This is a genomic window from Kineococcus aridisoli, from assembly GCF_050871885.1.
GTDB lineage: Bacteria > Actinomycetota > Actinomycetes > Actinomycetales > Kineococcaceae > Kineococcus.
Map to the genome: position 1 here is coordinate 54,742 of NZ_JBJLSF010000002.1, position 56,182 is coordinate 110,923.

Annotated in this window: 55 protein-coding genes and 1 pseudogene (2 of these 56 running past the window's edge); 26 read left to right on the top strand and 30 right to left on the bottom strand. The window is 75.3% G+C overall.

The annotated features are described in order from the left end of the window. The 4 genes from ACRYM2_RS00985 to ACRYM2_RS01000 form a co-directional block, all read left to right on the top strand. A protein-coding gene (locus ACRYM2_RS00985; RefSeq protein WP_432519215.1) for a GNAT family N-acetyltransferase crosses the window boundary here: on the top strand, positions 1-286 show its 3' end. 314 nt of this gene lie to the left of the window's left edge; only the last 286 of its 600 coding nucleotides appear in the window; its start codon lies beyond the left edge, outside the window; the stop codon is at positions 284-286. After that, positions 283-1,098, top strand: a complete 816-nt coding sequence (locus tag ACRYM2_RS00990) for a PaaX family transcriptional regulator (protein WP_432519216.1) — start codon at positions 283-285, stop codon at positions 1,096-1,098. The genes ACRYM2_RS00985 and ACRYM2_RS00990 overlap by 4 nt, the downstream gene beginning before the upstream one ends. Positions 1,099-1,315: 217 nt before the next feature. Beyond that, complete coding sequence (locus ACRYM2_RS00995) at positions 1,316-2,350, top strand: ABC transporter substrate-binding protein (protein WP_432519218.1); 1,035 nt, start codon at positions 1,316-1,318, stop codon at positions 2,348-2,350. 444 nt (positions 2,351-2,794) lie between these two features. After that, the gene (locus tag ACRYM2_RS01000) at positions 2,795-3,247 is read left to right on the top strand and encodes a substrate-binding domain-containing protein (RefSeq protein WP_432519219.1); all 453 of its coding nucleotides are present in this window, start codon (positions 2,795-2,797) and stop codon (positions 3,245-3,247) included. A gap of 64 nt (positions 3,248-3,311) precedes the next feature. Here ACRYM2_RS01000 and ACRYM2_RS01005 read toward each other — a convergent pair whose 3' ends face one another. After that, positions 3,312-3,941 carry a CGNR zinc finger domain-containing protein gene (locus ACRYM2_RS01005; RefSeq protein WP_432519221.1) on the bottom strand — a complete coding sequence of 210 codons (630 nt, stop codon included), beginning with the start codon at positions 3,939-3,941 and terminating at the stop codon, positions 3,312-3,314. Positions 3,942-4,113: 172 nt separating this feature from the next. On the opposite strand from ACRYM2_RS01005, the gene ACRYM2_RS01010 reads away from it, so the two are divergent. Next, positions 4,114-5,223: an alpha/beta fold hydrolase gene (locus ACRYM2_RS01010; protein WP_432519222.1), complete on the top strand. Its 1,110-nt coding sequence runs from the start codon at positions 4,114-4,116 to the stop codon at positions 5,221-5,223. 113 nt (positions 5,224-5,336) lie between these two features. Here ACRYM2_RS01010 and ACRYM2_RS01015 read toward each other — a convergent pair whose 3' ends face one another. The 4 genes from ACRYM2_RS01015 to map form a co-directional block, all read right to left on the bottom strand. Next, positions 5,337-6,308 carry a hypothetical protein gene (locus tag ACRYM2_RS01015; protein ID WP_432519224.1) on the bottom strand — a complete coding sequence of 324 codons (972 nt, stop codon included), beginning with the start codon at positions 6,306-6,308 and terminating at the stop codon, positions 5,337-5,339. Positions 6,309-6,501: 193 nt separating this feature from the next. Next, positions 6,502-7,521: a CU044_5270 family protein gene (locus ACRYM2_RS01020; protein WP_432519225.1), complete on the bottom strand. Its 1,020-nt coding sequence runs from the start codon at positions 7,519-7,521 to the stop codon at positions 6,502-6,504. A gap of 11 nt (positions 7,522-7,532) precedes the next feature. Next, positions 7,533-8,105 (bottom strand): RNA polymerase sigma factor, encoded by a 573-nt coding sequence (locus ACRYM2_RS01025; RefSeq protein WP_432519226.1) that lies wholly within the window; start codon positions 8,103-8,105, stop codon positions 7,533-7,535. Between the two features lie 189 nt (positions 8,106-8,294). Then, positions 8,295-9,071 carry a type I methionyl aminopeptidase gene (map, locus tag ACRYM2_RS01030; protein WP_432519228.1) on the bottom strand — a complete coding sequence of 259 codons (777 nt, stop codon included), beginning with the start codon at positions 9,069-9,071 and terminating at the stop codon, positions 8,295-8,297. A 65-nt stretch (positions 9,072-9,136) separates the two neighbouring features. Here map and ACRYM2_RS01035 point away from each other — a divergent pair, with 65 nt between their 5' ends. Beyond that, entirely contained in the window at positions 9,137-9,433 is a 297-nt protein-coding gene (locus ACRYM2_RS01035) for a helix-turn-helix domain-containing protein (RefSeq protein ID WP_432519230.1), read from the top strand. A gap of 66 nt (positions 9,434-9,499) precedes the next feature. On the opposite strand, the gene ACRYM2_RS01040 is transcribed toward ACRYM2_RS01035, so the two are convergent. Continuing rightward, positions 9,500-10,108, bottom strand: coding sequence for a dihydrofolate reductase family protein (locus ACRYM2_RS01040; protein ID WP_432519231.1), 609 nt, complete (start codon positions 10,106-10,108; stop codon positions 9,500-9,502). Positions 10,109-10,262: 154 nt separating this feature from the next. Between ACRYM2_RS01040 and ACRYM2_RS01045 the strand changes: the two genes are divergently transcribed. Together ACRYM2_RS01045 and ACRYM2_RS01050 are read left to right on the top strand one after the other, a co-directional pair. Then, positions 10,263-10,877, top strand: a complete 615-nt coding sequence (locus ACRYM2_RS01045; protein WP_432519232.1) for a TetR/AcrR family transcriptional regulator — start codon at positions 10,263-10,265, stop codon at positions 10,875-10,877. Between the two features lie 107 nt (positions 10,878-10,984). Next, complete coding sequence (locus ACRYM2_RS01050; protein ID WP_432519322.1) at positions 10,985-11,485, top strand: dihydrofolate reductase family protein; 501 nt, start codon at positions 10,985-10,987, stop codon at positions 11,483-11,485. Between the two features lie 22 nt (positions 11,486-11,507). Here ACRYM2_RS01050 and ACRYM2_RS01055 read toward each other — a convergent pair whose 3' ends face one another. Genes ACRYM2_RS01055 through ACRYM2_RS01065 form a run of 3 tightly spaced genes read right to left on the bottom strand, consistent with a single transcriptional unit; the run spans position 11,508 to position 15,123 of the window. Further along, positions 11,508-13,322 (bottom strand): DUF5605 domain-containing protein, encoded by a 1,815-nt coding sequence (locus tag ACRYM2_RS01055; RefSeq protein WP_432519233.1) that lies wholly within the window; start codon positions 13,320-13,322, stop codon positions 11,508-11,510. 16 nt (positions 13,323-13,338) lie between these two features. Continuing rightward, positions 13,339-14,220 carry a phosphogluconate dehydrogenase C-terminal domain-containing protein gene (locus ACRYM2_RS01060; RefSeq protein ID WP_432519235.1) on the bottom strand — a complete coding sequence of 294 codons (882 nt, stop codon included), beginning with the start codon at positions 14,218-14,220 and terminating at the stop codon, positions 13,339-13,341. Positions 14,221-14,262: 42 nt separating this feature from the next. Further along, the gene (locus ACRYM2_RS01065) at positions 14,263-15,123 is read right to left on the bottom strand and encodes a sugar phosphate isomerase/epimerase family protein (protein WP_432519236.1); all 861 of its coding nucleotides are present in this window, start codon (positions 15,121-15,123) and stop codon (positions 14,263-14,265) included. A 218-nt stretch (positions 15,124-15,341) separates the two neighbouring features. On the opposite strand from ACRYM2_RS01065, the gene ACRYM2_RS01070 reads away from it, so the two are divergent. Genes ACRYM2_RS01070 through ACRYM2_RS01080 form a run of 3 tightly spaced genes read left to right on the top strand, consistent with a single transcriptional unit; the run spans position 15,342 to position 18,734 of the window. After that, positions 15,342-16,109, top strand: a complete 768-nt coding sequence (locus tag ACRYM2_RS01070; RefSeq protein ID WP_432519237.1) for an SDR family NAD(P)-dependent oxidoreductase — start codon at positions 15,342-15,344, stop codon at positions 16,107-16,109. Continuing rightward, complete coding sequence (locus ACRYM2_RS01075; RefSeq protein ID WP_432519238.1) at positions 16,106-17,956, top strand: D-apionate lactonase family protein; 1,851 nt, start codon at positions 16,106-16,108, stop codon at positions 17,954-17,956. Before ACRYM2_RS01070 ends, ACRYM2_RS01075 begins: the two co-directional genes overlap by 4 nt. Positions 17,957-17,960: 4 nt before the next feature. Continuing rightward, positions 17,961-18,734: a FadR/GntR family transcriptional regulator gene (locus tag ACRYM2_RS01080; RefSeq protein ID WP_432519239.1), complete on the top strand. Its 774-nt coding sequence runs from the start codon at positions 17,961-17,963 to the stop codon at positions 18,732-18,734. Positions 18,735-18,767: 33 nt separating this feature from the next. Here the strand turns inward: ACRYM2_RS01080 and ACRYM2_RS01085 are convergent, their stop codons facing one another. Together ACRYM2_RS01085 and nhaA (ACRYM2_RS01090) are read right to left on the bottom strand one after the other, a co-directional pair. Next, positions 18,768-20,273: a metallophosphoesterase family protein gene (locus ACRYM2_RS01085; protein WP_432519240.1), complete on the bottom strand. Its 1,506-nt coding sequence runs from the start codon at positions 20,271-20,273 to the stop codon at positions 18,768-18,770. Positions 20,274-20,325: 52 nt separating this feature from the next. Beyond that, positions 20,326-21,714 carry a Na+/H+ antiporter NhaA gene (gene nhaA, locus ACRYM2_RS01090; RefSeq protein ID WP_432519241.1) on the bottom strand — a complete coding sequence of 463 codons (1,389 nt, stop codon included), beginning with the start codon at positions 21,712-21,714 and terminating at the stop codon, positions 20,326-20,328. Positions 21,715-22,032: 318 nt separating this feature from the next. Here nhaA (ACRYM2_RS01090) and ACRYM2_RS01095 point away from each other — a divergent pair, with 318 nt between their 5' ends. Next, positions 22,033-23,424 carry a GntP family permease gene (locus tag ACRYM2_RS01095; RefSeq protein WP_432519242.1) on the top strand — a complete coding sequence of 464 codons (1,392 nt, stop codon included), beginning with the start codon at positions 22,033-22,035 and terminating at the stop codon, positions 23,422-23,424. A 47-nt stretch (positions 23,425-23,471) separates the two neighbouring features. On the opposite strand, the gene ACRYM2_RS01100 is transcribed toward ACRYM2_RS01095, so the two are convergent. From ACRYM2_RS01100 to ACRYM2_RS01110, 3 genes are all read right to left on the bottom strand, one after another. Further along, positions 23,472-23,933 carry a hypothetical protein gene (locus ACRYM2_RS01100; RefSeq protein WP_432519243.1) on the bottom strand — a complete coding sequence of 154 codons (462 nt, stop codon included), beginning with the start codon at positions 23,931-23,933 and terminating at the stop codon, positions 23,472-23,474. A gap of 88 nt (positions 23,934-24,021) precedes the next feature. Further along, positions 24,022-24,207 (bottom strand): hypothetical protein, encoded by a 186-nt coding sequence (locus ACRYM2_RS01105; protein ID WP_432519244.1) that lies wholly within the window; start codon positions 24,205-24,207, stop codon positions 24,022-24,024. Then, positions 24,204-24,587 carry an STAS domain-containing protein gene (locus ACRYM2_RS01110; RefSeq protein WP_432519245.1) on the bottom strand — a complete coding sequence of 128 codons (384 nt, stop codon included), beginning with the start codon at positions 24,585-24,587 and terminating at the stop codon, positions 24,204-24,206. The genes ACRYM2_RS01105 and ACRYM2_RS01110 overlap by 4 nt, the downstream gene beginning before the upstream one ends. A 211-nt stretch (positions 24,588-24,798) precedes the next feature. Here ACRYM2_RS01110 and ACRYM2_RS01115 point away from each other — a divergent pair, with 211 nt between their 5' ends. After that, positions 24,799-25,569, top strand: coding sequence for a winged helix-turn-helix domain-containing protein (locus tag ACRYM2_RS01115; protein ID WP_432519246.1), 771 nt, complete (start codon positions 24,799-24,801; stop codon positions 25,567-25,569). After that, entirely contained in the window at positions 25,566-26,147 is a 582-nt protein-coding gene (locus ACRYM2_RS01120; RefSeq protein ID WP_432519247.1) for a hypothetical protein, read from the top strand. Before ACRYM2_RS01115 ends, ACRYM2_RS01120 begins: the two co-directional genes overlap by 4 nt. Here the strand turns inward: ACRYM2_RS01120 and ACRYM2_RS01125 are convergent. The 3 genes and pseudogenes from ACRYM2_RS01125 to ACRYM2_RS01135 all read right to left on the bottom strand — a co-directional run. Next, positions 26,129-26,644: pseudogene (locus ACRYM2_RS01125) on the bottom strand (dihydroxyacetone kinase subunit DhaK); the annotation flags it as partial. The gene ACRYM2_RS01120 and the pseudogene ACRYM2_RS01125 overlap by 19 nt on opposite strands. A 23-nt stretch (positions 26,645-26,667) precedes the next feature. Beyond that, entirely contained in the window at positions 26,668-27,579 is a 912-nt protein-coding gene (locus ACRYM2_RS01130; RefSeq protein ID WP_432519324.1) for a sugar phosphate isomerase/epimerase family protein, read from the bottom strand. 181 nt (positions 27,580-27,760) lie between these two features. After that, on the bottom strand, positions 27,761-28,516 hold the full coding sequence (locus ACRYM2_RS01135) for a GntR family transcriptional regulator (protein ID WP_432519249.1): 756 nt from the start codon (positions 28,514-28,516) through the stop codon (positions 27,761-27,763). 102 nt (positions 28,517-28,618) lie between these two features. On the opposite strand from ACRYM2_RS01135, the gene ACRYM2_RS01140 reads away from it, so the two are divergent. Continuing rightward, positions 28,619-29,965 (top strand): M20/M25/M40 family metallo-hydrolase, encoded by a 1,347-nt coding sequence (locus ACRYM2_RS01140; protein ID WP_432519325.1) that lies wholly within the window; start codon positions 28,619-28,621, stop codon positions 29,963-29,965. Positions 29,966-30,019: 54 nt separating this feature from the next. Further along, a complete protein-coding gene (locus ACRYM2_RS01145; RefSeq protein WP_432519250.1) occupies positions 30,020-30,826 on the top strand; it encodes an SDR family NAD(P)-dependent oxidoreductase in 807 nt (268 codons plus the stop codon). Between the two features lie 60 nt (positions 30,827-30,886). Here the strand turns inward: ACRYM2_RS01145 and ACRYM2_RS01150 are convergent, their stop codons facing one another. Both ACRYM2_RS01150 and arsB read right to left on the bottom strand, forming a co-directional pair. Beyond that, positions 30,887-32,677 carry an FAD-dependent oxidoreductase gene (locus tag ACRYM2_RS01150; protein WP_432519326.1) on the bottom strand — a complete coding sequence of 597 codons (1,791 nt, stop codon included), beginning with the start codon at positions 32,675-32,677 and terminating at the stop codon, positions 30,887-30,889. Between the two features lie 132 nt (positions 32,678-32,809). Continuing rightward, positions 32,810-33,934, bottom strand: coding sequence for an ACR3 family arsenite efflux transporter (gene arsB, locus ACRYM2_RS01155; RefSeq protein WP_432519251.1), 1,125 nt, complete (start codon positions 33,932-33,934; stop codon positions 32,810-32,812). A 104-nt stretch (positions 33,935-34,038) separates the two neighbouring features. Here arsB and ACRYM2_RS01160 point away from each other — a divergent pair, with 104 nt between their 5' ends. The 6 genes from ACRYM2_RS01160 (at position 34,039) to ACRYM2_RS01185 (ending at position 40,589) form a co-directional block, all read left to right on the top strand. Continuing rightward, complete coding sequence (locus tag ACRYM2_RS01160; protein ID WP_432519253.1) at positions 34,039-34,443, top strand: ArsR/SmtB family transcription factor; 405 nt, start codon at positions 34,039-34,041, stop codon at positions 34,441-34,443. 145 nt (positions 34,444-34,588) lie between these two features. Next, a complete protein-coding gene (locus ACRYM2_RS01165; protein WP_432519255.1) occupies positions 34,589-35,605 on the top strand; it encodes a LacI family DNA-binding transcriptional regulator in 1,017 nt (338 codons plus the stop codon). A 216-nt stretch (positions 35,606-35,821) separates the two neighbouring features. After that, positions 35,822-37,129 (top strand): ABC transporter substrate-binding protein, encoded by a 1,308-nt coding sequence (locus ACRYM2_RS01170; RefSeq protein WP_432519257.1) that lies wholly within the window; start codon positions 35,822-35,824, stop codon positions 37,127-37,129. A gap of 84 nt (positions 37,130-37,213) precedes the next feature. After that, a complete protein-coding gene (locus ACRYM2_RS01175; protein ID WP_432519258.1) occupies positions 37,214-38,194 on the top strand; it encodes a carbohydrate ABC transporter permease in 981 nt (326 codons plus the stop codon). Next, positions 38,191-39,087 carry a carbohydrate ABC transporter permease gene (locus ACRYM2_RS01180; RefSeq protein ID WP_432519259.1) on the top strand — a complete coding sequence of 299 codons (897 nt, stop codon included), beginning with the start codon at positions 38,191-38,193 and terminating at the stop codon, positions 39,085-39,087. The genes ACRYM2_RS01175 and ACRYM2_RS01180 overlap by 4 nt, the downstream gene beginning before the upstream one ends. A 41-nt stretch (positions 39,088-39,128) precedes the next feature. Continuing rightward, entirely contained in the window at positions 39,129-40,589 is a 1,461-nt protein-coding gene (locus ACRYM2_RS01185; RefSeq protein ID WP_432519260.1) for a GH1 family beta-glucosidase, read from the top strand. Positions 40,590-40,681: 92 nt separating this feature from the next. On the opposite strand, the gene ACRYM2_RS01190 is transcribed toward ACRYM2_RS01185, so the two are convergent. The 5 genes from ACRYM2_RS01190 to ACRYM2_RS01210 form a co-directional block, all read right to left on the bottom strand. Further along, the gene (locus tag ACRYM2_RS01190) at positions 40,682-42,874 is read right to left on the bottom strand and encodes a SpoIIE family protein phosphatase (protein ID WP_432519261.1); all 2,193 of its coding nucleotides are present in this window, start codon (positions 42,872-42,874) and stop codon (positions 40,682-40,684) included. Between the two features lie 99 nt (positions 42,875-42,973). Further along, entirely contained in the window at positions 42,974-43,477 is a 504-nt protein-coding gene (locus ACRYM2_RS01195; RefSeq protein WP_432519263.1) for a hypothetical protein, read from the bottom strand. Positions 43,478-43,535: 58 nt separating this feature from the next. Continuing rightward, positions 43,536-44,291 carry a hypothetical protein gene (locus tag ACRYM2_RS01200; protein WP_432519265.1) on the bottom strand — a complete coding sequence of 252 codons (756 nt, stop codon included), beginning with the start codon at positions 44,289-44,291 and terminating at the stop codon, positions 43,536-43,538. Then, a complete protein-coding gene (locus tag ACRYM2_RS01205; protein ID WP_432519266.1) occupies positions 44,284-45,975 on the bottom strand; it encodes a hypothetical protein in 1,692 nt (563 codons plus the stop codon). The genes ACRYM2_RS01200 and ACRYM2_RS01205 overlap by 8 nt, the downstream gene beginning before the upstream one ends. A gap of 198 nt (positions 45,976-46,173) precedes the next feature. Then, positions 46,174-46,416 (bottom strand): helix-turn-helix domain-containing protein, encoded by a 243-nt coding sequence (locus ACRYM2_RS01210; RefSeq protein ID WP_432519268.1) that lies wholly within the window; start codon positions 46,414-46,416, stop codon positions 46,174-46,176. A gap of 200 nt (positions 46,417-46,616) precedes the next feature. On the opposite strand from ACRYM2_RS01210, the gene ACRYM2_RS01215 reads away from it, so the two are divergent. Both ACRYM2_RS01215 and ACRYM2_RS01220 read left to right on the top strand, forming a co-directional pair. Continuing rightward, positions 46,617-47,492 (top strand): class II glutamine amidotransferase, encoded by an 876-nt coding sequence (locus tag ACRYM2_RS01215; protein ID WP_432519269.1) that lies wholly within the window; start codon positions 46,617-46,619, stop codon positions 47,490-47,492. A 29-nt stretch (positions 47,493-47,521) separates the two neighbouring features. Continuing rightward, the gene (locus tag ACRYM2_RS01220) at positions 47,522-48,430 is read left to right on the top strand and encodes a TIGR03620 family F420-dependent LLM class oxidoreductase (RefSeq protein WP_432519270.1); all 909 of its coding nucleotides are present in this window, start codon (positions 47,522-47,524) and stop codon (positions 48,428-48,430) included. A gap of 18 nt (positions 48,431-48,448) precedes the next feature. Here ACRYM2_RS01220 and ACRYM2_RS01225 read toward each other — a convergent pair whose 3' ends face one another. The 4 genes from ACRYM2_RS01225 to ACRYM2_RS01240 all read right to left on the bottom strand — a co-directional run bounded on the left by ACRYM2_RS01225 (position 48,449) and on the right by ACRYM2_RS01240 (position 52,233). Continuing rightward, positions 48,449-48,862: a hypothetical protein gene (locus ACRYM2_RS01225; RefSeq protein WP_432519271.1), complete on the bottom strand. Its 414-nt coding sequence runs from the start codon at positions 48,860-48,862 to the stop codon at positions 48,449-48,451. Positions 48,863-49,220: 358 nt separating this feature from the next. Then, entirely contained in the window at positions 49,221-50,711 is a 1,491-nt protein-coding gene (locus ACRYM2_RS01230) for an alpha/beta hydrolase family protein (protein ID WP_432519272.1), read from the bottom strand. Between the two features lie 151 nt (positions 50,712-50,862). Continuing rightward, positions 50,863-51,195, bottom strand: coding sequence for a hypothetical protein (locus tag ACRYM2_RS01235; RefSeq protein WP_432519273.1), 333 nt, complete (start codon positions 51,193-51,195; stop codon positions 50,863-50,865). Between the two features lie 99 nt (positions 51,196-51,294). Next, entirely contained in the window at positions 51,295-52,233 is a 939-nt protein-coding gene (locus ACRYM2_RS01240; protein WP_432519274.1) for a LysR family transcriptional regulator, read from the bottom strand. A 72-nt stretch (positions 52,234-52,305) separates the two neighbouring features. Here ACRYM2_RS01240 and ACRYM2_RS01245 point away from each other — a divergent pair, with 72 nt between their 5' ends. After that, positions 52,306-53,295, top strand: a complete 990-nt coding sequence (locus ACRYM2_RS01245; protein ID WP_432519275.1) for a DMT family transporter — start codon at positions 52,306-52,308, stop codon at positions 53,293-53,295. A 30-nt stretch (positions 53,296-53,325) separates the two neighbouring features. Continuing rightward, positions 53,326-53,970 (top strand): dihydrofolate reductase family protein, encoded by a 645-nt coding sequence (locus ACRYM2_RS01250; RefSeq protein ID WP_432519276.1) that lies wholly within the window; start codon positions 53,326-53,328, stop codon positions 53,968-53,970. Positions 53,971-54,001: 31 nt separating this feature from the next. Here the strand turns inward: ACRYM2_RS01250 and ACRYM2_RS01255 are convergent, their stop codons facing one another. Both ACRYM2_RS01255 and nhaA (ACRYM2_RS01260) read right to left on the bottom strand, forming a co-directional pair. Then, positions 54,002-55,606, bottom strand: a complete 1,605-nt coding sequence (locus ACRYM2_RS01255) for a Na+/H+ antiporter (RefSeq protein WP_432519277.1) — start codon at positions 55,604-55,606, stop codon at positions 54,002-54,004. Positions 55,607-55,672: 66 nt separating this feature from the next. Beyond that, positions 55,673-56,182, bottom strand: the end of a protein-coding gene (gene nhaA, locus ACRYM2_RS01260) for a Na+/H+ antiporter NhaA (RefSeq protein WP_432519278.1). It continues 903 nt past the right edge of the window; 510 of the gene's 1,413 nt are visible here — the last part of the coding sequence; its start codon lies off the right edge, out of view; the stop codon is at positions 55,673-55,675.

Below are 56,182 nucleotides of genomic sequence, written 5' to 3' on the forward strand. Positions count from 1 at the left end.
CGGCGTCCTGGTGCTGGACGGGTTGTGCGTCGCGGCGGAGCGGCGGGGCGCCGGGACGGGATCGGCGCTGCTGGAGGCCGCCGCCGACCTCGCGGCGGGCCGGGGCGAGCGCGCCGTCCAGCTGAGCGTGGTCGACACCAACCCCCGGGCGGAGGCGCTGTACCGGCGCCTCGGCTTCTCCGTCGTCGCGCAGGGCGGCACGGGCCCGCTCGCGGACCTGTACGGCTTCCGCCGCTACCGCACGCTGCAGCGCCCCGTCGGCGGACCGGGGCAGGGACGACGGTGACCGCCGCCTGGACCGCCGCCTCGACGCCCGCCCCGGTCCCCGCCCCGCGCACGGTGCTGGAGGCCTTCCTCCCGCTGCGCGGGGAGGTCGGACTGGACCTGGTCTACGACACCGCCAACGCCGTCGGGCTGGACGACCAGCCGGTCCGGTTGACGATCCGCCGCCTCGTCGCCGCCGGTGACGTCGAGCAGCGCGGCCGCGGCCGCGCCGCCACCGTGCGCTGGACCGCGGCGGGGCGGGAGCGGATCGAGCGCGACCGGCTAGCGCTGCGCCTGGTGCGGGCCCAGGACGCGGGCGCGGCGCCGTGGGACGGCCGCTGGCACCTGCTCGCGGTCAGCGTCGAGGAACCGGCCCGCTCCGTGCGCGACGCGCTGCGCCGCAGCCTCCTCGCCGCTGGTGCGGCCGCGGTGTCCACCGGGTTGCACGTCAGCACGCACGACCTGTCGGCGCTGCTGGGGGCCACCGACCGCCGCCACCTCGTCCTGGCCACCGCGGACTCCCTGGAGGTGCGGGGTCTCGCCGACCCGCTGGCCCTCGCCGAGCAGCTGTGGCCGGCCGCTCCCGTGGACCGGGCGTACGACGCCCTCGCCGCCGCGCTCGCGCGGCCGCCCGCGCCGGACCCGCTCGTGCAGCAGCTGCGGCTGGCCGACGCCCTCGAGCGGTCCCTGCGCGACGACCCGCTGCTGCCGCACGAGCTGCGCCCGCGACCGTGGCGACCGGCGCAGCTGCGCCGGCGGTGGTACGAGGCGTGGGGCGCGCTGGCCGAGCAGCTCGGCGAGCGTGCGCTCTACCGCGGCTGGCTGGAGACCTGACCCGGCGCCGTGCGGGCTCAGCCGCGGCGGGCGTGCTTGTGCGCGTACATGCGCTGGTCGGCGACCTTCAGCGCGGTGTCCAGGTGCACGAGCAGCAGCCGGCGGAGCAGGAGGACGGCGGTGTCGGCGGCACCCGTCGAGATCCCCGCTGCCGCCCGGACCCCGGGACGCGCGGACCCGGCCCGGGACCGCTGGTAGGTGAGGCTAGCCTTGCACCGTGCACCGTCGATCTCTCCTCGCCGCGTTGGCCGCTTCCGGCGCCCTCACCACCCTCGCCGCCTGCGGAGGTGAGGACGGCTCCTCCGACGCGGGGTCCACCTCGCGCGCCGGGACGCCGGCGGCCGCCGGGGACGGCGCGTTCCCCGTCACCATCGAGCACAAGCTCGGGTCGACGACGATCGAGTCCGCCCCCACCAGGGTCGTCACCGTCGGCTACAACGAGGAGGACTTCGTCCTGGCCCTCGGCGTCACCCCCGTGGGCGCGCGCACCCCGCTGGGCAGCTACGACGCCACCCGGAGGCCCTGGGCGGTCGACCTGCTGCCCGCCGGCGGGATCCCCTCGGTCGGCCAGAGCGAGCTGAACTTCGAGACGATCGCCTCGCTGCAGCCGGACCTCATCATCGGCGCCTACGCCTACCTCGAGCAGGCCGACTACGACAAGCTCAGCGCGATCGCGCCGACCGTCGGCGACGTCATCCCCGCCGGTGAGGGCGCCGACTCCACCGCGGCCGCCAGCTGGCAGGAGGAGCTGCAGGTCATCGGCCGGGCGCTGGGCAAGGCCGACGAGGCGAGCGCGCTCACCCAGGACGTCGAGGGCGACTTCCAGGACGCCGTCGACGCCCACCCCGAGTTCACGGGCAAGACCGTCAGCGTCGTCCTCTACAACCAGGGCTACTACCAGCTCGACTCCGCCGATCCGCGCGGGGACTTCTTCCTGCAGTTCGGCTTCGACGAGAACCCGAGCACCAGCGCCGACGGCGGCCTCAGCGAGGAGCAGGTCGTCGAGCTCGACACCGACGTGCTCGTGGTGCTCGGCCAGAGCGCGCAAGAGTTCGCGGCGAACCCCGTCGCCGCCGGGCTCGCCGTCGTGACGGAGGGCCGCACCGTCTACGTCCCGACCTTCGACAGCGACTTCGCCGGTGCGCTGGGGAACTCCAGCCCGCTCTCGCTGCCCTACGCCGTCGAGCAGGCCGTGCCGGCCCTGGCCGCCGCGGCCGACGGCGACCCGGGCACGGTGCCCGCCACCCTCTGACGAGGACGGTCCGCGGGCGGTCGCGACGACGGTCGCGACCGCCCGCCGCCCTGCCTGCGCCGGTGGTCCGGGTCCGGCGCGCCCCGCACCCCGCGGCGGTCCCGGCCCGCGCGGACCCGCTGCCGGCGGTGGGATCTCCGGGCGGGCGGGTCCGCCTGCGGGGTCGACGAGCGGTGCTGAGGTCAGGCTGACCTCGCACGTCGTGAGCGGTCGGGCGCCGAGGGGAACGCCTCGGCGTCGACGACGCGGTGGGGGAGGACTCCTCCGCGGCGAACGCCGCCCGGCACCACCTCCGGCGAGCGCACCCCGCGGCGACGGGCCGTCCTGGCGGCCGCCGGTGGCCTGGCGCTGCTGCTGGCCGGCTGCGGCGAGCCCGGCGGGAGCGCCGCAGCCGGGTCCGCGGCGAGCCCGGAGGCGAGCAGCTCCTCCGCTCCCGCCACCCGCGTGCTGGGCGTCACCGACCTCCACGGGGGTTCCCCGCCCTCGTGGTCGGCCGAGGCGCAGCAGCAGGGCACCACCGCCCTGCCGGCGGGGGAGCAGCTGGACCTCGTGGCCGAGGCGGCCGGTCGCCGCGACGGCGTGCAGGAGCTGGCCAGCGCCTACGAGGAGGAGGTCCCGCAGGTGCGGCAGCAGGTCGAGGTCCCGCAGGGGACCGCGGTGTTCATCCTGTCCCTGCCCAACGGCAAGCCTCACCTCGTCCCCGCCGACGCGCCCAACGCCTTCGTCGTCGACCTCGGGGGTCGCAGCCTGGCGGAGCTGCAGGCCGACCCGCTGTACGCGGCGCTGCCCTCGTTCGCCGCCGGGAGCGTGTGGGAACTGCCCGCCACCAGCTACCGGCCCGACCACGACGGAACGGTGGGCGCCCTCGACGCCCTGGCGCAGCTGTTCGGCGCCTGAGGCGGGGACCTGGGAGGGCGAGGCGCAGGGCGGGACGTGCGGACGTGACGCGCGCCGCGGCTGCTCAGTCCCCGCGGCGCCGGCGGTAGCTGCGCGTCTTGTGCCGGTTGCCGCAGACCTCCATCGAGCACCAGCGGCCGCCACCGCTGCGGGAGGTGTCGTGGAAGGCCCACCGGCAGTCCGGGGAGGCGCACAGCTTCAGGCGCTTCCACCCTCCCGAGGCCACCTGCGCGGCCACCGTCTCGACGAGCACGTCCAGGCCCGCCGCACCCGTCCCCGCGCTCAGGCGCAACCGGCCCGCGGCGTCCGGCGCCAGGTGCACCGGGAACGCCGCCAGCAGTTCGGCGGTCCGCGCGGTGCCGGTGCCGGTGCCGGTGCCGGTGCCGGTGCCGGTGTCGGGGGTGAGCGCCGCGCGCAGGGCGGTGCGCAGCGAGCGGGCGGCGCTCAGGGCGCCGGCGCCCGCCTCCCCGTCCGGGACGGGCAGCCCGTGCGCCTGCAGCCACGCCGACAGCTCCTGCGGGGAGGTGAGCCGGTCGGTGGCCGCGTGCTGCTGCCCGTGGCGCTGGAAGGTCCTCTCGTCGAGGGTGTTGAGGAACTGCTCGACCAGCCCGAGGTCACCGACGAGCCCGGGCGCGACGTCCGGCACGACCGCGGGGGCGACGTTCGACGCGGCGTCCACCGCTGCACCAGGCACGACACCAGCTTAAGCGGTAGCTGGTGTTGACGGCTCGACGACACCGGTCCTACGGTTTTCCGGTGTCGACTTCGCGGGAAGACCCGACCCCCGGCACCCACCCCTGGATCCAGGTGCCCGGTACCGGCCTGCAGGAGCTGCGGGCACGCTCCGGCCGGGAGGGAGGGTCCCGGTGAGGCGGCACCACCTCGTCCGCACCGACCAGGCCGTCCTGGACGACCTGCGGGACCGGTTGCGCCGCTTCCGCGGCGTGCCCGGGGTCCAGCTCGACGGCACGCCGGGTGTTCCGGAACCCCTGCTGCGCGCGCTGGTCGAGCACTGGCGCGACGGCTTCGACTGGCGGGTGCAGGAGGAGCGCATCGCCGCCCTCCCGTGGTGGGAGACCGAGCACGCGCCGGTCCCCGTGCGCGCCGTCGTCTCGCCCGCCACCGGGAACTCCCCGACCGGTCCCGCACCGGTCGTCCTGCTGCTGCACGGCTGGCCCGATTCCGTGCTGCGCTTCGAGCGCCTGCTGCCGCTGCTGGCCGACGTCACCGTCGTCGCCCCGGCGCTGCCGGGTTTCCCCTTCGCCGCCCCGCTGGCGCAGGGCGGGCTGTCCTCGGTGGCGATGGCCGACGCCGTCGCCGACGCGATGGCGGAGCTGGGGTTCGGGCGCTACGTGGTCTCCGCCGGTGACGTCGGCTGCGACGTCGCCGAGGCCCTCGCCGCCCGCCACCCGGCAGCGGTGACCGCGCTGCACCTCACCGACGTCTCCCAGTACCACTTCCTGGTGGACCCGCCCACCGACCTGGACGCCGTCGAACGCGCCTACCTCGAGCGCGGTCACCGCTGGCAGGCCGCCGAGGGCGGGTACATGCACGAGCAGTCGACGCGGCCGAACACCCTCGCGGTGGGCCTGGGCGACTCCCCGGCCGCGCTGGCCGCGTGGATCGTGGAGAAGCTGCTGCGCTGGAGCGACGGCGACGGTTCGCTGACCGACGTCTTCAGCCTCGACGAGGCGCTGACGTGGGTGAGCGCCTACTGGGTGAGCGCCAGCATCGGCACCTCGTTCACGCCCTACGCCGCCGGCGGCGCGAAGGACTGGCCGAGGATCGAGGCGCCCACGGTCGTCACGATGTTCCCCGGGGACCTGGTCAACGCCCCACGGCGGTTCGCCGAGCGCTTCTTCGACGTCGTCGCCTGGTGCGAGTTCGAGCGCGGTGGGCACTTCGCGGCCTGGGAACGCCCGCACGACTACCTGTGGGGGGTGCGCACCGCCCTCCAGGTGCGGCGCCGGGCCTGACGCGGTGGCGTGCGGGACCAGCGCCTCCCGCCGCCTCCGGCGACGCCAGGGGAGTCCCCTCCCCGCCCGGCACGCGCGCCGGCGCGGTCAGCCGGCGTGGTCAGCCGGCGTGGTCAGCCAGCGCGACCCGTCCGCTCGACGCTGGTGGAGACCGAGGTGCCGTCCCTGCCGGTGGTCCAGGGCATGACGCGGTGCCAGCCGGCGCGCACCAGCGCCCGGTCCAGGTCGCCGGTGCTCACGGGCGCACCGGACGGCTGCGAGGCCCACGGCAGCAGCCGTTCCCACCCCGAGCGCGCGCGCTGCCGCCGTGGTGGGGAGGGGTGCCACGTCCGCGGTGCCTCCTCGGCGGGAGCGCCCTGCGCGAGAGCGCCCCGGTGGTCGCCGCTCCGGCCGGGGTCCTCGGCCGGTCCCGGCTCGTGCAGCGGTACCCGCGAATGCCGCTGGCCCGTCTCGGGCAGCGTCAGGAGCAGGCCGTTGACGGTGTCCCGAGGAGCGCCGGTGCCGGCGGTGGCGGCGCTGTACGTGGCCCTCAGCCGGCGCCCCCTGGGGGCGGGTCCGTCCCAGTCGGGCGGGTCGCCGAGGTCGCGGGCGCGGGCCACCCCGCAGGCGAGGTCGCTCAAGTGCTCGGCCAGCTCCGCGGTCTGGGCGTGCAGCCGCTGCAGCGCGGGGAGCACGTCGCCGGCGGCGCCGGGCGGGGAGGTAGCGGGCCGCCACCGGCTGAGGTCGTCGGGGGCCCGCCGCCAGCGGTGCTCCCCGCGCGACTCCCCGTCGGGTTCGCCGTCTTCGCCGTCGCCGGTGGTCCCGGTGAGCGCCCAGGGCTGGTGCAGCAGTGCGTGCTGGCTGCGGGCGAGGTCCTCCGCGGTGTCCACGGCCTGCAGGAGCTCGTCGAGCAGGTACCCGGTCAGCCGCTCGGCGGCCAGGCGGCGGATCCTGGCGCGCATCCCCTTGCCGCCACGGATCCTCCTGCCCGCGGCGGTGCGGTCGAGCGTGCTCCACAGCTGCGACAGGCCCTGGTCGACCCGGGAGGTGGCGAGGGTGAGGCGGCCGACTTCGAGCAGCACGTCGTCGCTGGGGGAGGTGGCCACGGCGTCAGCTTGCCGCAGCAGCAGGCCCGCGCAAGAGCACGGGTCCGCCGTCCGTGCGGCGGCGGGTGGCGTCGTGGCGCCGTGGTGCCGCGGAGGACGGGCTGCTCGTCGGCGGCCGCGGCTGCCCACCGTCGATCGGCGCTTCGGCGACCACGACGTCCGGCTCCGCCGAGCGTCCCGCTCGCCGAGCCGCTCAGCAGCTGCGCTCGGGCTGCGCACCGGGCCCGCACGGCGGCGGCTGCACTGCGGGTGCGGTGGCGCTGGGCTCCTGCACGAGCTCGGTGGAGCGGAACTCCACCTCCCCGTCCTCGTCGACGTTCCGGGTCTCCAGCAGCGCTCCCGTCCGCGGGTCGAGGACGTAGACGACGCGGAACCAGCCCTGGTCGAGCTGGTCGCGCTCGATGGCGGTGCCCCGGCGCCCGGCGGCGTCGGTCGCCGGGCCCAGGAGCTCCACGTCGGGCACGCTCGCGGCCACCTCCCACAGCGCCTGGCGCAGCGCCGGGGAGGCGGGGCTCTCGCGCAGCAGGCCGGTGACGCTCTCCCACAACTCGTTCTCCTCGCCGGCTCCGTGGCCGGCGACCTTCCGGCGCAGCAGCGCCCCCAGCGCGTCGGGGTCGGTGGGCAGCGACTCGAGGTCCTGCCAGGACAGGGAGTCGCCGCCCACGACGAACGTCGCAGGCCGGTCGAGGCCCTCGGTGCGGACCTGCGCCGGGCCGACGGCACCGCCGTCGAGGGCGCCGGGGACCAGGGCCTCGTCGCGCAGGACGGACTCCTCGCTGCGTCCCTGCCAGATCTCCCGCCGCAACGGCGCGGTGGCGGGGTGGTCGACCTCGGAGCGCACGTACCAGTACGCCGCCCCGGCGGCTCGGTCGGGTTGCTGACCCGCGGCCCGGGCGGTGACGAGCAGGACCTGCTCGGCCGACGCCGACGGTGCGCCGGCCAGCGGGACGACCAGCACCGCCGTCACCACGGCCGCCGCGCCGACCAGGGTGGTGGGGATCCAGCGGCGCGGGCCGCGGGAGGCGCGGCGGGCGCGGCGCACCGCCACGACGCGCCCCTCGGCCCGCTGCACCGCGGCGTCGAGCCGTCGGCGGCCGGCGAGGAGCTGCTCGGGGGCCGGGCCGGGGACGCCACCCGCCTGCCGGGCCAGGGCGTCCAGGTCCGAGTCGGGGGTCGTGGCGTGGTTCGTGGCGTGGTTCGTGGCGTGGTTCACGGCGTGCTCCGTCAGCAGGAGGGGGTGGAGGCGGTGGAGGCGGTGGTCAGGACGGTGCGGGCCCGTTGGCGGGCTCGTGAGAGGCGGGTGCGCACGACGGTCGGCGCCACCCCCAGGGCTGCTGCCGCCTCGGTGGCGCTCAACCCCTCCCACGCGACGAGCAGGAACGCCTCGCGCTCGGCCGGGCTCAACGCCTCCAGCGCCTGGCGCAACCGGTCGCGCTGGGCGCGGGCGTCGAGGCGCTCGTCGACCGCGTGCCAGTCCACCCCGACGTCGGTGTCGACCAGGGCGTCGGGCCGTCGCCGGCGCAGGTGGGCCCGCACGACGTTGCCGCTGATGCCGTACAACCAGGGCAGGGCCGAGCCGCTGCTGTGCGGTCGGTAGCGCACCCGCGCCTCCAGGGCGGCCACGAAGACGTCACCCAGCAGGTCCTCGGCGGCGCTCGGGCCCGCACGGCGGGCGATGAAGCGGAACACCGCCGTCGCGTGCCGCTCGTACAGCTCTCCGAAGGTCTGCGGTCGCAGCAGCGACCGGGCCAGCAGCTCGTCGTCCGCCGCGGGCTCGTCCATCGACTCGTCGCTCACCACACCCCGCTCATGCACCTGGAGCCCGGAGCGTGACAGGGCGCCGCCCCGCACGAGGGCGGACGTGCCGGGGTGCCGCGGCGGTCCGGGGCCCCACCGCCCGTGCCGTCCTCCCGGCCTCCCGCCAGGAGGTGCGGGGCGGTGCGGGCCCGCACCGGCGCCGACGCCCCTGGTCGGCGCTGGTGCCGCTCAGCTCGCAGTGGGCAGGGTGAGGATCTCCGCTCCGTCCTCGGTGATCGCGATGGTGTGCTCGCTGTGCGCCGTCCGGCACCCCGTGGCGCTGCGCAGGGTCCAGCCGTCGGCGTCGGTGGTGAGGTCGGCGGTGTCGGCCATGACCCACGGCTCCAGCGCCAGCATCAGCCCGGGGCGCAGCTGGTAGCCGCGTCCGGGCCGCCCGCTGTTGGCGACGTGCGGGTCCTGGTGCATCGTCGAGCCGATGCCGTGACCGCCGAACCGGGTGTTCACCTGGTAGCCGGCCTCGGTGAGGACCGAGCCGATGGCGTGGGAGACGTCACCGGTGCGGGCGCCGGGGCGGGCGGCCGCGATGCCGGCGCTCAGCGCGCGTTCGGTCGCCTGGATCAGCGCCACGCTCTCCGCCGGGCGGGTGCCGCCCACGACGAAGCTGATGGCGGCGTCCGCGGCGATCCCGTCGAGCAGGACGGCCAGGTCCAGGGTCAGCAGGTCGCCGTCGGCCAGGGCGTAGTCGTGCGGCAGGCCGTGCAGGACGGCGTCGTTGACGCCGGTGCAGACGTAGTGCCCGAACGGCCCGCTCCCGAAGGAGGGCGCGTAGTCGACGTAGCAGGACTGCGCTCCCGCGTCGGCGATCATCTGCTGGGTCCAGCGGTCGACGTCCAGCAGGTTGGTGCCGACCTCGCTGCGGCTCTTCAGCGTCTGCAGGATGTCGGCGACCAGGGCTCCCGTCCTCCTGGCGCGGGCCAGTTCGGTGGCGTCGAAGATCTCGATCATGGGTGTCCTCCCCGCCGTGCCGATGATGATACCGGTCATCTTATACCGGTACTATCATCGGAGCCATGGTCAGGCTGCCGCTCACCCCCGCCGAGCTCGAGCGCGGGCAGCGCCTCGGCGCCCTGCTGCGCCGCGCGCGGGGAGGACGCTCGATGCTCGAGGTCGCGCTCGAGGCGGGTCTGTCGCCGGAGACCCTCCGCAAGATCGAGTCCGGTCGCGTCGCCACACCGGCGTTCCCGACCGTCGCGGTCATCGCCGACGTCCTCGGGTTGTCCCTCGACGAGGTGTGGGCGCAGGTCCGCCTGCCCGAGGAGGAGGGCGCGGACCCGGGCGGCCGGGCGCGCCGGCGGCTGGTCTCCTGACGCCGGAGGCCGGCCCGGCGCGGGCCCGCCGCGTCGGTGGTGCTCGACGGGGGTCGTGGCCGCCGCTCAGTCGCCGGGGACGGAGCTGCCCGGCGTGCGCCCGGGGAGCCGCCGGTAGGTGCTGACCGTCGTGCCGCCCTGGAGGGTGGAGGTGCCGGTGAGCGCGAAGGGCAGGGCCCGGGGCCCGTCGGTGGCGATGAGCGGGATGCCGGTGCCGAGGACGACGGGGTAGCGCTTGACGACGAGCTCGTCGATCTCCTCGAGGAGGGCGCCGGCGAGCCTGCCGCCGCCGGCGAGCCAGATGCCCGCACCCGGTTCCTGCTTTAAGCGGCGCACGCGGGAGACAGGGTCGCCGGCGACCACCTCGACCTGCGGGTCCAGGTCGGCGGGCAGGGTGGTCGAGACGACGACCTGGCGCAGGTGGGCGTAGGGGCTGGTGATGCCGGCCTCCAGCGCGGGGGCGTAGGTGCCCCGGCCCATCACCACGGTGTCGAAGCGGGTTCCGGGCGCGGTGACCCCGAGCGGGCCGCGCACGTGCGTGGGCAGGGTCTCCGGGAACTGCGCGGCGATGAGGTCGAGCACCGGCTGGTCGACGGGGAAGAACTCGGTGGAGCCGTCGGGCGCTGCGATGAACCCGTCGATGGTCACCCCCACGTAGTAGGTCAGCGATCGCACGGGCCTGCTCCTCTCCGCGGGCGTTCCGGTCGGCCTCGACCACTGCGGGCAGGGTAGTCGCCACCCTCGGTCCGGCAGGTCCCTTGACCGCCCTGCATGGTTAATGTACGTTCACTAATGAATTGGGGTGGTCGGGCAGCAGGAGGGCAGGCTCGTGGCGAGGCCACGCACCGTCAGCGACGAGCTGATCCACGAGGCCACGGCCGAGGTGATCCGCCGCCACGGGCTCAAGGGCACCACCCTGGCGGCGGTGGCCGCCGAGGCGGGCCTGTCCGCGGCGGGGCTGGTGCAGCGCTTCGGCTCCAAGCGGCAGCTGCTGCTGGAGTTCGCCCGCCGTGCCGAGGCGGCCACCGGCGCGTGCTTCACCGGCAGCCGCGCCGCGACGACCTCACCGCTGCAGGCCCTGCACGCGGCGCTGGCCGCGCTGACGGCGCAGGTGCGCGAGCGCTCCGACCTGGCCAACAACCTCAGCTTCCTGCAGCTGGACGTGAGCGACGAGGAGTTCCGGGTCCTGGCGGCCGCCAACGCCCACCGGGTGCAGGCGCAGGTCGAGGAACTCCTGCGGGAGGCGGTGGACGCGGGGGAACTGCTCGCCGACACCGACGCCCGCGCCCTGGCGCGCACCGTCCACCTCACCTACAACGGCGTGCTGACGCTGTGGCCGCTGACGGGGACGCAACCCCTGGCCCGCGAGCTGCACACCGCGGTCGACGCCGCCCTGCGGCCGCACCTGTCCACCCTCCGAGACCTGGGAAGCGAGCACCCGTGACCTCCTCCACCACCACCACCTCCGCGACGTCCTCCACGACCTCCTCGACGGCGGCGGACCGCACCGCACGCGCCGACGGCGCCGCGCCCTTCACCGGCGCGGTCTTCATCGCCACCAGCCTCGACGGGTACATCGCGCGCCCCGACGGTGACATCGACTGGCTCACCCGGCGAGGCGCCGAGGCGGGGGAGACCGGCTACGAGGCGTTCATCGACGGCATCGACGCCCTGGTGATGGGGCGCGGCACCTACGAGAAGGCCCTCACCTTCGACTCCTGGCCCTACCCGGGGCGCACCGTCTTCCTGCTCAGCCGCCGCGCCGAAGCCGGTGCCGACGCACGCGTGCGCGTCGTGCGCGACGTGCCGCAGGCGGTGGCGGCGATCACCGCCTGCGGCGCCCGGCGCGTCTACGTCGACGGCGGGCAGGTGGTGCAGTCCTTCCTGGCGGCAGGCCTGGTCCAGGAGCTGACCATCACCACCGTGCCGGTGCTCCTGGGTCGGGGTTTGCGCCTCTTCGGGCACCTGGAGGCCGACGTGGACCTGCAGCTGCGTGCGAGCACGGTCCTGGGCGCCGGTTTCGTGCAGTCCACCTACGCGGTCGTGCGCTGAGCGCCACCGGCGGGCCGGGTGCTCAGCGCACGGTCGCGCCGTGGTGGGCGCGCAGGCGGACGGCGATGTAGGGCCGGCCCGGCAGGTCGACGACGAAGCGCCCCGAGCGGGTCCCCGGCAGCGTCTCGACCGTCATGTTCCAGGTGTCGACGACGTCGACCTCCCAGGCGGTGGCCGGGTCGAGGAAGAACCGCCGGAAACCCGGCCGGTGCAGCCCGAAGTAGACGAGGTGGTGCTCGCCGGCCACGCCGGCGCTCACGGCGTCCCACGCCCCGGGCAACGGATCGAGCACGCCGCCGGGTGCCTCCCGGACGATGGACGCGAGGAAGGCGATGCGCTCCGGGCTGCTCCCGCGCAGCGCGCCGCCCTTGGACCACCACAGCACCTCGTCGGGGTCGAGGTAGGTCTCGCCGTGCCCGACGTAGCCGCCGCGCAGGGCCCCCTCCCAGCAGCGCCGGGTCATCTCCTCACCGGTGATGCTCCCCCAGCCCTGGTCGATGTCGCCTTCGTAGGCGCACTCGTCGACGAGGACCGGTTTGCCCCAGGCCGCCCGCCACTCGGTGGTGTTCTCGGCCGTGCGGTAGACGTCGGTGCGCTGCATGCTCACGTGGGTGATCCAGGGCCGGGAGTGGTCGTAGACCTCGTGGCAGTTGTGGATGGAGCGCAGGTGCCCGGTGGCGTCCCAGCGGCTGATGGTGGCCGCCCACCGTTCCCAGTCGGCCTCGGTCTTGGTGTGCAGCAGGTCGAACTCGTTGGCCAGCGACCACCACACGTTGCGGAACGCGGAGAGCCGGGCGACGGCGTAGCGCACGTACCGGTCGTCGGTGGCGCTGTCCATGGTGGCGAAGCCCCAGCGGTCGTAGGCGTGGAAGAGGATGAGGTCCGCCTCGACGCCCAGCGCGGCGAGCTGGTCGATGCGCTGCTCCAGGTGCGCCCAGTAGGCGGGGTCGAACCGCGTCGGGTCCCAGCCGCCGCCTCCGCGGCGGGCGAAGGGGTAGCGGGAGGGCTCACCGGTGTTGAAGGTGTACGACTTGGGGAACAGGCACATGCGCACCTTGGTGAACGGCGAGGCGGCGAGCGTGCGCAGCGTCAGCTCCTGCAGCTCCTCCTCCTGGTGCGTCCAGGCGTAGCAGGTCGTGCCGACGGGCAGGTACCTGCTGCCGTCGGCGTAGCGGAAGTGGTGCCGCTCGGCCACCCGCACCGGCCCCCGGCCCGCGCCCGGGCGCACCTCCAGCTCGCCGCGGACACCGTCGAGGGAGCGGGCGTTGCTGGTGGTCTCGTAGCGCCAGCGGCCGGGAGCCGGCGGCAGGAAGCGCACCACGTAGCGCCCCGCGCCCCCGTGCGCACCGTCGTAGAAGCCCAGGACGTCGTGACCGCCCCCGTCGGGGCCGAAGAAGCGCGCCGTCAGCTCGACGTCGGTGAAGGGGTTCCCGTGCGAGGGGCCCTGCAGGCGCACCTCGAAGCGCTCCCACACCTCGACGCCGTCGGGGGCGCTGACGCCCGCCGACCCCGGCGCCACGGCCGGGCCCTCGTAGTCCCGCGTGGGCGCCGGCACCACCGGGCGCTCGGCCGGTGCACCGCCGCCCGGAGCGGCACCCGCCGCCGGTTCCGTCAGCATCGCCAGTTCCGACAGCACCCGCTCGCGCACCTGCGGGTCCAGGCCCTCCTCGGTGTCCAGGACCAGCCCGACCGGGTGGTTCTGGTACGTGTGCAGCAGCGGGGACTCGACGACGGAGGGCGCCAGCCGGCGCAGCACCTCGTCACCGGCGGCGGAGCGCAGGACCTCCAGCAGGGGGGTGTCGCGGTCGAAGGGGGCGGTGGTGCGGGTGCGGGACACGGGTCGACCTCCTGGCTCAGCGCCGCACGCTGTCGATCTTGAGCATGCGCGCGATGACGGTGTCGAGCTCGTCGTCGCGGAACACCTTCTTCCAGTCGTCCCTGACGATGGACTCCCGGCCGTAGGCCATGGCGGTGTGGCAGGCCTCGGAGAAGGGGTTGGACCCGCGCAGCGCGTTGGTCAGGGCGATGCCCACGTGGCCCCACAGCATCGCCCGGGCGGCCTCGGCCGGCACACCGACGACGTTCACCGTCTCGTCGAGGGCTTCCTTGAGCAGGTCACCGACCATGCAGGCGATCGTCTCCACCAGCGTGGGTTCGAGGACGGCCAGCTGCTTGACGCTGACCCAGTGGACCCGGATCACCGGTGCGTAGATGGTGGTGATGACCTGCTCGGCCACCGCCCGCACGATCTCGTCGTCCACCTCGAGGGCCGCGACGACCTCCTGGGGGGCGGCGATGCCGCCGAAGGTGTCGGCGTACTCCTCGTCGGTGCGCCGCTCCAAGAACACCGAGGGGTGGCACGGGTGTGCCACCGCCTGGGCGACGTCGTCGCGGGAAGCCAGCAGACCGGCGTAGGCGGCGGCCGGGTCCAGCGTCAGCAGGATGGAGCCGTCCTTCATGCGCGGCACCAGGTCCTGCGAGACCGTGCCGAGCACGACGTCGGGCACGGCCAGCACGACGACGTCGGCGCCGTCGACCGCGGTGGCGCTGTCCACCACGTCGCGGCCGGCCGCTCGCACGCGCTCCTGGCCGGCGGGGGAGCTCTCGGCGTAGCGGACGGTGAAGGGGCTGCGCTGCAGGTTGCGGGAGACGCGCATGCCCATCTTGCCCCCGGCGCCGATGACCGCGACGGTCAGCGTTCCGGTGCGCGTGGTGGGGTCGGCGAGATCGGTCACGGAAGGGCTCCTCGTTCGGGGTGCTCGGGCGGTTTCGGAGGTTCAAGCGGGCCGGGTCGCCGTCAGCCGGCGCAGAGTCGAAGCGGTCCAGGAGGCCTCCGCGCGTGCGGTGCCGGCGGCGTCGCCCTGCCAGGGCAGCCAGTGCTCGGCGATGCGGCTGATTCCCCGGAGCACCGGATCCAGCGCGGTGAAGGCGGCCTCGTAGTCCAGCAGCCCCTCGCCGAGCGGAGTCCCGGTGAGGGAGAAGCCGACCCAGCCCTCGGCGCGGGTGAAGGCGAAGTCCTTCACGTGCCAGTTCCTCACGTGCGGGGCGCACCGGGCCAGCACGTCGGCGGGGTGCTCCAGGGCCGCGACCGTGTTGGCCGGGTCCAGGCAGATGCCCAGCTGCTCGCTGCCGACGGCCTCCACGAGGTCGACGAGCGCGGCGGTGGGCACCTGCTCGTAGGTCTCCAGGGCGAGGACCACCCCGGCGCGGGCGTAGCCGGGCAGGGCTGTCCGCAGCCGGCGTTCGGTCTCGGTGCGGTCGGGGCGGTCCGCTCCGGCGGTCCACATGCTGCGCACCAGCCGGGCGCCGAGGGCGTCGGCCAGCTGCAGGTAGTGCTGCAGGTGCTCGGGGCGCGTGCCGCGGGTGCCGAGTTCGAGGGTCAGGCCGAGCTCGTCGGCGGTGCGGCGCAGGTCCGCCAGTTCCGGCTCGCCCAGGTGCTCCAGGCGCGGCTCGTCGCAGATCTGGAACACCTGCGCCCCCAGGCCGGCGGCGTCGTGCAGCTGCTCGCCGATGGACATCGGCTGCTCCACGTGCTGCGAGGAGCGCCAGGAGTACGCGTAGCTCCCCGCGCCAGCACCGCTGCGCGCGCTCGCGCCGGGGGTGGCTGGTGCGGCGGTGCGGAGAGCTGCGGTGTCCACGTCGACTCCTCGGGGTTCCTGCTGCCGGCGCAGGGCGCGTGCCCGGTGCGGTCGGGCGGGTGGCGGCGGCTGTGCCGTGGCAGGAGTCTGCGACCTCCCGTTCCCATCCGTCAACCGGTTGACCGAAATGGCGCGAGCCGGTGTGATGGGGTGCAGCCACGGCCCGCCGGGTCCACCGCGGCGCTTCCACGACCCTTCGACGACGAGGACGGGCGAGCATGGGTGAGCGACTGATCGGCAAGCGCGCACTGGTGACGGGAGCGGCCTCCGGGATCGGGCGCGCGGTGGCCACCCGCTTCGCCGCCGAGGGGGCCCGCGTCGTCTTCGCCGACCGCGACCTGGACGGCGCCGAGCGGGCCGTGCACGACCTGCCCGGTGCCGTCGCCGTGCACGTGGACGTCACCGACGAGGACAGCGTGGCCGCGGCCTGCGCGCAGGTGCTCGCCGACGGCGCCGGTCTGGACGTCGTGGTCGCCAACGCAGGTGTGCAGCTCTTCGGCGCCGACGCACCCGTCGCCGACCTCGACCTGGACACCTGGCGGCGCACGCTCGAGGTGAACCTCACGGGCACGTTCCTGACCGTGAAGCACGCCGTGCGCGCCATGGCCGGGCGCACCGACGGACGGCGCGGCGGGTCGATCGTCTGCACCGGCAGCCCCACCGGCCTGAACGGCGAGGGGCACGACTTCACCGCCTACTCCACCTCCAAGGCCGGCGTGCACGGCCTGGTGCGCACCGTCGCCGCCGCCTACGCCGAGCACGGGATCCGGGTGAACACCGTGGTGCCCGGCTACACCGAGACCCCGCTGGTCACCGCGATCTCCGGCGACCAGGCCTCGCGCGCGGCGATCGTGGCCCGCACCCCGCTCGGCCGGCCCGGCACCCCCGCCGACGTGGAGGGGATCATGGTGTACCTGGCCGGCGACGAGTCGTCCTTCGCCACGGGGGCGCTCTTCCGCGTCGACGGCGGGATGACCTCGTTGTGAAGCGGCCGGACCCGGCCGCCGCCGCCTGGCTCGACGACGAGCCGGAACCCCGCACGTTCAGCGCAGGGCCCTGGTCGACCACCCTGCGCGGCACGTCGCTGGAGGACGTCTCCCACCGCGGGCGGTACCTGCTCAGCGCGCTGCGCGTGGTGGTGCGCGACCACGACTGGCGCACCGTCCCCGACCGGCTGCTCACCGCCGAGGCCACCGTGGACGAGCACCTGCGCCTGGTGCTGCGGGTGGAGCACGCGGGGCTGGACGCCGGAGTGCGCTGGTGCGGCACGCTGAGCACCGACGGCGACCGGTTGCGCTTCGTCGTCGACGGCGAGGTCACCGCTGCCTTCCGCCGCAACCGGGTCGGCCTCGTCGTCCTGCACCCCGCCGAGGTCGCCGGCCGCCCGCTGCAGGTGCTGCACCCCGACGGCTCCCGCACCGGCACCGCCTTCCCGGTCGCCATCGCCCCGCACCAGCCCGCGCGCGAGGTGGCTGGGCTGGTGTGGCCGGTGGAGGGGGCCGAGGCGGCGCTGTCCCTGGCAGGTGACGTCTTCGAGGTGGAGGACCAGCGCAACTGGACCGACGCCTCCTTCAAGACCTACAGCACTCCGCTGGACCTGCCCTTCCCCGTCGCGCTCGCACCCGGCGACCGCTTCACCCAGGCGGCCGAGCTGGTGGTCACCGAGCGCCCCGCGGGCGCCTCCGCGGCGCGCGCACCCGAGCGAGCGCCCGTGCCCGGTCGGTCCACCGGAACCCCTCCCGGTCCGCTCGCCGTCGCGCTCGCACCCACCGGCCGCGCGGTGCCGGAGCTGCAGCTGGGGGCCTGCACCGCACCGGGGGACGTCCGCGGGCCGGCCCCCTGGTGGCACGGGCCCGTCCTGGTCGAGCTCGACGCGACCGGCCGTGCCTGGCCCGGCCTCCTGGACCGGGCTCGCCGCGAAGCCGCGGGCGCCCCGCTGGACGTGCGCATCACCGCCCAGCGGCCCGAGCAGCTGGACCCCGTCCTCGCCGCGCTGCGCGCGGGAGCGGCCGAGGCCGCGGGGCCCGTCGCCCGCGTCGGCGCCTACGACACCGACGGGCACGTGACCACCCCGGCGCTGTGGCGGCGCCTGCGCGAGCGCGCCGGGGACCTGCCGCTGGTGGGCGGCACGCGCGCGCACTTCACCGAGCTCAACCGCCGCCACGGCGACCTGCCGCCCGACCTGCCCGCCCTGACCTTCTCCTCCACCCCGCAGATGCACGACACCGGGCGCCGGCAGCTGCTGGAGTCGATCCCCGTGCAGCGAGCGACCGCCGAGCAGGCGGTGCGGATCGCCACCGGCCGGCCGGTGCACGTGGGGCCGGTCACGCTGCGCCCGCGCTTCAACGCGGTGGCCACCTCCGCGCGGGTGCCCGCCGACGGGGAGGTGGCCGCCGGGGGCACCGGCCCGCAGCACGTGTGGCAGGCCGACGACCCGCGGCAGGCGAGCCGGGCCTTCGCCGCCTGGCTGCTCGCCTCCGTCCAGGCCTTCACCGTGGCCGGGGTCGCCTCGATCACCGTCGCCGAGACGCGGGGCCCCCGCGGCTTCGGCACGCTGCAGGGCGCGGCGTTCCCGGCCGCCGAACCCCTGGGCCGGTTGCGTTCGGCCGGCGGCTGGCAGGTCCTGGAGGCGCCGCTGCTGCCGGGGCTGGGCCTGGTGGCCGCCTGCCGCGGCGGGCAGGTGCTCCTGCTGGCCGCGGACCTGAGCGGCGCCGGGCAGGACCTGCTCGTGGCCGGGCGACCGGTGCGCGTACCGCCGTGGGGGAGCGTCCACCACCAGGGCGCGGCGGGTGCCGCGAGCGGGTTCCCCGCCCTCCCCGCTGGGTTAGCGTGACGCCGTGCCCGCCTTCCGAGCAGACGACCCCGCCCGCGTGGAGCTGGAGCTGCACGCCCTGCCGCGCGGCTCCGCGGTCGCCGAGGTGGCGCGGCAGATGACCTCCCTCATCGCCCGGGGCACCTTCCCCCCCGGCTCGCGCCTGCCCCCCGAGCGCCAGCTCGCCGAATCGCTGGGCGTGGGCCGCTCCGCGGTGCGCGAGGCGCTGGCCGCCCTGGAGATCCTCGGCCTGGTCAGCGTGCGCCCCGGTTCGGGCACCTACATCCGCGACAGCGCGTCCGAGCTGCTGCCCACCACCCTCAGCTGGGGGCTGATGCTCTCGGCCGAGCACACCGCGCAGCTGTCGGAGGTGCGCAGCGCGCTCGAGGTGCGCGCCGCCGTCCTGGCCGCCGCCCGCGCCGGCGAGGAGGACCTGCAGCGCCTGCGCACCCACCTGGAGGCGATGGAGGCGAGCACGCACGACCTGAGCGCCTTCGTCGAGGCCGACGCCGGTTTCCACCTGCAGCTGGCGCGCGCGGGCGGCAACGAGGTGATCGGCGACCTGCTGCAGACGGTGCGTTCGCTGCTGCGGGTCTGGGTCGAGCGCGGCCTGCGCAGCACCGAGCAGGCGCTCACGGCGTGCCGAGAGCACCGGGCGGTGTACGAGGCGATCGCCGCGCACGACCCGCAGGCCGCGCAGGCGGCCATGGACGCGCACATGCGCACCGCCGGCGACCGCGTCGAGCACGCCGACGCCCTGCCGGTGGAGGGGACCACGGGCACCGGGCGCAGTGCCTGACCGGTCCCTGCCCCCGGACCTCGAGCGCCCGCCTCAGCGCTGCTCGTCCTCCTGCTCCTGCTCCTCCTGCTCCTGCTCCTCCTGCTCGTCGTCCCCGGTCGTGGGGTAGGAGGAGGCGGGGCGGCGCTCGACGCTGACGCGCTGCTCGCCGATCCCGGCCAGGGTGATGTCGTCCACGGCCACCAGCTGCCCCGTGGCCGGGTCGAAGTGCAGCACCGACAGCTGCAGCGGGGTGGCCTCGCCGCCGTCCAGGGTGCGCAACCCCGCTCCACCGCTGGAACCCTGCGTCAGCTCCAGCGTGCCGTCGACGACGCGGTCGCGGCGTTCGTGGACGTGGCCGTCCAGGACGAGCGGGACGTGCCCGTGCAGCGGGCCGGCCATCGCCGGCTGGTGCACGAGGGCGACGTCGACGGGTTCGGGCGACCGCTCGATGGCCGCCGCCAGCTGCTGCCCGGCGCGGGTGAGGGCCTCGGCGCCCGCGCCCTGCTGCGGCTGCACCTGCTTGACCGGCGTGAAGGTCGGGTCACCGGTCCCGGCCAGGCGCAGACCGGCGACCTCCACGACGGCGCCGTCGTCCAGGACGCGCACGTTGCCCAGGGTCTCCAGGTAGGCCTGGGTCTGCGGGGAGTCGTGGTTGCCGCGGATCCACACGTAGGGCACGGGCAGGTCGTCGATGGCGGCCAGCTGGCTGTTCTCCACGCCGGTGCCGAGGTCGGTGGAGTCGCCGGTGTCCACGACGGCCTGCACGTCGTACTGCGCGACGAGCGAGCGCACCAGCGCGTACGCCTGGGGGTTGTTGTGGACGTCGGAGATCCACAGCACGCGGGTGCTCTCCTCACCCGCACCCTCGGGCAGCGTCTGCAGACGGGTGTAGAGGCCGCTGACGTCGGAGGTCAGCTGCGCCAGTCGTTCGCTGTAGGCGCCGAAGTCGGTGCGGGCGTTGCGCACCGCGCCCACCAGCGCCGGCGCCTGGGCCAGCAGCCCGGTGTAGGTGGGGCGGGTGACGGCCTGCGGGCGGGCGGTGGCCGCGGTGACGGCGCCGCTGAGCAGCAGGACGGCCAGGACCGCACCGGTGCCCAGCAGCACCGCGCGCAGGTCGCGGAAGACCAGCGCGCAGGCCACCGCGGCCGCCAGCAGCGCCACCAGGGCCGAGCGCAGCACCAGCGCGCGCACCGCCGAGCGCACCTCGCCGGGCAGCTGCCGCACCGCCTGCTCGCGCGCGGCGCTGCCCTGCAGCAGTTCGCGGGCCTGCGTCAGGTCGACCTCCTCGATGCCCACCCGCAGCCCGAAGGGTCCGGAATGGGTGTCCATCGTCAGCCGTCCCACGGGTGGCAGTGCGATCTCGGTGCCCGCGTGCGCGGTGATCGCCAAGGACACCTGCGCGGTGACCGGGCCGACGTCGCGGCGCACCCCGCCGAGCCCGACGACGGCCAGTCCCGCCGTCGTGCAGGCCAGCAGCACCACGAGCGCCCCGTGCAGCAGCCGCCGGCCCGCACGCCTATCGTCGTCGATGTCGTCTCCTCGGGTGGGTGCGCTCACCGGCCGGTCACGTCTGCCGCGCCCGGCCGTGACCGGGAGCGGTCCGCCGCTCTCAGCCGTGGTCGCGCTCGTAGACGTCGGGGATGCCGTCGGCGTCGGCGTCGACCTGCTCGGCCTCGTGCAGGCGGCGGTAGGTGCGGTTGCGCGCGCGCAGCACGAGGGTCGCCGCGGTGGCGGCCAGCAGGGAACCGGTCAGCACCGCGACCTTGACGTGCTCGTCGCGTTCGCTGCCGGCGCCGAAGGCCAGTTCCCCGATGAGCAGCGAGACGGTGAAACCGATGCCTGCGAGCAGGGAGGCGCCCAGCACGTCCCACCACGACAGGCTGGGATCCAGGCGGGCGCGGGTGAAGCGCGCCACCAGCGCGGTTGCGCCCAGGATGCCGATCGTCTTGCCCACCACCAGGGCGGCGACGATGCCCAGCGCGACGCGGTCCTGCAAGGAGGTGGCCAGGCCGCTGAGGCCGCCGACGGTGACACCGGCGGAGAAGAAGGCGAAGACGGGGACGGCCACACCGGCCGAGACCGGGCGCCAGACGTGCTCGAGGTGCTCGGCCATCCCGTGCCCGGTTCCGTGCCCGGTTCCGTGCCCGGCCTGCTGGTGACCGCTGGCAGTCGCGTCGGCCGATCGCGCTCCCAGGACGGGGACGGTGAAGCCGAGCAGGACGCCGGCGACGGTGGCGTGGATGCCGGAGGCGTGCATCAGCGTCCAGGCGGTCAGGGCCAGCGGGATCAGCAGCCACGGGGAGCGGATCCGCTTCTGCACCAGCAGGCCGAAGAGGGCGATGACGCCCAGCGCGCCCAGCAGCGGCGCCAGGGCCAGGGTGTCGGTGTAGAAGAGGGCGATGATGGTGATGGCCAGCAGGTCGTCGACCACGGCCAGGGTGAGCAGGAAGGTGCGCAGCGCGGTGGGCAGGTGGGTGCTGATGACGGCCAGCACCGCCACCGCGAAGGCGATGTCGGTGGCGGTGGGGATGGCCCAGCCGCGCAGCGCCCCACCGCCGCTGTTCCAGTTGAGGATGACGTAGAGCAGGGCGGGTGCGGCCATGCCGCCGACGGCGGCCACGACGGGGACCAGGGCGCGGTGTGGATCGCGCAGGTCGCCGGCGACGAACTCGCGCTTGAGTTCCAGGCCGGCGATGAAGAAGAAGATGGCCAGCAGCCCGTCGGCGGCCCACTGGCCCAGGGTGAGGTGCAGGTGCAGGGCGTGGGGGCCGATGGCGGTGTCGCGCAGCCCGGTGTAGGCGTCGGCCCAGGGGGAGTTGGCCCACACCAGGGCGATGAGGGTGCCCAGCAGCAGCAGGGCGCCGCCGACTGTTTCCTTGCGCAGGACGCTGCTGATGCGTCGGGTCTCCGGCCACGAACCCCGGGCGAACAACGGCGAGCTGCCGCGTGGTGCGGGAGGGGTGGGGCCTGCGGGGGGAGTCGGTGGGGTGGGGACCACGGGGACCTGCTTCCGGGTGGACGACGTGCGGGGTCGCGGGAACGACCGCCGACCAGACTTCCCGGCACACCGTGGGCCAACCTAGCGGTCGTGGCGGGCGCGCGCAGCCTCGGAGGAGGCCCCGGCGGACTGGGCGCCAGCGGCTGCACGCCGCGGCGCGACGGTCTCCACCGCGCCGGCCGGGAGGGGGGTGAGGACCAGCGCAGCCGGCCCGGCGCCGGGCGGGTCGAGGTTGCGCCCTCACCGCGGATCACGGGAGTGTGCGTGCCGGAGCGGTGACCGCCCCTCCGGACGCGTGATCGACGGGGAACACGAGCGATGGACGACTTCACCCAGACCCTCGGCGCCGGACCGCTGCTGCTCATCGCGGCTGCGGCCATCGCGCTCATCCTGGTGCTCGTCATCAGGTTCAAGGTCCACGCGTTCCTGACGCTCGTCGTGGTCTCCCTGCTGACGGCGTTCGCGACCGGACTGCCACCGGGCAGCATCGTCACCGAGGTGCTCGTGGCCAGCTTCGGCAGCACGCTGGGCTCGGTGGCCCTGCTCATCGGCCTGGGCGCCATGCTCGGCAAGCTCATCGAGCACAGCGGCGGCGCCAAGGTCCTCGCCGACCGGCTCGTGGAGGCCTTCGGCGAGCAGCGCGCCCCCTTCGCCCTCGGCATCGCCTCGCTGGCGCTGGGCTTCCCGATCTTCTTCGACGCGGGCCTGGTGGTGATGCTGCCCATCATCTTCGCCGTCGCCCGGCGCCTGGGCGGCGACAACGTCCTGCTCTACGGGATCCCGGCCGCCGCGGCGTTCTCGGTCATGCACGTGTTCGTGCCGCCGCACCCGGGCCCGGTGGCCGCCACCGAGCTGTACGGGGCGAACCTGGGGCTGGTCCTGCTCGTCGGCCTGCTCATCGCCTTCCCGCTGTGGCTGGTCTCCGGCTACGTGTGGGGCCTGCGGGTGGGGCGCAAGCACGTGCTGCCGGTGCCCGCGGTGTTCGGGGAGACCGACGACGACCAGCCGGCCGACCCGCCCTCGGTGGGCACGGTCGTGGCGATGCTGCTGCTGCCGCTGCTGCTCATCTTCCTCAACACCGGGCTGGACTTCCTCGACGGCCTCGGCGTCGTCTCCGACGAGGAGGACTGGGTCGCGGTGCTCAGCGCGGTCGGCTCCTCACCGGTGGCGCTGCTCATCTCCGTCCTCGTGGCCGCCGTGGTGCTGGGCAAGCGCCGGGGCCAGAACGGCTCCGCCATCGAGAAGACGCTCGACTCCGCGCTCGGCCCGGTCTGCTCGGTGATCCTCATCACCGGCGCCGGTGGCATGTTCGGCGGCGTCCTGCGCGCCTCGGGGATCGGCGGTGCGCTGGCCTCGACGCTGGAGGACATCGGGTTGCCGGTCATCGTCGCCGCTTACGTCATCGCCGCGATCCTGCGCCTGGCCCAGGGGTCGGCGACGGTGGCGCTGGTCACCGCGGCCGGTCTGGTGGCACCGGCCGTCGAAGCCGGCGAGTTCACCGCCCTGCAGGTGGTGTGCATCACCCTGGCCACCGCCGCGGGTTCCGTCTTCGCCGGGCACGTCAACGATTCCGGGTTCTGGCTGGTGGGGCGCCTGATGGGCATGGACGTCAAGACGACGCTGCGCACCTGGACCGTCCAGCAGGGGCTGGAGTCGGTGGCGGGCTTCGTCGTCGCGGGAGCGTTGTTCCTCGTCGCCGGCCTGTTCTGACGGCCTGATCCGCCGGCCTGATCCGGCGGCCTGCTCCGGCGGCCGGGTCAGCCGGTGCCGTCCTCGGAGGAGCCGGGCCCCGAGCGGCGGGGCGGGGCCGGTGCCGCGTCGGTGTGCAACCAGAGCAGCAGCAGCGTCGTCCCGATGCTCAGGGCGAGGACGGCCGCCGCGCTCAGCAGGGTGCTCCAGGCGATCCCCAGCCCGTTGAGCACCCACGACAGCACCATCGCCGCGATGAGCAGGCGGACCACGCTCGGCCCGGACGGGACTGCCGGTGGTGACCACGTCGAGCGCGTGGCCGGTGCGGGCCCGGTGCTCGCCGGTGGCCGGGAGGAGTCGTCGCCGGGGCGGACGGGTGCCTCGAGCAGGGCCTGGACCAGCTCCGCGCCGTCGTGGGCGGGCTGGTGGTCGCAGCTGATGTGGGTGCGCAGCTTCCGCAGGCTCGGGAAGTGCTGGGCGCACCGGTCGCAGGCGTGTCCGGTCGGTGCGGGTTCCGCTGTCGTCGACATGGTCGTCACCCTTCCTGCTCTCGTGTTCTCGGTCGGTCCAGCAGTGGCCGGGTGGCCCCCACCGCGCCCCGGCCGTCGTCCCGGACGGCTAGGGGACAGCCGGTGCCCCGGCGCGCTCGAGCAGCTCGCGCAGGTCCGCCACCCGCCCGAGGGCCAGCTCGGCGGCCTCGGTGTCGCCGCGCCGCTCGGCGGCGCGCTGCTCGGCCCTGGCCAGGCGCACCTGGGCGGTGAGCTCGGCGGTGAAGGCGGGGGCGCTGGGAGTGGTGGCGGTCATCGCGAGTTCCTCCTCGGTGCGGGCGCAGCGGCGGTGCAGCGCGCCTCGATCTCGAACAGGGGGCTGAGCCCCGTGCGGTGCAGGACGTCCACCTCGGCGCGGCCGAGCCCGCGCAGCACCACGCGTCCGCCGCGGGCCCGGCAGCAGCGCTTGGCCCGCAGCAGCAGCGCCACGACCGTCGAGGACAGGTGCTGCACCTCGCAGACGTCCACCACGAGCGTGCGGGTGCCGGCCTCCAGCGCCTCCGCCAGCTCCCGGCGCAGGGTGCCCACCCCCTGCCGCAGCCACTCCTCGCGCAGCACCAGCACGGCCGTGCCGTCGCCCGCCGCGGCCGCACCTGCGGCCGCGCTCCCGGTGCCCACCACCTCCAGCGTGCCCACGACACCTCCCGACGTCCTGCGTGCTCCGGCGCCCCTCCCCGCTCGTCGCGGGGACGTTGGCCGCCCCACCGGTCTCCCGCTGGGGCGTGCCTCCAGCATGGCGACGTCGTGTTGCGGTTCTCCGGTCGACTTCTTTGCGATCGCATGACGATCCGCGCCGCGGGCGCACCACCGGCGCCCGGGACCGTCGGGCTGCTGGCAGCATCCGGGTGTGTCCCCGCACGCGCTGGTCCTCGACGACGACGACGGCATCCGCACGTCCTTGACCCTGGCGCTGGAGGACGAGGGGTACGCGGTCACCGGCTGCGCCAGCGCCGAGGAGGCCCTGGGGGTCGTCGCGGCCGGCGCCCGGCCCCCGGCGCCCACCGGTGCGCGGCGGGAGGTGCCCGCCGCGGGTGGCCGGCACGGCCGGCCGGACGTGCTCGTGGTGGACCTCATGCTCGGTGGCATCGACGGCTTTACCTTCATCCGCCGGGTGCGCCCGATCTGCCCGGCACCCGTCATCGTGCTCTCCGCTCGGCACGACAAGAGCGACATCGTCGCCGCCCTGGAGGCCGGCGCCGACGACTACGTGACCAAGCCGTTCGACCTCGAGGAGCTGTTCGCGCGCCTGCGCGCGCTGCGGCGGCGCGCCGGCTCCGACGGCGGGCACGGCGAGGAGCGCGAGGAGGCGGTGGTGCTGGACGCCCAGGAGGGTCCCCTCGTGCTGGACTCCGCCGCCGGCACCGTGCGCCGCGGCGGGCGCGAGCTGCACCTGACGGTCACCGAGTTCCGGCTCCTGGGGGAGCTGGCGAGCGCACCGGGGCGCGTGCTCAGCCGGCAGGCGCTGCTGCAGCGGGTGTGGGACCACGGCTTCTTCGGTGACGAGCGCATCGTCGACGTCCACGTGCGACGGCTGCGCACCAAGATCGAGGCCGACCCCTCCGCGCCCCGCCTGATCACCACGGTCCGCGGGCTGGGCTACCGCCTGGACCCGCGGTGAGACCGGTCGCCCGGAGGCGCTGGCGCTCGCCGGGGTTGCGCGCCGGGGTGACGCTGTCGTTCACCGTGGGCGCCAGCGCGCTGGCGACGCTGACGGCCCTGGGCACCCACGCCCTGACCCGCGAGCACCTGCTGGACCAGCGCGAGGACAGCGCGCTGCGCCAGGCGTACGCGGACGCCTCCTCGGTGCGCGAGGGGCTGCGCACCGCCGGCCTGCCCGTCGACGACGTGCTCGCCGCGATCGCCCCGCCCAGCGGCTCGGAGCTGCTGGTCCAGCGGGCGGGCAGCTGGTACTCCACCTCCCTGGACGCCGGGGCCGCCGACGTGCCCGCGCCGCTGCGCGAGGCGGTGGAGGCGGGCAGCCCCGCCACGATGTGGACGCAGGTGCAGGGGCGGCCGGTGCTGGCCGTGGGGGTGCCGCTGCCGGCCGTGGACGCGCAGTTCTACGAGGTCGCCGACGTGCAGGAGCTGCACCGCACCCTGGGCGGGGGGGGGGGGCCGGGGGGGGGGGGGCGGCGGGGGGGGCGCGCGCCCCGCGCCCCCCCCCCCCCCCCCCCCACGACGCCGTCGAAGTCGTAGCCGGCCTCGGCGGCCGCGCCGGCGATCTTGAACGCCACGACGTCGCCGGCGATGCCGCGGCGCTGGCCGTTGGCCCCCTGGCCCTCGGAGGCGACGTCGTCGGTGACCACGATGAGCTCGGCCGGGATGCCCTCGGCGCGCAGGCGCTCGGCGGCCAGGCCGAAGTTGAGGATGTCGCCGGCGTAGTTGCCGAAGCCCAGCACGACGCCGCCGCCGCGGTTGGCGGCCTTGGCCACGTCGTAGACCCAGCGGGTGGAGGGGGAGGCGAAGACGTTGCCGCACACGGCGGCGTCCGCCAGGCCCGGGCCCACGTAGCCGGCGAAGGCCGGGTAGTGACCGGAGCCGCCGCCGGCGATCACGGCGACCTTCCCCTCCGGCGTGGCGGTGGAGCGGATCACCCCGTGCGGCACCGGCTGCACGTACTGCGAGTACAGGTCCACGAACCCGGCCATGGCGTCGTCGACGAACGAGGCCGGGTCACCGAAGATCTTCGTCATGTCGAACGGTCTCCTTCGATCGCTCAGAGGGTGCGGAACGGGGTGTACGGGGTCTGCTTGGGCAGCACGCGCCGGATGTACTCGCGGTTGGTGGCGCCCACGCTGATGCTGTCGCCGCCGTAGTGCTCGACGCAGAAGGCGCCGCGGAAGCCGGACTCCAGGGCGATGCCGATGGCCTTGCGGTAGTTGATGGTGCCGAACTCCAGCGGCGCCGGGTGCGTGCGCACCGAGCCCGTGGAGGGCTCCTCGTCGCGGTAGTAGTTCTTCAGGTGCCAGTAGTTGGTGTGCGGCAGCATCTTCGCCGCGATCTCCTCCCACGGCTCCACCGGGCGGTGCAGGCGCAGGATGTTGCCGAAGTCCGGGTTCAGGCCGACGTTGTCGTAGCCCACCTCGTGGATGAACCGCACCGCCGAGTCGGCGGTGCCGAGGTAGGTGTCCTCGTACATCTCCAGCGCGATCTGCACCCCCACCTCCTGGGCGTGCCGGGCCAGCTCCTGGATGCGGGAGACGGCGAGCGCGCGGGCCTCGTCGGAGAAGTCGTCCGAGTAGCCCGGCTCCAGCCAGAACCACAGCGCCTTCGCCTGGGCGGGGGTGAACCCGCGCATGAAGCCGAAGTTCACCAGCGGGATGCCGATGGCGGCGCACGCGTCGATGGCGCGGTGGGAGTAGGCCAGGTTCTCCTCGGCCTTCTCGTGGTCCATGACGCTGCGGCGCGAGGTCGAGAACGCCGGGATGGTCAGGCCCGCGGCGCGCACGGTGCGGGCGAACTCCTGCAGCCGCTCCGGCGACAGGTCCGCGATCCGGATCCAGGTGTCGGTGGGGTCGATGCTCGTGTAGCCGGCGTCGACCATGACCTCCAGCGTGGCGGCCCACCCCTCGGCCGGCTGGTCCTGCACCGTCGTGCCGTCGGCCAGCACGTGGGGGTGCGGCATCATCGGCACGGTGATCGGCCAGTTCTCCCGCGTCAGCACGTCGGGGTAGCCGTCGAACACGCTCGTGGTGGGCGTGCTCGGGCTGGGGGACTGCGCGTCGTCGCTCACGTCTCACTCCAGAAGTCGTCCGTCAGTGGGATTCTATAGAAAATCACGGCGCTTGGCGAGTACCTCCGCCGGCCGGTCACCCGTCCGCCGTCCCGCCCGCCTGCGCGCCCGGGCCGTCCGCCTGCGCGCCCGGGCCGTGCGGCTGGACCGCGCGGGCCAGCACCCCCTCCAGGTGCCGGCGCATGGCCGCCGCGGCCGACGCGGGGTCGCGCCGCTCGAAGGCCCGCACGATGGCCTCGTGCTCGGCCACGCTCTCGTCGGCGTCGCTGACCCGCTCCTCGACCTGGTGCAGACGCTGCACGAAGCCGCGGAAGGAGTCCAGGGTCCGTACGATGAACGGGTTGCCGGTGCCCTCGGCGACCAGCTCGTGGAAGGACCAGTCGGCCTCCAGGTAGTGCTTGAAGCCGGTGTACCCGGGGCCGGTGGGCGCCGTCCGCTGGGCCTCCACCGCCGCCCACAGCCGCCCGACGAAGGCGTCGTCGGTGCGTGCGCAGGCGCGCTCGGCGTTGCCCGGCTCCACCAGCAGGCGCACGTCGACCAGCTGGGCCAGCTCCTCGTCGCTCAGCAGCGGCGCCGCCCGGTAGCCCCGGCGCGCCGAGCGCACCACCAGCCCCGACCCCTCCAGCCGGGCCAGCGCCTCGCGCACCGGGGTCGCCGAGACCCCCAGGCGGTCGGCGAGCGCCTGGGTGCGCAGCGCCGACCCCGGCAGGAGGGTGCGGTCCATCAGCAGCTCGAGCAGGGCGTCGTGCACGGCGTCGGTGAGCCCGCGGGGGGCCTCCAGCGACCAGTCGGCCTCCGGGTCCGTCCCCGGATCCGCGCGAAGGCTCTCCATGGCACCCGGACGCTACCGCCCCGGGCACCCCGTACGGTGACGCAGGTGAGCGCGAACACCACGGGCGGGACGGGCGGGACGGGCGGCGGCGCGGGCGGCGAGGTGGTCGGCGGCGCGGGCGGCGAGGCGGTCGGCGGCGCGGGCGGCGCGGCGCAGGCGGAGGTCGTGGACCTGTGCCGGGACCTGCTGCGCATGGACACCTCCAACTACGGCGACGGCTCGGGGCCGGGCGAGCGGGTCGCGGCCGAGCACGTGGCGCAGCTGCTGCACGAGGTCGGCCTGCAGCCGGAGTACGTCGAGGGCTTCCCCGGGCGCGGCAACGTCGTCGTGCGCATCCCCGGCGACGAGCGCGGCACCGCCGAGCGCGGCGCGCTGCTGCTGCACGGGCACCTGGACGTGGTGCCGGCGCGGGCGGCGGACTGGAAGGTCGACCCGTTCTCGGGCGAGATCGCCGACGGCTGCCTGTGGGGCCGCGGCGCGGTGGACATGAAGGACATGGACGCGATGGTGCTGGCGGTCGTGCGCGACATGGCCCGCACCGGTGCCAGGCCCCCGCGCGACCTCGTCGTGGCCTTCCTGGCCGACGAGGAGGCGGCCGGGGTGCAGGGCGCCGAGTGGCTGGTGCACCACCGCCCCGAGCTCTTCGAGGGCGTCACCGAGGCCGTCAGCGAGGTCGGCGGGTTCTCCGTCGACCTCGACGGCCAGCGCGCCTACCTGCTGCAGACGGCGGAGAAGGGGCTGGCGTGGCTGCGGCTGGTGGCGCACGGGCGCGCCGGTCACGGCTCGCAGGTCGGCACCGACAACGCGGTGACGCGCCTGTGCGCGGCGGTCACGCGCATCGGTGAGCACGTGTGGCCGCTGGAGTACACCGCGACGGTGCGCGAGTTCCTCCAGGGCGTCTCGGAGATCACCGGGGTCCGCTTCGACGAGGACGACCCGTCGGCGCTGCTGGCCACGCTGGGCACGACGGCGCGCTGGGTGGGGGCGACCCTGCAGAACACGGCGAACCCGACGGTCCTGGAGGCCGGCTACAAGCACAACGTCATCCCCGGGACGGCGAGCGCCCTGGTCGACTGCCGGTTCCTGCCCGGCCGCCAGGACGAGCTGATGACCACGATCCGCGAGCTGGCGGGGGAGCGGGTCGACGTGGAGGTCGTCAACCACAGCGTCGCGCTGGAGACCGACTACGCCGCGCCGCTGGTGGACCGCATGCGCGCCGCGCTGCAGGCCGAGGACCCCGGTGCGAAGGTGCTGCCGTACTGCCTGTCCGGCGGCACCGACAACAAGTCCTTCTCCCACCTGGGCATCCGCGGCTACGGCTTCGCGCCGCTGCGGCTGCCGGCGGGCATGGACTTCGCGGGCATGTTCCACGGCGTCGACGAGCGCGTGCCCGTGGACGCGCTGGAGTTCGGCGTGCGGGTCCTGCAGCGCTTCGTCGCCACCTGCTGAGCGGTTCGCGCACGGTCCGCGCATGATCCGCGCGGATCGGGGCACGGGGACGCCATGAGCCAGAGCAGCGAGCAGACGCGTCCCTTCGCCGTCGTCACCGGCGCCTCCACCGGCATCGGCCTGGAGCTGGCCCGCCGGTTCGCCGCGGGCGGCTACGACCTCCTCGTGGCGGCCGAGGACGAGCGCATCGGCGCCGTCCCGGCCGAGCTGGCGGGCGAGGGGGCGCACGTCGAGGCCGTCCAGGTCGACCTGGCGACCGCCGAGGGGGTCGAGCGGCTGTGGACCACGGCGACCGCCGGTGGCCGGCAGGTGGACGCGGTCGCCCTGCACGCCGGGGTGGGCGTCGGCGGCGAGTTCGTCGACACCGACCTGGCCGACGAGCTGCGCATGATCGACCTCAACGTCGTCTCGTACGTGCACCTGGCCAAGCTCGCGGCACGCCCCATGGCCCAGCGCGGTTCCGGTGAGCTGCTGTTCACCTCCTCGCTGGCCGCCCGCGTCCCCGCGCCGTACCAGGCGGTCTACGGGGCGACGAAGGCGTTCGTGCAGTCGCTGGCGCAGTCGCTGCGCCAGGAGCTGGACCAGCGGGGCGTCACCGTGACGGCGTTCCTGCCCGGCCCCACCGACACCGAGTTCTTCGAGCGGGCCGGCATGGAGGACACGAAGATGGCGAACACCCGGATGAAGGACGACCCGGCGACGGTGGCCGAGCAGGCGTTCAAGGCCCTGCGCAAGGGCCGCGACCACGTCGTCACGGGCTCGCTGGGCACCAAGCTGCAGGGCGCCACGGCCAACCTGGTGCCCAACGCCCCGCTCGCCAAGGCCCAGGGCAAGCTCGCCGAACCGGGTTCGGCCGACTGACGCGGTGCTCGCGCCGGAGGCGGTGCCGGTGGCCGCACCGGCACCGCCTCCGGTCGCGGCTCACCCCCGGTGCGGTCCCTGCGGCGGCGCCGGGGAGGCCGTGCCGGCGCCGCCGGGCAGCAGGTCCGCCAGCAGGGCCTGCACGCGGGTGCGGATCTCGTCGCGCACCGCTCGGACGACCTCGATGCCCTGACCCGCGGGGTCGGTCAGCTCCCAGTCCTCGTAGCGCTTGCCCGGGTAGAACGGGCACGCGTCGCCGCAGCCCATGGTGATGACGGCGTCGGAGGCCTGCACCGCCTCCGGCGTCAGCACCTTCGGCTGCTCGCCGGCGATGTCGATGCCGACCTCGCGCATCGCCTCCACGGCGACGGGGTTGACCCGGTCGGCGGGCACCGAACCGGCGGACCGGACCTCCACGGCACCGCCCGAGAGGGCGGTCGTGAAACCGGCGGCCATCTGCGACCGGCCGGCGTTGTGCACGCAGACGAAGATCACGCTGGGCTTGTCACTCACGGGGGTCTCCTCGTTCACTGCTCTGGTGGTCGAACTGCTCGTCGGGCGGGTCGTCGGGCGTGCCGTCGGCGTCGAGGTGGAGCACACCCCGGTCCCGGGCAGGTCCAGCCGCACGTCCGCGGCCGCCCGCTCGTCGCCGGCCAGGTGCGCGGCGATGGAGCGCACCTGCTCGTAGCCGGTGGCCAGCAGGAACGTCGGGGCCCGGCCGTAGCTCTTCGTCCCCGCGATGAAAAAACCGCTCTCGGGGTGCGCGAGCACGTCGGCGCCGTGCGGGGGCACGGTGCCGCAGGAGTGCAGCTCCGGGTCGATCAGCGGCGCCAGCCGGGAGGGGGCCTCGAGAGCGGGGTCGAGGTCCAGGCGCAGCTCGCGCAGCACCGCCAGCTCGGGGCGGAAACCGGTGGCGGCGACGACGACGTCGACGACCAGGCGCTGCTCACCGGTGGGGGTCGTGGCCACCACGGTGATCCCGCTGCCGTCGGCGGCGGGTTCCAGGGCGCTGACGGTGACCTCGGTGCGCAGCTCGATGCGCCCGGACTCCACTGCCCGGCGCAGCCGGGTGCCCAGCGCGCCGCGGGCGGGCAGGCCGTCCAGGTCCCCGCCGCCGAAGGCGCGCGCCACCGACGCCCCGCGGACCGCCCACGCGGTGCGGGTGACCGGTCCGTCGGCGGGGTCCTGCTCGGCCAGGGCGACCAGGTGCAGCAGCGTGTTCGCGGCCGAGTGCCCCGCGCCCACGACGAGCGTGCGCCGGCCGGCGAAGCGCTCCCGGTCGGCACCCAGGACGTCGGGCAGCGGGCCGGCGAGGAAGGGGGCGGCCTCGGCCTCGCCGAGGACGGGCAGGCCGGAGGCGCCCAGGGGGTTGCGCTGCTCCCAGGTGCCGGAGGCGTCGACGACGGCGCGGGCGTGGTGGTCGACGACCGAGGTCCGGCCGTGGCCGTCGGTCTGCCGGACCCGCACCAGGAACGGCCGTGCGTCGTGGCCGGCGCTGCGGGTCTCGTCCAACCCCGCCCGGCTGACGGCCACGACGCGGGCGCCGGTGCGGATGCGCGGGGCGAGCTGCTCGGTGGCGGCCAGCGGCGCGAGGTACTGCTCGACGAGGTCGGCGCCGGTGGGCAGGCCCGTCGGTTCCGGGTGCTCCCAGCCGGTGGGGGCCAGCAGCCGGGCTGCGGCGGCGTCGACGTCGTAGCGCCAGGGGGAGAACAGCCGGACGTGCCCCCACGCGTGGACGGCCGCGCCCACCTGCTCGCCGGCTTCGAGCACCAGCGGTTCCAGGCCGCGCTCGAGCAGGTGCGCGGCGGCGGCCAGGCCGACCGGACCGGCACCGATGACGACGACGGGCAGCTCGGCGGTGTCCTCGGCGGTGTCCTCGGCGGGGTCCTCGGCGGTGTCCTCGGTGGCGGTGTTCACGGCAGGTGCCTCCTCAGGAGACGGAGTCGGCGGACGGGGCGAGCGGGTGCGCCCGAGCAGCGGGGTTCACCGGGCGGGGCGGGCGGGGACGGTCGGGTCACCGGGGAAGAAGCGCCGTCCGGCCCACAGGGCGACGTGGACGAGCGCCACGAGCACCGGCACCTCGATGAGCGGGCCGACGACCCCGGCCAGGGCCTGCCCGGAGGTGGCGCCGAAGGTGCCGATGGCCACCGCGATCGCCAGTTCGAAGTTGTTGCCGGTGGCGGTGAAGGACAGCGTCGAGGTCTTCGCGTAGCTGAGGCCGATCGCCGTGCCCAGCGCGAAGGAGCCGGCGAACATGGTGGCGAAGTAGGCCAGCAGCGGCAGCGCGATGCGGGCCACGTCGCCGGGCTGGGAGGTGATCGCGTCGCCCTGCAGGGCGAAGAGCACGACGATGGTGAACAGCAGCCCGTAGAGCGCGATCGGCCCGATCCTCGGCAGGAAGGTCCCCTCGTACCAGGCCCGTCCGCGGGAGCGCTCCCCGAGCGTGCGGGTGAGGAACCCGGCCACCAGCGGGATGCCCAGGAAGACGAGCACGGAGACGACGATGGCGCCGACGGAGAACTCCGCGCTCGTGGTCTCCAGGCCCAGCCAGCCGGGCAGCACCTGCAGGTAGAACCAGCCCAGCGCGGCGAAGGCGAGGATCTGGAAGACGGAGTTGACCGCCACCAGCACCGCGGCGGCCTCGCGGTCCCCGCAGGACAGGTCGTTCCAGATGAGCACCATGGCGATGCAACGCGCCAGCCCGACGATGACCAGACCGGTGCGGTGCTCGGGCTGATCGGGCAGCAGCAGCCAGGCCAGGGCGAACATCAGCGCCGGCCCGATCAGCCAGTTCAGCACCAGGGAGCTGACCATCAAGCGGCGGTCCGCGGCGATGCGGGCGGTCTCGGAGTAGCGGACCTTGGCCAGCACCGGGTACATCATCAGCAGCAGGCCGATGGCGATGGGCAGGCTGACCGAGCCGACCTCGACCGCGCCCAGGGCTTCGTCCAGGCCGGGGACGAACCGCCCGAGCAGCAGGCCCAGGGCCATGGCGGCGACGATCCACACCGACAGGAAGCGGTCCAGGACGGACAACCGGGTCAGGACCGGGGTGTCGGCTCCTCGGGGTCCCGCCGGGTGGGGGTTCTCGGCGACGAGGTCGCTCATCGGGCAGGTCCTTCCATCGACGTCTGTCGATGAACGACCCTGGCACCAGGCATCCACCCCTGTCAATATCGACAACGGTGGATGTCTGGTGGCATGCTGGCGCCATGGCCACCTCGAGCCCGCCGATCGCCGCCAGGCCCGGCGCCGCCGGTGCCGAGCCCACCGGTGCGCGCTGCGCGCCGGTGACCCGGGAGCCGCTCGGCGCCGAGGACGCGGCCGCCCTGGCCCGCACGCTGAAGGCGGTCGCCGACCCGGCGCGGCTGCGCCTGCTCTCGCTGGTGGCTGCCCACGAGGGCGGCGAGGCCTGCGTGTGCGACCTCGTCGAGCCGCTCGGGCTGAGCCAGCCCACCGTCTCGCACCACCTGAAGGTCCTCGTCGAGGCGGGCCTGCTCACCCGCGACAAGCGGGGGGTGTGGGCCTACTTCACCCTCGTCCCCGAGGCCCTCGACGCACTGGCCGGCGCACTGGCCGGCGCGCTGGCCGCTCCGGTGGCGCCCGGTCCCCGCTGACCGCGCGCCGGGTCCCGGTGCGCCGGGCGGCGGTGGCCCCGTCACCGGAACGCCGGAGCAGGGGTTCCGTGCCGGCGCCCCGGCTCTGCCAGGATGAGGCCGTGGCCCGGCCGGTCGGCCGGGGCCCCGACGGCTGGAGGCACCCGTGACGAGCCCGAGCGCCCCGACCCTGGAGTCCGTCGCCGCCCGCGCCGGCGTCTCCCGGGCGACGGCCGGACGCGTGCTGGCCGGTTACGGCCGCGTCAGCGACAGCGCCCGGGAGGCGGTGCTGCGCGCCGCCTCCGAACTGTCCTACGTGCCCAACCAGGCCGCCCGCTCCCTGGTCACCCGCCGCAGCGGGTCGATGGCCCTGGTCGTGGTCGAGCCGGTCGAGCGCTTCTTCGCCGACTCCTACTTCCCGCTGGTGCTCAACGGCGCGCAGGCGCAGCTGGCCGAGCGCGAGGTGCAGCTCGTCCTCGTGGTGCTCTCCACAGCCCGCGAGCGGGAGCGCTTCGAGCGCTACGCGCGCAGCGGGCACGTCGACGGGGCGATCCTGGTTTCGGTGCACGGGCCGGACCCGCTGCCGCAGCACCTGGTCGACGCCGGGATCCCGGTGGTGATGTCCGGCCGCCCCTTCGAGGACGGCTCCAGCGTGCCGTACGTGTCGGCCGACAACGTGGGCGGCGCCCGCACCGCCACCCGGCACCTGCTCGAGCGGGGCTGCCGGCACGTGGTGACGGTGACCGGCCCGATGGACATGCGGGTGGGCCAGGACCGCCTGGAGGGGTTCCGCACCGAGCTGCGCGCCCACCACCGCCGCTACGGCGCGCAGCTGGCGGCCAACGGGGACTTCACCGTGGTGGGCGGCCGGGCCGCCACGCAGGAGCTGCTGGCCCGCCACCCCGACCTGGACGGCATCTTCGCGGCCAACGACCTCATGGCGGCCGGTGCGCTGCAGGCCCTGGCCGCCGCCGGGCTGGCGGTGCCCGAGCGGGTGCGGGTGGTCGGCTTCGACGACGCGCCGCTGGCGGCCGCCGCCACACCGCCGCTGACGACGGTGCGCCAGCCGGTGGTGGAGATGGGCCGGGAGCTGGCGCGGATGCTGCTGCGGCTGGTCGACGGCGAGAGCGTCGAGGGGCCGGTCGTCGCGGCCACGACGCTGGTGGAGCGCGCGACCACCTGAGCCCGCCCCCGGGCGCGCTGGTGCCCGGGGCGCTCCGCGGCCGGGCGTTCGACAACGGTTTCGACACGGGCATTGACAGCGGGTCCCCGCCGGGTCCACGCTGTGCGAACCCCTTGAGAGCGCTCTCACGGCGGTCGGGACCACCGCGAGAGCGCTCTCAACGGCCCACCGATCAACGTCGATCCGCCGACCACGGCGCGGCCCGAGGAGTTCCCCATGTCGACAGTCCGGAAGACCACGTTCGCCGCCCTCGCGGCCACGGTCAGCGGAGCGCTCCTGCTCAGCTCGTGCAGCACCAGCGACGCCGGCTCGGCCGATGCGGCCGCGGCCGACGGCAAGACCCAGATCAGCGTCAGCCTCTTCGGCACCTTCGGCTACGAGGAGGCGGGTCTCTTCGACGAGTACCAGCAGCTGAACCCCGACGTCACCATCAAGTACGAGTCCACCCAGGGCGAGAACAACTACTGGCCCGCCCTGCAGACCAAGCTGGCCTCCGGCAACGGCGCCGCCGACATCCAGGGCATCGAGGTCGGGCGCATCGCCGACGTCGTCGCCAACCAGGGCGCCAAGTGGACCGACCTGAAGACCACCTCGGCGGCCGACCAGGTCGCCAACTACCCCGAGTGGAAGTCCGCCGCGGCCACCACCGAGGACGGCAAGGTCCTCGGCCTGGGCACCGACATCGGCCCCATGGGCCTGTGCTACCGCAGCGACCTGCTCCAGCAGGCCGGTCTGCCCACCGACCCCGCCCAGCTGGCGGCGCGGATGAGCAGCTGGGACGACTACGTGGCCCTCGGCCGCGAGTTCAAGGCCAAGGCGCCGGCCACCACCGCGTGGACGGACTCCGCGGGCGGGTTGTACAACGCCATCGTCTCCACGGAGGAGGAGATCTACTACGACGCCTCCGGTGAGCTGATCTGGGACAGCAACCCGGCGGTCAAGAAGGCCTTCGACACCTCCGCCGCCGCCGCCCAGGAGGGCCTGACCGCCAAGCTCGAGCAGTTCGAGGACCCCGCCTGGGACACCGGCTTCGGCGCCGGCACCTTCGCCACGATCGCCTGCCCCGCCTGGATGGTCGGCTACATCAAGGGCAAGGCCGGCGACGCCGGCTCCGGCAAGTGGAACGTCACCTCGCTGCCCGGCGGCGCCGGCGGCAACTGGGGCGGCGCCTACCTGGGCATCCCCGCCTCCAGCAAGAACAAGGAGGCCGCGGCCGAGCTCATCACCTGGCTGACCGACCCCGAGCAGCAGGCGAAGGTCTTCGAGACCGCCGGGAACTTCCCGTCCAACACCAAGGCCTTCGACCTCGTCTCCGGCGCCACCGACGAGTACTTCCAGGGCGCGCCCATCGGCGAGATCTTCTCCCAGGCCGCCGAGAAGGCCCCGACCCAGGTCCTGGGCGAAGAGGACGCCGTCGTGAAGTCCTCCCTCGTGCAGGCGCTGCTGTCGGTGGAGACCAACGGCGTGGCCCCGGCCGACGCCTGGGACAGCGCCTCGAAGGACCTCGCCAACCAGATCAGCTGAGGCTCGCACCCCAGCAGGGGCGGCCGCCGTCCGCGGCGGCCGCCCCGCCCCAGCCGATCCGACCACGACCCGCGAGGAGATCCCGTGAGCGCTCAGAGCACGACCGCCCCACCGGCCCCGCCCGGGCGCGGCGCGAAGACCACCGCACCGGAGCTGTCGCTACGCTCGCGGTTGTTCCGCTTCGAGTCGCAGGCCGCGCCGTACGCCTACATCGCCCCGTTCTTCCTGCTGTTCTTCGCCTTCGGGCTCTTCCCGCTGGTCTACACCATGTGGATCAGCTTCCACTCCTACGAGCTGGGCGCCGAGCCGGAGTACAACGGCTGGGCCAACTACGTCTGGCTCTTCACCAACGAGAAGTTCTACAACGCGCTGTGGAACACCTTCTCGCTGGGCGTGCTCTCCACCGTCCCGCAGCTGCTGCTGGCCCTGGGCCTGGCGCACCTGCTGAACTACCGGATGCGGGCGCGCAACTTCTTCCGCGTCTCGATGATGATGCCCTACGCCACCTCGGTGGCCGCCTCCACGCTGGTGTTCGCGCAGATCTTCGGCCGCGACGCCGGACTGGCGAACTGGCTGCTGTCGCTGGTCGGCCTGGACGCGCTGGACTGGCGCAACGGCGACCTCAGCGCCCAGATCGCCATCTCGATCATCGTCATCTGGCGCTGGACCGGCTACAACGCCCTCATCTACCTGGCCGGCATGCAGTCCATCCCGCACGACCTCTACGAGGCCGCGGCCCTGGACGGCGCCAACCGCTGGCAGCAGTTCGTGCACGTCACCCTGCCCGGCCTGCGCCCCACGATCCTGTTCACCGTCGTCGTCTCCACCATCGGCGCCACCCAGCTCTTCGGCGAGCCGCTGCTCTTCGGCGGCGTCGACGGCGGAGCGCTGAACCAGTACCAGACGCTCGGCCTGTTCATGTACCAGCAGGGCTGGGCGTACGGCGCCCTCGGCCGGGCCGCCACGATCGCCTGGGTGACATTCCTGCTCATCATCGTGCTGGTCCTGCTCAACACCGCGCTGGCCCGGTGGCGCGACCGCGACAGCCGAGGAGCCCGGCGATGACCACGACCACCGTCCGCGACGCGGCCCTGGCCGCCCCCGTCCCGCCGCGCGAGGGCCGCAGGAAGCGCTACCGCGCCCCCGACGCCGCCGGCTGGCTCACCTACGTGCTGCTGGCCGTCACCGCGTTCGTCTTCCTCGTGCCCTTCTACTACATGATCGTCGCGGCGAGCCGGCCGATGTCGGAGATGACTCAGTCGCCGCCGCCGTTCCTGCCCGGCCCGTACCTGTGGCAGAACATCAGCACGGCGCTGGAGCAGCAGGCCATCGGCCTGGCCATCGTCAACTCGCTCGTCGTCTCCGGCGTCACGACCATCGGCACGCTGCTCTTCTGCACCCTGGCCGGGTTCGCGTTCGCCAAGCTGCGCTTCCGCGCCAAGAACTTCCTCTTCGCGGTGACGATCGGCACCCTGATGATCCCGCCGACCCTGGGCGTCGTGCCGCTGTACAAGATCATGTCGGACTGGAACCTGGCGGGCCGGCTGGAGTCGGTGATCCTGCCCTCGCTGGTGACCGCGTTCGGGGTGTTCTTCATGCGCCAGTACCTGGTGCAGACGCTGCCCGACGAGCTGCTGGAGGCCGCCAAGGTCGACGGCGCCTCCTCCACCCGCACCGTCGTCAGCATCGTGCTGCCGATCGCCCGCCCCGGCATGGCCGTGCTCGGGATGCTCACGTTCATGACGGCCTGGAACGACTTCTTCTGGCCCGTCATCGCGCTGAACTCCTCGATGCCCACCGTGCAGGTCGCCCTCAACAACCTCGGCAGCGGCTACGTGCCCGACACCTCGATCATCATGGCTGGCACGCTCGTCGGCACCCTGCCGGTCATCGTGGTGTTCGTCCTGCTGGGCAAGCAGATCGTCAGCGGCATCATGGCCGGCGCCGTCAAGGGCTGACGGCCCACCCCTCTCACCGACCACCGCTCAGGAAGGCTCCCGTGACCACCACCGAGGAACGTCCCACCGCCGCCGGCGCGAGCACCGAGCGGGCCTTCCCGCCCGGTTTCGTCTGGGGCACCGCCACCGCCGCCTACCAGGTCGAGGGCGCCGCCGCCGAGGACGGGCGCACCCCCTCCATCTGGGACACCTACAGCCACACCCCCGGCAAGGTGAGCGGCGGGGACACCGGCGACGTCGCCGACGACCACTACCACCGCTTCCGCGAGGACATCGCGATCATGAAGCGGCTGGGACTGGCCTCCTACCGCTTCTCCGTGGCCTGGCCGCGCATCACCCCCCAGGTCACCGCCGACGCGCTCGGCCCGGTCAACGAGGACGGCCTGCGGTTCTACTCCGTCCTCGTCGACGAGCTGCTGGCCGCGGGCATCGAGCCCGCCGTCACCCTCTACCACTGGGACCTGCCGCAGGCGCTGGAGGACGAGGGCGGCTGGACCTCGCGGGCCACCGCGGAACGCTTCGCCGAGTACGCCGAGGTCGTCGCCGGCGCGCTGGGGGACCGGGTCCGCACCTTCATCACCCTCAACGAGCCCTGGTGCTCGGCGTACCTGGGCTACGCCTCCGGCGTGCACGCCCCGGGCCGCACCGAACCCGCCGCCGCGCTGGCGGCCGTGCACCACCTCAACCTCGCCCACGGCCTGGGCGCCGCGGCCGTGCGACGCGCCGCCCCCGCCGCCCGCGTCGCCCTGACGCTGAACCTGGCGTGGGTGCGCACCGAGGGCAGCAGCGACGCCGACCACGACGCGGTGCGCCGCGTCGACGGCCTGCAGAACCGCGTCTTCCTCGACCCGGTGCTGCGCGGCAGCTACCCCGCCGACGTGCTCGCCGACACGGCCGCCGTCAGCGACTGGTCGTTCGTGCGCGAGGGGGACCTGCAGCTGATCCACCAGCCGCTGGACGTGCTGGGCGTCAACTACTACAGCCCCACCGTCGTGCGCGCCTGGGACGGCTCGGGCCCGCGCGCCGAGGCCGACGGGCACGGCGCCAGCGCGCACAGCCCGTGGGTCGGCTCGCACCACCTCATCGAGTTCCCCGAGCTGCCCGGGCACCGGACCGCGATGGGCTGGAGCGTGGACCCGCGCGGCATGACGGAGCTGCTGCTGCGGGTGCACCGCGAGAACCCCGGCCTGGAGCTGGTGGTCACCGAGAACGGCGCCGCCTACGACGACGTCGTCGTCGCCGGGCAGGTGCACGACGTGGAGCGCACCCGCTACCTGCGCGACCACCTCGCGGCCGTCCTGGACGCCGTCGAGGCCGGCGCACCGGTCACCGGGTACTACCTGTGGTCCTTCCTGGACAACTTCGAGTGGGGCTACGGGTTCTCCAAGCGCTTCGGCATCGTCCACGTCGACTACGCCACCCAGCAGCGCACCGTCAAGGACAGCGCCCTGTGGTACGCCACGGTCGTGGCGCGCAACGCGGTGCCGGCCACCACCGCCTGACACCACCTGGCACCACCTGGCGCCACCGCACGCCCTCGCGCCCCGCCCGCCGGTCCCCCGGCGGGCGGGGCGCTGTGCCGTGCGCCTCCGGGTCAGGAGGTGCGCGGGTTCAGCGGGGTGGGAGGCGTCGGCGGCACGCGGTTCGGGCCGGCCTCCGGCGGCCGCGGCCGGTCCAGCGGGTGCAGGCGCACCGCCACCAGCGCCACGTCGTCGTCGTGGCCGGAGGGGACCAGCCGCTCCAGCACGCCGTCGCACAGCTCCTCCAGCGGCAGGTGGGCCAGCTGCGCCACCGCCTCGTGCAGGCGCAGGATGCCCGAGGCGACGCTGTGCCCGCGTCGTTCCACCAGCCCGTCGGTGTAGAGCATCACCGTCGAACCCCGGTCGACGGTGATGGCCGCGTCGGTGCGCGGGGAGGTCGGGTCCACGCCCAGCAGCAGCTGCGGCGGGTGCGCGGCCAGCGAGGTGACGGTGCCGTCGGCGGCCAGCAGCAGCGGCGGCGGGTGGCCCGCGTTCGACCAGCGCAACCGGGTCACGTCGCGCTCCCGCTCGTCGGCCACCTGCTCCAGGCGGGCGACGACGGCCGTGGCGATGGTGTTCATCGCCAGCCCCTGCATGGCCGCGTCCAGGCTGCGCAGCACCGTCGCCGGCGGCGCCCCCGTCGCGTACGCAATCCCGCGCAGCAGCGAACGCACCTGGCCCATCGCCGCGGCGGCGTCCACGTCGTGGCCCATGACGTCGCCGATCACCAGCACGGTGGCCCCGTCGGGGGTCAGGAACGCGTCGTACCAGTCGCCGCCGACCTGCGCCGCGGCAGCGGCCGGCTGGTACCGCACCGCCACCTGAAGGTGGTTCGGCTCGACCGGGGCGGTCAGCAGGCTGCGCTGCAACCCCTCCGCGATGCGGCTCTGCTGGGCGAACAGGCGCGCGTTGTCGACGGCCAGCCCGGCGCGGTCGGCCAGTTCCGTCGCGGTCAGCACGTCCTCGGCCGAGTAGGCGCCGCCCCCGGCCCCCCGGAACAGCGTGATGAGCCCCACGGTCCGCCCCCGCGCGCGCATCGGCAGTGCCGCCAGGGACTCCGGTGCCAGCCGGTGGATCAGCTGCCGGGCCCGCTCGTCGGTGAGGTGGTTCACGAGGGCCTCGGTGGCTCCCGAGTCGATGGTGACCGGCCGGTTGGTGCGCCAGGCCCGGTACAGGTACGAGTCCGGCGACAGCGCCCGCAGCCGGGCCTTGCGGTAGTCGACGACGACCTCGCGCAGCTGCTCGTCGACGTGCCAGGAACCCAGGTCGCTGAGCTCCCCGTGCTCGTCGACGAGCGTGATCAGGCACCAGTCGGCCAGCAGCGGGACCAGGTGCTGCGCCAGGCGCCCGACGGCCTCGCGCCCGTCGAGCGTGGCGGACAGGTCCTCGCCGACGCGCACGAGCAGCCGCAGGCGTTCCGCGGCCTCCTCGGCCTGCCGCCGCGCCGCCTCGATCTGCGACTGCGCGATCCGGCGGTCGGTGACGTCCAGGAAGTACACCGACAGCCCGTCGGGGTTCGGCCAGGCCCGTGCCTCGTACCAGCGGTCCAGCGGCGGCGGGTAGTACGCCTCGAACGTGACCTGCTCGCCGGTGTCCGCCGCGCGCCGGTACTCGCGCTCGAACGTCGCACCCACCGCGTCGGGGAACAGCTCCCAGACCACCCCGCCCAGCAGTTCCTCGCGTCGGCGCTGCAGCAGCTTCTCCGCTTCGGCGTTGACGTAGGTGAACCGCCACTGGCGGTCCAGGGCGAAGAACCCGGCCGCCATCGTCTCCATGACGCGCGCCACCCGGGCGTCGGCGTCCTTCTCGCTGGTGGTGTCGTAGGCCGCTCCCAGCACCCGCACCGCGGTCCCGGAGGCGTCGGCGAGGGCCTTGCCGCGCGCCTGCACCCAGCGGGTGCTGCCGTCGGGGCGCACCACGCGGTACTCGGCCTCGAACAGCCCGCACGCGGCGATGCAGTCCGACAGCGCCTGCGTCACCCGCGGCAGGTCGTCGGGGTGCAGCCGGGCGTTGAAGTCCTCGATGCTGCCGCCGAAGCCGTCGGGCTCGTAGCCGAAGAGCTCGATGAGCCGCTCGTCCCAGGTGAGCTCACCGGTGAGCAGGTCCCAGTCGAAGCTGCCGATGCCGGCCGCCGTGATCGACAGCTCCCAGCGCAGCCGCGCCGCCTCGTCGGCGACGGACACCCCGCCGCCGTGGACCCGGTCGCGCTCACCGCCGACGACGACGACCTCCACCTCCTGCGGCCGAGGGGGCCGTGCTCCGCTCACAGGTCACCCTCCGGTCCGGCCCGGGACCGGGCACGCGAGGGACCATCATCGCGTGCCCGCGGGGGTGCTCCGCGCCGGGTCGCGCCCCGGCGCGCCGCGTCAGTGGCTGCTGCGGCCGCGCAGCGACAGCAGGCGCGCGCCGACGAGGCGGTCGGCGATCGCTCCGGTCACCAGCGAGTACACGACCTTGTGCCCCACGTCGACCACCAGCTCGCGCCGCGGCCAGGTGTGCGGCGGCGCGCCGGCGCCGGTGCCGTTCTCCAGGGTCTGGTCCGTGCACAGCCGCACGACCGCGTGGGCGGCGCTGGCGCGCGGGCCCCGCAGCCCGGTGACCGACCACACCCCCCGCAGCGCGCCCAGCGCGGCGCCCGTCGCGTAGTGCATGGCGTGGTTCCACCCGGCCGGCCGCCGGTCGTCGCCGGGGTGGGCGCCGAGCAGCGTCAGCAGCGTGCGTCCCGGCACGTAGGAGGACGGCCGGTGCGTCAGCGCCTGCTCCACCTTCTCGCCGATGGCCATCACCCCCGCACCGGCGGTGCCGGCGGCCGCGCCGACGGCGGCCGCGCGCAGCAGCTGGGGGATCCGGGGGGCCTGTGTCGTGCTCACCCGCACCCCCTACCCGCGCACGCGCCCGGGCATGCACCCGCACCGCCCCGGCACCGGGTCAGAAGACGGTCACCTCGACGCCGACGATGTCCAGCTGCTGCTGCTGCAGGTAGGCGCGCCCGGCGATCTCCTCGCGCAGCCAGCCGAGGGGGTCGTCGCCCTCGCCCCGCGAGCGCGCCAGCGCGGCCGAGACCGCGTAACCGCCCTTCGCGCCGACCTGCACCGACGTCCCGTCGCGCAGCGTCACGCGGAACCGGACGTTGCGGCGGCCGTGGCGCTGCCCCCGCGCCGCGGCGCGCAGCACCTCCATCAGCCGCCGGCGCGCCTGCTCGCGCCCGGTGCCCTCGGTGCGGGGTCCGGTGACGGTGTGCTGGCGGACACCGCCGGGCAGGTAGGTGGTGCTGTCGCTGAACCTCTGGCGACCGGCGGGACGGCCGGACCCCGCGGACCCCGCGGATCCCGCGGACCCCGCGGATCCCGCGGACCCCGCCGCACCGTCCGGCTGCTCACCGGCGACGTCCGGGACCCGCGTCGGCTCGGCCGCGCCGCGGCGGGCGCGCACCCGCACCGGCGCGCCGTCGCGGCCGCGCCGTCGCGGCGGGCGGCTGCGGGCCCGCCCGCTGTCGACGAGCTCGCGCAGCGTCGCCAGGTACAGCTGCCCGCTGGTCTCCCCGCGGACGACCTTGCGCACCATGCGCGGGGAGCGCTGCAGCTCGTGGGCGAGCTCGGCCACGCTCATGCCGTAGGCGCGCAGCTCGGCGACGAGGTCCGCGGCGCTGCGCGCGTCGGCGGTGCCGGGGGGCTGCTCAGGCACGCGCCTGCTCCTGCCCGCCGGGGCGCTGCGCCGCTTCTCCGGCGGCGGCCAGCGCCTGCGCGGTGCCCGCCTGCTCGGCGCGCTGGCGCAGGCGGTTGCGCTCCGCGGCGGTGGCGGGCAGCTGCACCGAGGGCAGCCAGCCCTGCAGGCGCATCCGGCCGACGGCGCCGTCGTCGCCGCCGCCGTGGGAGGTGGGCAGCGACCAGGGAGGCACGCTCGTGGTGTAGATCGCGTCGCCGTTGATCGCCAGCAGCCCGGCCGGGTCCACCTGCAGCGCGCCGACCACCGGGCGCGGTGCGCCGGGGCGGTGCGGCAGCGCCGCGGGGCACTCCAGCACCCGGGCCCGCCCGCGCGCCCACACCTGCGCGGCCAGCTCGGGGCGGTACAGCGCCGCGGCCTGCCCGCCGGTGCCCCGGCCGGGGACCCGGTACACGAACGCCTCCCCGTGCCGCACCACCGTGGCGGCCGCCTCGGCCGGCACCTCGCGGGCCGACCACACCACCCGGGTGGTGTCCCGCCCGCGGGAGGCGAAGGCGCCGATGCCCTGGATGAGGATGCCGCGCACCGCGGCCACCGCCGCCGAGCGCACCAGCGGGTCCGGCTGCGCGCCCGCACCCGCACCCTCACCCCCGCCGGCGGCGAGGCGCTCGCGGGCGCGCTTGAGGCGGTCGGCCCAGGTGTCCAGCAGCCGCCCCTTGGTGAACAGCAGGCCCTCCTGGACCTCCACGTCCCAGCCGGCGTCGTGGGCGAGCTTGACCTCCACCCCGTCCGCCCACGTCTCGGCGCGGGCGCCGGGGACGTTGGGGTAGTGCCAGCCGGCGCTGACGTCGTCGTGGGCGACGGGCAGCACCCCCACGTGGTCCCACCAGTCGGGCACGCGGAAGCGCACCCGGTAGCGGGCGCGCGCGTAGGGGTCGGACTCCAGCAGCTCCTGCCCCTGCCGAGCGGTCAGCCGGGTCACCGGTCCGCTGCCGAGCTCGCGGCACAGCGAGGCGTACATGAAGCGGCCGTCGACGTAGGCGAAGCCACCGCGCGCGGAGCGCTCCAGGTCGACCAGGGGCCGGCAGGCGCCGCAGGGGCAGGCGGCGGGGCCGGTGGTCAGGTGCTCGATGCGGTGCTGGCCGGAGGTGCGGTGCAGCAGCTCGGCGACGTCCCCGGGCAGCGGCTCCGGGTCCAGCGTGCGCGGCAGCGAGCGCGCCCACAGCTGCGCGCCGGTGGCGGCCGGGGACTTCAGCAGCTCCATGTCCTCCACCCCCTTGACCGCCTCGGTGGTCAGCACCCACGCCTGGCGCGCCTGGTCGGGACCGAAGCCGGCGGCCGGGTCGGCGGCGACGGGGAACCACTCCGCTGCGGTGCGCACCTCGAGGGTGCGGCCGGTGACCTCGTGGGTGAAGCGGCCGGTGGGCGGGGTGGACAGCCAGTGCCCCGGGGAGGTCCACGAGGGGGTCTCGGCGATCAGCCAGTGCGGCTGCCCGGGTTCCGCGGCCGGCAGCTTCCCGGTCAGCATGATCCGCTCGGCGGACAGGTTGTGGGCGGTGTCCAGCAGGTCCACCAGGGTGGGGCGCTTGCGCCGCCCGGTGAGCTTCGGGGTGACGCGGGCACCGGAGTCGGTGACCCCGACACCGGTGGTGAAGTCGAGCCAGACCGTCGGGACCGGGCGGACCTTCCACGGGACGGGCCTCATCGGACGGGCCTCACCGGGCGCCCTGCGCCACCGGTGGGCGGCCCCACGAGGGGGGTGCGGGTCATGCTGGCGGTCTCCTCGTCGGCGCGGTGGCGCCAGCGTAGGCGGTGGCGCCGGCGGCGGGGCCGGTCGCCCCGGGGCGTGTCGCCCCGGGGCGTGTCGCCCGGGCGCGTGTCGCCCGGCGCGACCGCCGCCCGCTCACGCCCGCGGCGGGACCCCGGTGGCCTCGTAGCGCTGCGCGCCGCCGGGTGCCCGGGGCACCCTGCGCGCCGATCCGCGGCGGGTCAGGCGCAGCAGCGCGGCGCGGACGACCTGCTGGGGCAGCCCCGTGCGGTCGGCGACCTCCTCGGTGCCGAGCGGGTCCTCGGCCAGGACCAGGGCGGTGAGCACGTCGGCCTGCTCACGGGTGATCGGCGGGTGGCCGGCGGTGACGCTGCGCATGAAGGGTGCTCCCAGGTGCCTCGATGACCGGCGTCATCATGCCGGGAGCGGAGCTCCGCGCCGGGGAGGGTGGCACCCGCTCGTGTCGCGATCACGAGCCGGCCGCCCGTCCCGCCCCGCGCCGGCGGCCGCCGGGGGTTCAGCCCCGCCCCCGGCGCGCCGATGCTCTGGCCAGCCCGTCCCGTCCCCGGAGGTGACCCGTGTGCCGGCTGCTGGCCTACGCCGCCCCGCGCCCGACCACGTTCGCCGAGCTCATCGGCCCCGAGCAGCTGGCGGCGTTCCGGACCCTGTCGTGCCTGCACGCCGACGGCTGGGGCACGGCCTGGCTGGACGGCGGCGCCGACGACGGCGACCACGGCGGCGACCACGGCGGTGGCGGTGTCGCCGGGGGTCCCCGGGTGCGCAGGGTGCGCGACGCCCTGCCCGTGCAGCGCTCCCGGCGCGGTGCGAGCGCGCTGTCGCAGCAGCCGAGCACGGCCCGGCTGGTGCACCTGCGGCTGGCGACGCCGGGCATGGCGGTCGACCACGAGAACAGCCACCCGTTCCTGCACGGCGGGATCGCCTTCGCGCACAACGGCGCAGTGCCGTCGGTGCCGCTGCTGGAGCAGCTGGTGGGCCCGGAGCACCTGGCGCACGTGCGCGGCACCACCGACAGCGAGCGGATCTTCGCCCTGGTGCGCCGGTACGCCGACGCCGGTGCGGACCTGGCGGGTGCGACGGCGGCGGCGGTCCTGCGGCTGCGCGAGGCGTTCCCCGCGGCGAGCCTGAACGCGGTGCTGCTGAGCGTCGACGAGGTGGTCGTGGTGCACTCCAGCGAGTCGGCACCGGTGCCGCTGGAGGAGCTGTGCGCCACGGGGCTCGTCCCGGCGCAGCTGCCCCTGGACCACGCGGCGGCGTACTACCGGATGAGCTGGCTGCGCCGGCCGGACGGGGCGGTGGTGTTCACCTCCGCCGGCATCGACACCACCGGGTGGCAGGCGCTGCCGCCGGCGTCGATCACGACGGTGCGCCTGGACACCCTGCAGGTGCGGGTGCAGGACCTGAGCGCCGCCGCGCGGTCCGTCCCGGCGCGCTGACCGGCCGGTGGCCCGCCTAGGGTGACGGCGTGACGGACCACCCCCTGCTCCCCGACAGCACCACGCCCGCCGCGCGGGCCCGCATCGGCGTCTGGGGCGGTGGCCCGTGGGCCGACCCGGCCCGCCGCGGGGAGGCCCGCGAGGCCGCCCGGGAGCTGGAGGACCTGGGGTACTCGCGCATCTGGCTGTCCGGGGGCTTCGACCCGGGCCTGCACCCGGTGTTCGGCGAACTGCTGGACGCGACCGAGGAGATCGGCGTGGCCAGCGGCATCGTCAGCGTCTACGCCGCCACGCCGGACGAGTGCGCCGAGGGCTTCGCCGCGCTGGACCGGCGCCACCCGGGACGGTTCCTGCTGGGCCTGGGCAACAGCCACGCCGTCGTCGTGGAGGGTTCCGGACAGGACTACTCGAAGCCGTACTCGAAGGTCGTGGAGCACCTGGACGCCCTGGACGCCGCCGGGGGCGTGCCGCGCGAGCGGCGGGTCCTGGCCGCGCTGGGCCCGCGGATGCTGCGCCTGGCCCGCGACCGCTCCCTGGGCGCGCACCCGTACTTCAGCACCGCCGCGCACACCACGTACGCGCGCGAGGTCCTCGGGGAGGGCGTGCTGCTGGCGCCGGAGGTGGCGGTCGTGCTGGAGGAGGACCCCGCCAGGGCCCGCGAGGTCGCCCGCCGCTACGCCACCGGGTACCTGGCCCTGCCGAACTACACCGACAACCTGCGCCGCTTCGGCTACGGCGACGAGGACTTCGCCGACGGCGGCAGCGAGCGGCTCATCGACGAGCTGATCCCGTGGGGCGACGCCGCGACGGTCGCCGCCGGTGTCGCGCGGCACGTCGACGCCGGTGCCGACGAGGTCGCCGTGCAGGTGCTCACGGCCTCCGGGCAGGAGTTCCCGCTGCGTCAGTGGGGCGAGCTGGCCCGCGTGCTCATCGGCTGAACCCCTCCCGCACCGTCGTCACCCCGCGGTGGACGACCCGTCGGCGGCACCGGTCCCCGGGTCCGCCGCGGGGGAGGCGGGGACCAGGTGCAGGTGCGTCGCCCGCCCCGGCCCGTCCGGGAGCCGGCCGCCGCCGGAGGAACGCGCCGCGCCGGGCGGGTGCTGCGGCGCGGGGAGCGCCACCGGTGGCGCGGAACCCCCGGCCGGCCTCGCGGCCGCGACGCCCTGCCGCGCCCGGGGACCCTCGCAGTCGTGGTCCGGGACGACGACCAGGGTGGGGACGGCGGGGGAGGCGGCGTAGCCGGCCAGGGCGCCGAACAGCAGCGCCAGCGGCACCGCACCGGCCACCAGACCCGCGCGCGGGGTGCGCCCGGCCTCCACCACCCACGGCAGGAGCGTCAGCGTGGCGAAGGAGGCCGTCGCGACGGTCACCGCCCTGCGCGTGGCGAAGCTCCTGCGCACCGCCGCCCTCCCGTCTCCAGGTCCTGCGCCGACCACCGGTCCCGCACCGGTCGTGCCACCGGCTGCACACGCTGCCAGAGGTGCCCGGTGCGCGTCCATCCGCTCCACGACCTACCTCAGCCCTCAGCGCTGCGCCCCGTGCGTCCACACCGTGTCCTGTGCCGGGCGCGGTGCACCGAGGAGCCCGACGGCCCCGTCCGCGGGTGACCACCTGCGTTCGAGGAACCACCTGCGTTCGAGGAACCACCTGTGTTCGAGGAAACCCTCGCGCGTGAGGAACCACCTGCCCGCGGGGAAGGACGTGACGTCCTGCGGCACAACGGGCGGTTCACCGCCCGGAACTGCGCGTCCACCCGTCGGCGGTCCACCTCCCGAACTCCTCGAACTCCCCGAGCGCCGCGAGTTCCTCGCCGGGGTCGCCGGCGCCTCCTCCCCGCAGCACCGCGTCCAGGAACGAGCGGGAGGTCTCCGCGGTGACCCGGTGGGCCTGCTCCCGCCCGAGGTCGCCCGTCAGGGACGGGACCGGCGGCAGGTACCAGGGTGCGTCGGTGAAGGTCAGGTGGGCCGCGCCCGGGACGGTGAGCCGGTAGCCGGGCGCCGCCCCGTGCAGCACCTCCTCCAGCGCGGCGGCGTAGGCGCGGTCCGCGTCGGCGTCTCCCGTCCCCCTGCCCGCCACCAGGGCGAGGACCGGTTGCGGGTGCGGGTCGTCCGCGCCGCCCCGCGGAAACCCGTCGATGTCCACGGCGGCCGCGAACCGCTCGTCGGCCGCAGCGGCGAGCAGGGCCGCGGCACCGCCCAGGGAGTGCCCCGTGACCGCTGCCCGCCGCACGTCGAGGCGCCCCTCGAGCATGGGCGCACCGCCGCGCCGCCCGCGGTCCAGCTCCTCCAGGGCGGTCAGCGCGAACCGCAGGTCCGCCGCCCGCACCTGCGCCCAGCCCTCCGCGCGGCGATCGTCCTCCGCCTCGTCCCCGCTCGCCGCGATGCTGCTGCGCACCACGGAGCCGTCGTCGCGCACCACGGCTGCGGAGTCGTGGGGGTGGTCGAGCGCGGCCACGACGTAGCCGGAACTGGCCAGTTCCTGCGCCCACGCCGTGTTCTGCGTCCGCAGACCGCCCAGACCCGGTGAGAACATCACCACCGGCCACCGCTCGGCACCCGCCCGTGCCGCAGCCCCGGCGACCGCCCCGCTGCGGCCCCGCGCCGCGTCGTCCAGGACGAAGGCGGGCAGGCCGTAGAGGGCGGCCGCCCCCGCTGCCACGATCCCCGCCTCCCGCTCGTCGCGCCCGAGGTAGGGGGCGCCCCGGTCCTGCGAGTCCGCGGCCGGGTACCAGAGCTGCACCACGACGGCCCGGTGGTCGCCCGGTGCGGGGGTGGCCTCCTCCTCGCGCCCCTCGTCCACCCACTCCAGCACCGTGGTCCCCACCGCGGCGGGACCCGACGGAACGGGCAGGGCCAGGACGGGGAACGCCCACGCGGCCGCCGCGCCGGTGAGGGCGAGGACGGCGCTCGCCGCGCCCGCCGCCGCCGAGGCGGTCGCCCGGCCCCGCGAGCGCGGCGGGGGAGCGGGGTGGAGGGGGACCGCACGGGGCAGGCGCCCGCGGGTGGCCGCCGCGGCGAGGACGGCGGCGGCGAGTAGGGGCAGGAACTGCCAGCGCCAGCCCTGCAGCAGACCGGTGGCCGCGCCGCACAGCAGCACCAGGACCGCGGCGGTGCTCGCGCACCGGCGGCGGGCAGCGAGGGGAACCCGCCCGGCCAGGGCCAGCAGCAGGACGCCGCCTGCGGTGGCGATGGGCGGCAGCGCGCCGGCGCTGGGTTCCACGGTTCCTCCTGGGCGGTGCTCTCGTGACCGGGCGTGCGCCAGCCTCGCCGACGGAGCCGGCCGCCGCGTCATCCTCGCGATCGAGCACCGCGTCATCCCCCGGGTGGAGCGGCGCCGCACCTGCTGCACGTCGCGTCGCGCCGTGCGGTCCTCAGCCAGAACCCGAGCCGCTCCCGAACGGGAGGTGGGTGCAGACGAGGACGACGACGAGGGTGCCGGCGAGGAGGAGCAGGACCCCGGGCCGCACCGGCCTGCGCCGGGAGGCGAACCCGTGGACGACCTGGACCGCGCAGCAGCACCCGACGAGCAGCGCCCAGGCCAGCAGCGCCCAGCCGAGCAGCCAGGCGGTGATCGACAGCGCCTCGGCGCCGTCCGTCCTGAACCCCACGAGGTCGACGACGCCGAACGCGAGGGCCGCGGAGCCGGCCAGCGCGAGCGTGGCCACGGCTCCCGCCGTTCCGGAGGAGGACTCGCCCGCCTGCACGCGCCGAGCCTATGCGCGGAAACCCCCGCGCGGCAGTGGTCGGCGCGGGGAAGACCTCGGCGACGTCGGGCACGGGAGGCCACGGGTCGCGGCAGGGGTTCAGGAGCGCGGAGCGCCCGCTCGCTCGTCGAGCCGGTGGACCTGGGCCTCGACGGCGGCGAGGAAGGCGGTCAGGGCGGGAGTCGCGGGGACGTCGCGGGTGACGGCGACGAGGCGGCGCCCGACGACGGCCTCGGCGACGTCGCGGACGGCGAGGGTGGCGTCCGCGACGGGCAGGGCGAGGGCCGGGAGCAGTGCGACGGCTCCCGTGGTGCGGACGAGTTCGAGCTGGATCTCGGCGTCGCCGGCGCGGTGGCGCACGTCGGGTTCGTAGCCGCCCAGGGCGCGGCAGGTGCCGACGACCATGGCGTGGTGGCCGGTCCCCTCGGCGGAGGTGGCCCAGGCCTCCCCGTGCAGGGCGGCCAGGGGGACGGGTCCACCGTGCTGCGCCAGGGGGTGCGCCGCGGGCAGCACCAGCTCGAGGCGTTCCTCGTGCAGGGGTGCGAAGCGCAGGCCGGCGGGGCGGGGCCGGGGGTGGCCGTCGTACTCGTCGCTGATGACGAGGTCCACCGTGCCCGTGCGCAGGCCGGGCAGCGCCTGCTCCAGCTCCAGCTCGCTCACCTCCAGGCGCACCAGGGGGTGATCGGCCGTCGTGCGCGCCGCAGCCGGCACCAGCAGGCGACGGGTCGCCGACTGCAGACCGCCGGCGCGCACCGTGCCGCGGACCTCCTCGCCGAGGGCGGCCAGGTCCGTCGCGGCCGCTTCGGCTGCTGCGAGCAGGACGCGGGCGTGCCGGGCGAGCAGGTGCCCGGCGTCGGTCAACCGCACCCCGCGGCCGGCCTTCTCCAGCAGCGCCGTCCCGACCTCCCTCTCCAGCACGCTCAACTGCTGGGAGACCGCCGAGGGGCTGTAGCCCAGGGTGGCGGCGACGGCACCGAGCGTGCCGCGCTCCTCCAGCTCCCGCAGGAGGCGCAAACGGCGCAGATCGAACACGACCATCCAGGAACACTAAACGTTCGACCCCAGGTATCGTCACTGGACCTGGTGGTTGCCGCTGTCGATCCTGGGGTCGTGGGTCCCGCGCTGTGCTTGGTCTCCGCCGCGTGCTTCGGCGCGATGGCGGTCTTCGGCAAGCTCGCCTACGAGGCCGGTGTCGCCCCCGGCGCCCTGCTCCTGGTGCGCTTCGGCCTGGCCGCCGTCCTGCTGGCGGCGCTGCTGCTCGTGCGGCCCGCGCTGCGCCACCCGCCGCCCCCGGCACCGGACCGGCGGACCCCTGCCGTGGTGCGGGCCCGGCCGGGCCCGGCTGCCGTGGTCACGGCCGTCGGCCTGGGGGCCGTCGGCTACGCCACCCAGGCGAGCCTGTACTTCGCGGCCCTGGAACTCGTGGACGCCGCGCTGCTGTCGCTGATCTTCTACACCCACCCCTCGCTGGTCACCGTGACCGCGGTCCTGCTCGGTCGTGACCGCCTGACGCCGAGGCGCTGCGCGGCGCTGGTGGTCGCCTCCGGCGGGACGCTGCTCGTCCTGCTCGGGTCCGGCGGTGCGGGCTCCTCCCCCCTCGGTGCGCTGCTGGCCTTCGGCTCGGCGCTCACGTACACCGCCTACGTCCTCGTCGCCGACGTCCTCGTGCGGCGCACCGCGCCGGTGGTGCTGTCCGTGCTGGTGATGGCCGGTGCCGCCGCCGCGCTGGCCGTGCGCGCGGCGGTCACCGGCGGGGTGGATCTCGGCTTCGGCTGGAGGGGGTGGTGGTGGCTGGTGTGCATCGCGGTCGTGTCCACCGTCGTGGCGGTGCTCGCGTTCTTCGCCGGCCTGCGACGGACCGGACCCTCGACCGCGGTGATCCTGTCCACCTTCGAGCCGGTCGTCACCACCGCGTCGGCCGCCCTCGCGTTGCAGGAGTTCCCGGGCCCCGTCCAGCTCACCGGCGGCCTGCTCGTCCTGTCCGCCGTCGCCGTCCTGCAGCTCCGGCCCGCGCGGGAAGGCGACCGGGGTCACGACCTGCGGTGGAGCCGGCGCCGTCGCGGCGATGAGTCCTCCGCCGTGCACGGGTCCACCCGCTGAACGAGACGACCGACGCACCGGGAGCAGAGCATGGGCCTCGTCCACATCGAGCTGTTCACCACCCTCGACCTGGTCGGGCAAGCGCCCGGCGGCCCCGGGGAGGACCCCGGGGGCTTCCGCTTCGGCGGCTGGCAGGCGCCGCTGCTGGACGAGGTCTCCGGGGCGCAGGTCGCCGCCGCCTACGAGGGCACCGACGCCCTCCTGCTCGGCCGGCGCACCTACGACATCTTCGCGGCCCACTGGCCGCACCAGCGGGGCGGGCAGGACGGCGGCATCGCCGCGCTGTTCAACGGCGTCCCGAAGTACGTCGCCTCGCGCGGCAGGCCGCGGCTGCCCTGGGCCGGCTCCACGCAGCTGGGCGCCGACCTGGCCGGTGCGGTGCGGCAGGTGCGGGAGCGGCACGAGCACGTCAGGGTCGTCGGGAGCCTGGACCTGGTGCAGACCCTGCTGCGCGAGAGGCTGTTCGACCGCCTCGACCTGTGGGTGCACCCGATCGTGCTCGGTGAGGGGAAGCGGGTGTTCGCCGCCGGCGCGGTGCCCACGAACCTCGCGCTGCTCGAACCACCCGCGGCCGGTCCCCGCGGCACCGTGCTGCTGCGCTACGCCCTCGCCGCGGGCACGCCCGCGACGGGGACCATGAGCGCGCCCGGCCGCGGGACCGGCCGGGGAGGCTGACTCCGCGTCCTCCGCGGCGTCCCGGTGCGGTTCACGACGTCCTCCCGGGCCGGTGCCGCGCGAGGGCGGGGGCAGGCCGCGCCGCGGCGTGCGGGAGCTCGCTGCCGGTCACGAGGAGCGCCTCCTCCAGGTCCAGGCGCTCCTGCAGGCGCCACATCTGGGTGTCCTCCAGCTCCCCGCGCCGCACCAGCGAGGCCAGCACCTCCCGCTCGCGCTGCAGGGCGGCGCGGCGCAGCCGCACCAGCCGCTCCCGGTCGGCCCGCTCGAGGCCGTCGTGCGCGTGCCGGCGCAGGTGCTCGACCGGGAGGCGGGCGCCGGGGTCGCGCTCGAGGGTCCGCTGCAGGTGCTCGTCGGCGGCCGCGTCCAGCGTCCGCACCGCCCTGGCCAGCGCGGTGGCCTCCTCGTCCTGGCCCCCGTCCGCGTGCGCCCAGCGGATCACCAGCGGCAGCGTCGCCCCCTGCACCAGCAGGGTGGCCCCGACGACGACGAAGGTGAGCACGAGGACCGCGTCCCGGCCGGGGAACGGTCCGCCCTCCAGGCCGACCGGCACCGACAGCGCCGCGGCCAGCGAGACGCCGCCCCGCATGCCCGACCAGGCGGCCACCAGCCGCAGCCGCCAGGGGATCCGCAGCTCGCGCTGCACCGGGCGGCGGTCCAGCGCCCGCACCAGCCAGGCGGTGGCGAACAGCCACGCCACCCGCACCGCCATCAGCAGCGCGGCCAGCAGCAGGCCCTGCCCGACCAGGGCGCCGGCCCGGCCGGCGTCGACGGCCGGGGAGTCGAAGACCGAGCGCGCCTCCAGCCCGACGAGGACGAACAGGGCACCGTTGACCAGCCAGGAGGTCGTCTCCCAGAAGGCGTGCACCTGCAGGCGCCCGGAGGCGGGCACCGCCTGGCGTGCACTGCGGCTGATGCCCAGGGCGCAGACGACGACGGCGACCACGCCCGAGGCGTGCACGGCCTCGGCCAGCACCGAGGCGGCGAAGGGTTCGGCCACCGAGACGGCCGCGAGCACCAGGGGGTCCTGGCTGCGGCGCACCGCCAGCAGACCGGCGGCGGCGACCAGGGCGCCGACGGCGGTGCCGCCGGCGTAGGCCCAGGCCAGCTCGCCGGCGGCGGAGGCGGCGCTGACGTGCGCGCCCTGGGCGGCGGAGATCGCGATGCCCAGGAGCACCAGCGCGGTGCCGTCGTTGATGAGGGATTCCCCGCGCAGGATGGTCATCAGCCGCAGCGGCAGCGCCCTGGCGTAGGCGGCCACCGCGCTGGCGTCGGTGGGGGCGAGCACCGCCCCGAGGATCCAGGCGGCGGTCCAGCCCAGGCCCAGGGCGTGGGCGGTGACCGCGACGACGGCGGCGGTCGCGACGACCAGCGGCACGGCGGTCAGCACGATGGCGCGCCGGTAGCGCCAGGCGTGCTGCACGGAGGTGGTGTAGCCCTCCCAGTACAGGATGACGGGCAGCAGCACCAGCAGCACGAACTCCGGTTCCAGGTGCACCTGGCCGCCCAGCGGCGCGACCGCCAGGGCGCAACCGAGCAGGAACAGCACGGAGGGCGCCGGCAGGTGGACGCGCCGGGCCATCGCCGGTGCCAGGGCGACCAGGGCGGTGGTGAGCACGAGCAGCACGTGGGTGGACACGATCACTCCGGAGGGTGCGAGGTGGTGGCGCGGGCGACGGTGGAGGAGGCGGCGGAGCGGGTCAGCTCACCTGGCCGTCAGGGATCCCTGGTGGACGTCGGGGATGCCGTCGGCGTCGGCGTCGACCTGCTCGGCCTCGTGCAGGCGGCGGTAGGTGTGGTTGCGCGCGCGCAGCACGAGGGTCGCCGCGGTGGCGGCCAGCAGGGAACCGGTCAGCACCGCGACCTTGACGTGCTCATCGCGTTCGCTGCCGGCGCCGAAGGCCAGTTCCCCGATGAGCAGCGAGACGGTGAAACCGATGCCCGCGAGCAGGGAGGCGCCCAGCACGTCCCACCACGACAGGCTGGGATCCAGGCGGGCGCGGGTGAAGCGCGCCACCAGCGCGGTCGCGCCCAGGATGCCGATCGTCTTGCCCACCACCAGGGCGGCGACGATGCCCAGCGCGACGCGGTCCTGCAAGGAGGTGGCCAGGCCGCTGAGGCCGCCGACGGTGACACCGGCGGAGAAGAAGGCGAAGACGGGGACGGCCACACCGGCCGAGACCGGCCGCCACACGTGCTCGAAGTGCTCGGCCAT

What these genes read in the sequence shown, in the direction of transcription:
- ACRYM2_RS01170 (WP_432519257.1), top strand. Translation starts at nt 35,822, where the DNA reads ATGTCGACAGTCCGGAAGACCACGTTCGCCGCCCTCGCGGCCACGGTC.
- ACRYM2_RS01240 (WP_432519274.1), bottom strand. Translation starts at nt 52,233, where the DNA reads ATGGTCGTGTTCGATCTGCGCCGTTTGCGCCTCCTGCGGGAGCTGGAG.
- map (WP_432519228.1), bottom strand. Translation starts at nt 9,071, where the DNA reads ATGATCGAGATCTTCGACGCCACCGAACTGGCCCGCGCCAGGAGGACG.
- arsB (WP_432519251.1), bottom strand. Translation starts at nt 33,934, where the DNA reads ATGAGCGACCTCGTCGCCGAGAACCCCCACCCGGCGGGACCCCGAGGA.
- ACRYM2_RS01205 (WP_432519266.1), bottom strand. Translation starts at nt 45,975, where the DNA reads ATGAGGCCCGTCCCGTGGAAGGTCCGCCCGGTCCCGACGGTCTGGCTC.
- ACRYM2_RS01095 (WP_432519242.1), top strand. Translation starts at nt 22,033, where the DNA reads ATGGACGACTTCACCCAGACCCTCGGCGCCGGACCGCTGCTGCTCATC.
- ACRYM2_RS01100 (WP_432519243.1), bottom strand. Translation starts at nt 23,933, where the DNA reads ATGTCGACGACAGCGGAACCCGCACCGACCGGACACGCCTGCGACCGG.
- ACRYM2_RS01130 (WP_432519324.1), bottom strand. Translation starts at nt 27,579, where the DNA reads ATGATGCCGCACCCCCACGTGCTGGCCGACGGCACGACGGTGCAGGAC.
- ACRYM2_RS01070 (WP_432519237.1), top strand. Translation starts at nt 15,342, where the DNA reads ATGGGTGAGCGACTGATCGGCAAGCGCGCACTGGTGACGGGAGCGGCC.
- ACRYM2_RS01135 (WP_432519249.1), bottom strand. Translation starts at nt 28,516, where the DNA reads ATGGAGAGCCTTCGCGCGGATCCGGGGACGGACCCGGAGGCCGACTGG.
- ACRYM2_RS01160 (WP_432519253.1), top strand. Translation starts at nt 34,039, where the DNA reads ATGGCCACCTCGAGCCCGCCGATCGCCGCCAGGCCCGGCGCCGCCGGT.
- ACRYM2_RS01210 (WP_432519268.1), bottom strand. Translation starts at nt 46,416, where the DNA reads ATGCGCAGCGTCACCGCCGGCCACCCGCCGATCACCCGTGAGCAGGCC.
- ACRYM2_RS01145 (WP_432519250.1), top strand. Translation starts at nt 30,020, where the DNA reads ATGAGCCAGAGCAGCGAGCAGACGCGTCCCTTCGCCGTCGTCACCGGC.
- ACRYM2_RS01105 (WP_432519244.1), bottom strand. Translation starts at nt 24,207, where the DNA reads ATGACCGCCACCACTCCCAGCGCCCCCGCCTTCACCGCCGAGCTCACC.
- ACRYM2_RS01035 (WP_432519230.1), top strand. Translation starts at nt 9,137, where the DNA reads ATGGTCAGGCTGCCGCTCACCCCCGCCGAGCTCGAGCGCGGGCAGCGC.
- ACRYM2_RS01250 (WP_432519276.1), top strand. Translation starts at nt 53,326, where the DNA reads ATGGGCCTCGTCCACATCGAGCTGTTCACCACCCTCGACCTGGTCGGG.
- ACRYM2_RS01180 (WP_432519259.1), top strand. Translation starts at nt 38,191, where the DNA reads ATGACCACGACCACCGTCCGCGACGCGGCCCTGGCCGCCCCCGTCCCG.